The organism is Colwellia sp. E2M01 (genome assembly GCF_018860585.1).
GTDB lineage: Bacteria > Pseudomonadota > Gammaproteobacteria > Enterobacterales > Alteromonadaceae > Colwellia.
The window spans coordinates 1-57,671 of the sequence record NZ_JAHKPR010000070.1 but is presented as its reverse complement, the minus strand read 5'-3'; the positions used below and the strand labels follow the sequence as shown (position 1 = coordinate 57,671).

The 57,671-nt window shown below is 38.1% G+C and carries 47 protein-coding genes (1 of these 47 running past the window's edge); 20 read left to right on the top strand and 27 right to left on the bottom strand.

Features of this window, described 5'->3' with window-relative positions:
• The 4 genes from KO502_RS13700 to KO502_RS13685 all read left to right on the top strand — a co-directional run.
• Positions 1-2,425, top strand: partial view of a PAS-domain containing protein gene (locus tag KO502_RS13700; protein WP_216023124.1) — the 3' portion only. It extends 1,070 nt beyond the left edge of the window; the window shows 2,425 of its 3,495 coding nt (coding positions 1,071-3,495); its start codon lies beyond the left edge, outside the window; its stop codon occupies positions 2,423-2,425.
• A 295-nt stretch (positions 2,426-2,720) separates the two neighbouring features.
• Positions 2,721-4,286, top strand: a complete 1,566-nt coding sequence (locus KO502_RS13695) for a VCBS repeat-containing protein (protein ID WP_216023123.1) — start codon at positions 2,721-2,723, stop codon at positions 4,284-4,286.
• Between the two features lie 37 nt (positions 4,287-4,323).
• The gene (locus KO502_RS13690) at positions 4,324-4,530 is read left to right on the top strand and encodes a DUF3565 domain-containing protein (protein WP_216023122.1); all 207 of its coding nucleotides are present in this window, start codon (positions 4,324-4,326) and stop codon (positions 4,528-4,530) included.
• A gap of 194 nt (positions 4,531-4,724) precedes the next feature.
• Complete coding sequence (locus KO502_RS13685) at positions 4,725-5,327, top strand: PEP-CTERM sorting domain-containing protein (RefSeq protein WP_216023121.1); 603 nt, start codon at positions 4,725-4,727, stop codon at positions 5,325-5,327.
• A 305-nt stretch (positions 5,328-5,632) separates the two neighbouring features.
• Here KO502_RS13685 and KO502_RS13680 read toward each other — a convergent pair whose 3' ends face one another.
• The 5 genes from KO502_RS13680 to cyaY all read right to left on the bottom strand — a co-directional run bounded on the left by KO502_RS13680 (position 5,633) and on the right by cyaY (position 10,548).
• Positions 5,633-6,844 (bottom strand): heme biosynthesis HemY N-terminal domain-containing protein, encoded by a 1,212-nt coding sequence (locus tag KO502_RS13680; RefSeq protein WP_216023120.1) that lies wholly within the window; start codon positions 6,842-6,844, stop codon positions 5,633-5,635.
• Positions 6,841-8,268 carry a uroporphyrinogen-III C-methyltransferase gene (locus KO502_RS13675; protein WP_216023119.1) on the bottom strand — a complete coding sequence of 476 codons (1,428 nt, stop codon included), beginning with the start codon at positions 8,266-8,268 and terminating at the stop codon, positions 6,841-6,843. Before KO502_RS13675 ends, KO502_RS13680 begins: the two co-directional genes overlap by 4 nt.
• Before the next feature lie 66 nt (positions 8,269-8,334).
• On the bottom strand, positions 8,335-9,198 hold the full coding sequence (locus KO502_RS13670; RefSeq protein ID WP_216023118.1) for a uroporphyrinogen-III synthase: 864 nt from the start codon (positions 9,196-9,198) through the stop codon (positions 8,335-8,337).
• 44 nt (positions 9,199-9,242) lie between these two features.
• Entirely contained in the window at positions 9,243-10,187 is a 945-nt protein-coding gene (gene hemC / locus KO502_RS13665; RefSeq protein ID WP_216023117.1) for a hydroxymethylbilane synthase, read from the bottom strand.
• A gap of 40 nt (positions 10,188-10,227) precedes the next feature.
• Positions 10,228-10,548 carry an iron donor protein CyaY gene (cyaY, locus tag KO502_RS13660; RefSeq protein WP_216023116.1) on the bottom strand — a complete coding sequence of 107 codons (321 nt, stop codon included), beginning with the start codon at positions 10,546-10,548 and terminating at the stop codon, positions 10,228-10,230.
• A gap of 201 nt (positions 10,549-10,749) precedes the next feature.
• On the opposite strand from cyaY, the gene KO502_RS13655 reads away from it, so the two are divergent.
• The 8 genes from KO502_RS13655 to KO502_RS13620 all read left to right on the top strand — a co-directional run bounded on the left by KO502_RS13655 (position 10,750) and on the right by KO502_RS13620 (position 19,946).
• Positions 10,750-10,962 carry a lipoprotein gene (locus KO502_RS13655; protein ID WP_216023115.1) on the top strand — a complete coding sequence of 71 codons (213 nt, stop codon included), beginning with the start codon at positions 10,750-10,752 and terminating at the stop codon, positions 10,960-10,962.
• A gap of 5 nt (positions 10,963-10,967) precedes the next feature.
• Entirely contained in the window at positions 10,968-11,798 is an 831-nt protein-coding gene (gene dapF / locus KO502_RS13650) for a diaminopimelate epimerase (RefSeq protein ID WP_216023114.1), read from the top strand.
• A 61-nt stretch (positions 11,799-11,859) separates the two neighbouring features.
• Positions 11,860-12,609: a DUF484 family protein gene (locus KO502_RS13645; protein ID WP_252730770.1), complete on the top strand. Its 750-nt coding sequence runs from the start codon at positions 11,860-11,862 to the stop codon at positions 12,607-12,609.
• Between the two features lie 109 nt (positions 12,610-12,718).
• The gene (locus KO502_RS13640) at positions 12,719-13,486 is read left to right on the top strand and encodes an HAD-IA family hydrolase (RefSeq protein ID WP_216023113.1); all 768 of its coding nucleotides are present in this window, start codon (positions 12,719-12,721) and stop codon (positions 13,484-13,486) included.
• Positions 13,487-13,739: 253 nt separating this feature from the next.
• Positions 13,740-15,914, top strand: a complete 2,175-nt coding sequence (gene uvrD, locus KO502_RS13635; RefSeq protein ID WP_216023112.1) for a DNA helicase II — start codon at positions 13,740-13,742, stop codon at positions 15,912-15,914.
• A 126-nt stretch (positions 15,915-16,040) separates the two neighbouring features.
• Positions 16,041-17,300 carry a diguanylate cyclase gene (locus tag KO502_RS13630; RefSeq protein ID WP_216023111.1) on the top strand — a complete coding sequence of 420 codons (1,260 nt, stop codon included), beginning with the start codon at positions 16,041-16,043 and terminating at the stop codon, positions 17,298-17,300.
• A 269-nt stretch (positions 17,301-17,569) separates the two neighbouring features.
• Positions 17,570-19,390: a DNA helicase RecQ gene (recQ, locus tag KO502_RS13625; RefSeq protein WP_252730769.1), complete on the top strand. Its 1,821-nt coding sequence runs from the start codon at positions 17,570-17,572 to the stop codon at positions 19,388-19,390.
• A gap of 109 nt (positions 19,391-19,499) precedes the next feature.
• Positions 19,500-19,946: a DUF3859 domain-containing protein gene (locus KO502_RS13620; protein ID WP_216023110.1), complete on the top strand. Its 447-nt coding sequence runs from the start codon at positions 19,500-19,502 to the stop codon at positions 19,944-19,946.
• Positions 19,947-20,002: 56 nt separating this feature from the next.
• On the opposite strand, the gene KO502_RS13615 is transcribed toward KO502_RS13620, so the two are convergent.
• Together KO502_RS13615 and KO502_RS13610 are read right to left on the bottom strand one after the other, a co-directional pair.
• On the bottom strand, positions 20,003-22,189 hold the full coding sequence (locus KO502_RS13615; protein ID WP_216023109.1) for a prolyl oligopeptidase family serine peptidase: 2,187 nt from the start codon (positions 22,187-22,189) through the stop codon (positions 20,003-20,005).
• 243 nt (positions 22,190-22,432) lie between these two features.
• A complete protein-coding gene (locus tag KO502_RS13610) occupies positions 22,433-24,817 on the bottom strand; it encodes a fatty acid cis/trans isomerase (RefSeq protein ID WP_216023108.1) in 2,385 nt (794 codons plus the stop codon).
• Between the two features lie 167 nt (positions 24,818-24,984).
• Between KO502_RS13610 and KO502_RS13605 the strand changes: the two genes are divergently transcribed.
• Positions 24,985-25,608, top strand: coding sequence for a metalloregulator ArsR/SmtB family transcription factor (locus KO502_RS13605; protein ID WP_216023107.1), 624 nt, complete (start codon positions 24,985-24,987; stop codon positions 25,606-25,608).
• Between the two features lie 186 nt (positions 25,609-25,794).
• Here the strand turns inward: KO502_RS13605 and KO502_RS13600 are convergent, their stop codons facing one another.
• The gene (locus tag KO502_RS13600; RefSeq protein WP_216023106.1) at positions 25,795-26,709 is read right to left on the bottom strand and encodes a mechanosensitive ion channel family protein; all 915 of its coding nucleotides are present in this window, start codon (positions 26,707-26,709) and stop codon (positions 25,795-25,797) included.
• A gap of 75 nt (positions 26,710-26,784) precedes the next feature.
• Entirely contained in the window at positions 26,785-27,930 is a 1,146-nt protein-coding gene (locus tag KO502_RS13595; protein ID WP_216023105.1) for a hypothetical protein, read from the bottom strand.
• 212 nt (positions 27,931-28,142) lie between these two features.
• Between KO502_RS13595 and KO502_RS13590 the strand changes: the two genes are divergently transcribed.
• Positions 28,143-28,802, top strand: coding sequence for an NAD(P)H-dependent oxidoreductase (locus KO502_RS13590; protein WP_216023138.1), 660 nt, complete (start codon positions 28,143-28,145; stop codon positions 28,800-28,802).
• A 191-nt stretch (positions 28,803-28,993) separates the two neighbouring features.
• Here the strand turns inward: KO502_RS13590 and KO502_RS13585 are convergent, their stop codons facing one another.
• Together KO502_RS13585 and KO502_RS13580 are read right to left on the bottom strand one after the other, a co-directional pair.
• On the bottom strand, positions 28,994-30,319 hold the full coding sequence (locus KO502_RS13585; protein WP_216023104.1) for a type II toxin-antitoxin system HipA family toxin: 1,326 nt from the start codon (positions 30,317-30,319) through the stop codon (positions 28,994-28,996).
• Positions 30,319-30,588 (bottom strand): helix-turn-helix transcriptional regulator, encoded by a 270-nt coding sequence (locus tag KO502_RS13580; RefSeq protein ID WP_216023103.1) that lies wholly within the window; start codon positions 30,586-30,588, stop codon positions 30,319-30,321. The genes KO502_RS13585 and KO502_RS13580 overlap by 1 nt, the downstream gene beginning before the upstream one ends.
• A 379-nt stretch (positions 30,589-30,967) precedes the next feature.
• Between KO502_RS13580 and KO502_RS13575 the strand changes: the two genes are divergently transcribed.
• A complete protein-coding gene (locus KO502_RS13575; RefSeq protein WP_216023102.1) occupies positions 30,968-31,402 on the top strand; it encodes a CBS domain-containing protein in 435 nt (144 codons plus the stop codon).
• Between the two features lie 271 nt (positions 31,403-31,673).
• On the opposite strand, the gene KO502_RS13570 is transcribed toward KO502_RS13575, so the two are convergent.
• From KO502_RS13570 to KO502_RS13535, 8 genes are all read right to left on the bottom strand, one after another.
• On the bottom strand, positions 31,674-32,537 hold the full coding sequence (locus KO502_RS13570; RefSeq protein WP_216023101.1) for a YicC/YloC family endoribonuclease: 864 nt from the start codon (positions 32,535-32,537) through the stop codon (positions 31,674-31,676).
• 106 nt (positions 32,538-32,643) lie between these two features.
• Positions 32,644-33,567, bottom strand: coding sequence for a DM13 domain-containing protein (locus KO502_RS13565; RefSeq protein ID WP_216023100.1), 924 nt, complete (start codon positions 33,565-33,567; stop codon positions 32,644-32,646).
• A 461-nt stretch (positions 33,568-34,028) separates the two neighbouring features.
• Positions 34,029-35,561 (bottom strand): tetratricopeptide repeat protein, encoded by a 1,533-nt coding sequence (locus KO502_RS13560; RefSeq protein ID WP_216023099.1) that lies wholly within the window; start codon positions 35,559-35,561, stop codon positions 34,029-34,031.
• 10 nt (positions 35,562-35,571) lie between these two features.
• The gene (locus KO502_RS13555) at positions 35,572-36,225 is read right to left on the bottom strand and encodes a hypothetical protein (RefSeq protein ID WP_216023098.1); all 654 of its coding nucleotides are present in this window, start codon (positions 36,223-36,225) and stop codon (positions 35,572-35,574) included.
• An 8-nt stretch (positions 36,226-36,233) separates the two neighbouring features.
• Entirely contained in the window at positions 36,234-36,641 is a 408-nt protein-coding gene (locus KO502_RS13550; protein ID WP_216023097.1) for a biopolymer transporter ExbD, read from the bottom strand.
• Between the two features lie 2 nt (positions 36,642-36,643).
• Positions 36,644-37,135, bottom strand: coding sequence for a MotA/TolQ/ExbB proton channel family protein (locus tag KO502_RS13545; RefSeq protein ID WP_216023096.1), 492 nt, complete (start codon positions 37,133-37,135; stop codon positions 36,644-36,646).
• Positions 37,132-38,532 (bottom strand): MotA/TolQ/ExbB proton channel family protein, encoded by a 1,401-nt coding sequence (locus tag KO502_RS13540; protein WP_252730767.1) that lies wholly within the window; start codon positions 38,530-38,532, stop codon positions 37,132-37,134. Before KO502_RS13540 ends, KO502_RS13545 begins: the two co-directional genes overlap by 4 nt.
• Positions 38,532-39,404 (bottom strand): DUF3450 family protein, encoded by an 873-nt coding sequence (locus KO502_RS13535; protein WP_216023095.1) that lies wholly within the window; start codon positions 39,402-39,404, stop codon positions 38,532-38,534. Before KO502_RS13535 ends, KO502_RS13540 begins: the two co-directional genes overlap by 1 nt.
• A 298-nt stretch (positions 39,405-39,702) precedes the next feature.
• Between KO502_RS13535 and KO502_RS13530 the strand changes: the two genes are divergently transcribed.
• The 3 genes from KO502_RS13530 (at position 39,703) to KO502_RS13520 (ending at position 44,043) form a co-directional block, all read left to right on the top strand.
• The gene (locus KO502_RS13530; protein WP_216023094.1) at positions 39,703-41,937 is read left to right on the top strand and encodes a TonB-dependent siderophore receptor; all 2,235 of its coding nucleotides are present in this window, start codon (positions 39,703-39,705) and stop codon (positions 41,935-41,937) included.
• Positions 41,938-42,068: 131 nt separating this feature from the next.
• On the top strand, positions 42,069-42,749 hold the full coding sequence (locus tag KO502_RS13525; protein WP_216023093.1) for a Fe2+-dependent dioxygenase: 681 nt from the start codon (positions 42,069-42,071) through the stop codon (positions 42,747-42,749).
• Between the two features lie 136 nt (positions 42,750-42,885).
• Positions 42,886-44,043 (top strand): MltA domain-containing protein, encoded by a 1,158-nt coding sequence (locus KO502_RS13520; protein ID WP_216023092.1) that lies wholly within the window; start codon positions 42,886-42,888, stop codon positions 44,041-44,043.
• A gap of 213 nt (positions 44,044-44,256) precedes the next feature.
• Here KO502_RS13520 and KO502_RS13515 read toward each other — a convergent pair whose 3' ends face one another.
• The 5 genes from KO502_RS13515 to KO502_RS13495 all read right to left on the bottom strand — a co-directional run bounded on the left by KO502_RS13515 (position 44,257) and on the right by KO502_RS13495 (position 53,248).
• On the bottom strand, positions 44,257-48,465 hold the full coding sequence (locus KO502_RS13515) for a cobaltochelatase subunit CobN (protein ID WP_216023091.1): 4,209 nt from the start codon (positions 48,463-48,465) through the stop codon (positions 44,257-44,259).
• A 561-nt stretch (positions 48,466-49,026) separates the two neighbouring features.
• Positions 49,027-49,332: a DUF2149 domain-containing protein gene (locus KO502_RS13510; protein WP_216023090.1), complete on the bottom strand. Its 306-nt coding sequence runs from the start codon at positions 49,330-49,332 to the stop codon at positions 49,027-49,029.
• On the bottom strand, positions 49,319-49,921 hold the full coding sequence (locus tag KO502_RS13505) for a MotA/TolQ/ExbB proton channel family protein (RefSeq protein ID WP_216023089.1): 603 nt from the start codon (positions 49,919-49,921) through the stop codon (positions 49,319-49,321). The genes KO502_RS13510 and KO502_RS13505 overlap by 14 nt, the downstream gene beginning before the upstream one ends.
• A gap of 70 nt (positions 49,922-49,991) precedes the next feature.
• Positions 49,992-51,122, bottom strand: a complete 1,131-nt coding sequence (locus KO502_RS13500) for an HmuY family protein (RefSeq protein WP_216023088.1) — start codon at positions 51,120-51,122, stop codon at positions 49,992-49,994.
• A gap of 47 nt (positions 51,123-51,169) precedes the next feature.
• Positions 51,170-53,248, bottom strand: coding sequence for a TonB-dependent receptor (locus tag KO502_RS13495; protein WP_216023087.1), 2,079 nt, complete (start codon positions 53,246-53,248; stop codon positions 51,170-51,172).
• Between the two features lie 139 nt (positions 53,249-53,387).
• Between KO502_RS13495 and KO502_RS13490 the strand changes: the two genes are divergently transcribed.
• Both KO502_RS13490 and KO502_RS13485 read left to right on the top strand, forming a co-directional pair.
• Entirely contained in the window at positions 53,388-53,684 is a 297-nt protein-coding gene (locus KO502_RS13490; RefSeq protein WP_216023086.1) for a hypothetical protein, read from the top strand.
• Between the two features lie 60 nt (positions 53,685-53,744).
• A complete protein-coding gene (locus KO502_RS13485) occupies positions 53,745-54,458 on the top strand; it encodes a heparan-alpha-glucosaminide N-acetyltransferase (RefSeq protein ID WP_216023085.1) in 714 nt (237 codons plus the stop codon).
• Here the strand turns inward: KO502_RS13485 and KO502_RS13480 are convergent.
• From KO502_RS13480 to KO502_RS13470, 3 genes are read right to left on the bottom strand one after another with little or no spacing between them, the layout of a single operon-like run.
• Positions 54,450-56,228: a GMC family oxidoreductase gene (locus KO502_RS13480; RefSeq protein WP_216023084.1), complete on the bottom strand. Its 1,779-nt coding sequence runs from the start codon at positions 56,226-56,228 to the stop codon at positions 54,450-54,452. The two genes, KO502_RS13485 and KO502_RS13480, sit on opposite strands and share 9 nt — an antisense overlap.
• Complete coding sequence (locus tag KO502_RS13475; RefSeq protein WP_216023083.1) at positions 56,225-56,959, bottom strand: gluconate 2-dehydrogenase subunit 3 family protein; 735 nt, start codon at positions 56,957-56,959, stop codon at positions 56,225-56,227. Before KO502_RS13475 ends, KO502_RS13480 begins: the two co-directional genes overlap by 4 nt.
• Before the next feature lie 12 nt (positions 56,960-56,971).
• On the bottom strand, positions 56,972-57,547 hold the full coding sequence (locus KO502_RS13470) for a thioredoxin family protein (RefSeq protein WP_216023082.1): 576 nt from the start codon (positions 57,545-57,547) through the stop codon (positions 56,972-56,974).
• Positions 57,548-57,671: the final 124 nt, after the last annotated feature.

Sequence of the window (57,671 nt, the reverse complement as noted above, 5' to 3'; positions counted from 1 at the left end):
ACTTTATCGACGTCAAAAAGTAGCGCAAACTGATTACGATAACTTTAGAAAACGGCTATTAAATATCAGAAAAATATTGGCGCTGTTTGTAATTTTATTAGGTTACGGCGTATTTATTTTAGCTTCTCCCGATACCCTCTCATCGTTAGGTGAAATTGCTTTTGGGGCTTTTGCACAATTAACACCGGCATTAATTGCCGCCTTTTATTGGCGACGTGCCAGCTTAATGGGGGTTTATGCAGGGATACTTGTGGGCTTTATTTTATGGCTTACATTGAACTTTTTACCACAATTTGGTTTATATGCCTCGCCGTTTGCACAAGGTTACTTACCCGTAAAAACCACAGCAACCTTATTTAGCTTAGGCGCTAATATTATTGTGATGTGGGCATTGTCGCAAATCAGCAGGCAAAGTGTACAAGAGCGTGTGCAAGCATCTCTTTTCCTTGAGTGGCAATCACCTAAACTCTTAAAAATTGAAAATAAAAGACAGCTTGATGTGCAAGAGTTAGAGTTGTTAGTATCACGTTTTGTCGGTATTAAAAAAGCCCAAGTTAGTTTTACTTATTTTTTATCTACCCACGATAAAAAAAAGTTAGGTAACGTTACTTATAACCAAAAACTACTGCAACATACCGAAAATACTTTAGCTACGGTTATGGGCTCATCTTCTGCGCGGTTAGTACTTTCATCGGCATTAGACGGTCGAGATATTGCACTTGATGAACTTGCCGTATTAGTTGAAGAAGCTTCAAGTGAACGCCAAGAATTTTCACAAAATTTACTTCAAAGTGCCATTGAAAATGCTAGCGAAGGAATTTCCATTATTGATAATGAGTTGCGCTTAGTAGCTTGGAATAAAAAATATTTAGATTTATTCAATTATCCATCAAACCTGATTTATATGGGCGCACCAATATCAGAGCTTATTCGCCATAATGTACAGCGCGGTTTATGTGGCGCTGGCGATATAGAATCACAAATTAACCGACGTTTAAATTACCTACAGCAAGGTAGCCCACACAGTTCAGAGCGGCAACAAGCGTCAGGGCAAACTATCCGCATTGAAGGTAATCCACTACCGGGCGGCGGTTTTGTTATGATGTTCTCAGACATTACCGCATATCGACAAGCTGAGCAGGTACTTAAAGAAGCGAATCTTGATCTTGAAACGCGGGTTTACGAACGAACCTTAACGCTTGCTAAAACCAATGAAGCGCTGGCGAAAGCGCATGAAAAAGCAGAGCAAGCACATTTGAAAAAAAGCCAATACCTAAAAGCGTGTAGTCATGACTTAATGCAGCCTTTAGAAGCGGCACGATTATTCACTTCGGCACTTTCTGAGCAAACTAACCTAACCAGTGTACAACAACGACAAGTTGATAATATTGACCGTTCACTGAAAGCCGCCAATGATTTACTGGCAGACTTAGCCGAAATAGCGCGCTTAGAAAGTGGTAATATAAAAGCAAATATTCAAGCGTTTGCCTTAAATGATTTATTTGAAGATCTCGCGCAGGAGTTTTCAGCACTAGCAATAGAACAATCAGTTGAGTTTAGATTAGTGGCTACTAAGGTGTGGGTTAAATCTGATCGCCACTTATTACGCCGAATAATCCAAAACTTAGTAGGAAATGCGTTTAGGTACGCAAGTCCAGGTAAAGTTTTGTTGGGCGCAAGAGTATTTAATGAACAGGTCATCATTCAAGTATTAGATAATGGTCCAGGAATTCCTGTTGAAAAACAACGTTTGGTTTTTGAGCAGTTTATTCAACTAAATACTTCCAATAATTATGTAGGCAGGGGCCTAGGTTTAGGATTAAATATAACTCAAAGCTTAGCGCAATTATTAGGACACACACTCAGCTTACAATCTAAAGTGCAACAAGGTTGTAATTTCTCTGTGCAAGTTACAAAAGCCGAAGCTGTAGAGCAAATTAAACAAGTGGTTAGTCCAAGCTTTAACGTTGCTTTAAAAGATATTACCGTGTTATGTATTGATAATGATCCTGATGTACTTAGTGGCATGGTTGAACTGCTTTCTGCTTGGCAATGTAATATCCTAGCTGCAGATTCTCGAGAAACTGCGTTAACAGAATTTGCTAATCACAGTAATGAAATTGACATTTTACTGGTTGATTACCAATTAGGTTACCAAGTGGAGAATACAGAAGAGGGCGAAGATGACTTTTCACCCGTTAAGCAAGTAGATGGCTTAACGTTAATTAAAGATTTACGTAGTCAATGTCATCATACATTGCCAGCTATATTAATTACCGCCACCACAGAGTCGGGTATTGAAGAAAAAGCGAAAAGTTATGATGTAGGTTATATGCGTAAATTAGTAAAACCAGCGGCATTGCGAGCGATGATGAGCGCTATGTTAGCTAAAAAGCTACAAGCTGATTATGTGGGTTATAGCTAACTGGTTTAGTAAACGTGGTAAGTCGCTTATGATGAGAGCGCCAATATAAGTTAAGCTAAAAAGCTGCAAGCCGATTATGTTGGTTATAGGTGAATGTTAAGAGTGTGAAATAGAGTAAGTCGCTCATGATGAGTGCGGCAATATAAATTAAGCTAAAAAGCTACAAGCCGATTATGTGGGTTATAGCTAACCCGATCATCATTTCTCGTTAGTCGTTGTCAGGAACTATATTTTATTATTGTGTTCTACTTAAACAGCGTACAAAAAACCTCACAATGGATACGGAACTTACATTATGAAGCATACCTTATCGTTTAATAATAAAACGTTATCTACGTTCTTTGTTATTGTCAATTGCGTTGCTGTGTTAACAACATGGACAACTAAAGCAGATGAGATTGACTTTAACAAAGTCACAGTAACTTCGCCTCATCAACTCACCCAAGAAGTAATTGTTGCAGATGTTCTACCCGCGCAAGGTAAGGAATTAGTGACATTTTCAGTGGATGACAAAGGCAATCGCTGGTTAATTATTTATCAATACCAACAACAAGAAAATCACTACATGATCGCCGAGCAAGTGATTATACCTCAACAATTTTATCGGTTTGATTTAAGTAAAGAGTTGCCTGATAAAGCACCTGCTAAACAAAGTCTTTATTTCCTCTCAGCAGATGCTTTACTGATTTATCAAAATAAACAGTTTAAGAAACTGACCGGTATCAGCTCATTATATGTACAAGAGAAAGTAGACTACCTGAGCCGTGGCGATTTTATCCAAGATCTTAATAATGATGGTTTTGATGATGTAGTGCTTGCTGACTTTACGAAGACTCATATTTTTATCGGACAAGGGCTAGGAAGTTTTTTAAAACAAACATTACCAATAAAACCAAACGTACGGGTTCTTGATGACGGTGCGACTTATACCGAAAGTAAACTGTATTTTGCCGATGCGAACTTTGATAATAAAAAAGATATTTTTATTCTGGAAGCTGGCGAAATAGCCGTTTATCTACAAGTAGAAAATAGTCAATTTACTAAACGAAAAATCCGTATCTCTATTAATGATTCTATTAGTGGTCTTGATTGGTGGAAAAAACGTGATGAAAGCGGTGAGCAGCCAGATCAAAGTAATTTAGAATATCGAAAAATAGAAGAGTTACGCGATGTAAATGCCGATGGCATGATTGACATGGTGGTGCGTTACACGAAAGCGTCTGGTGTACTCGATAGGGTTAATGATTATGAAATTTACCTAGGTAAAAATAACAAAGGTAGTTTAGTTTATGCGCCTAAAGCGGATAGTGTTATCCATGAGGATGGGACTTTAACAGGCTTTGAATTTATTGATATTAATAATGACGGCAAGCTTGAGGTGTTACTAGCCGGTTTTGATATTGGTTTATCGCAAATTATTAGCGCTTTGGTAACAGGGGCAATTGATCAAGATGTTTACCTATTTAAAATGGACGATACCGATAAATTCCCGAGTAAAGCCATTATTAAAAAAGAGGTTGAATTAACCTTTAGCTTAAGCTCAGGTAAAAGTGGTAATGGCGTTGTTCGTTTAGCAGACTTAAATGGTGATGGTTTAAAAGACTTAGTGTTGTCAGATGACGATGAAGAATTGAAAATATATCTTGCTAAATTACCAGGTAAAGATAAAAAACTATTTGCAAGACACAGTGTAAGTTACGATATTCAATTACCTAAAAATGGCAAACTCGTTATCGTTGATGACATCAATAGTGATGGCCAAGATGACCTATTAGTTAACTTTTCTCGCTTAGATGGAGCAGAAAATAGCAAAGTGTTTAAAGTACTTTTTTCACTTGATATGACAGAAGAATCAGATTAACAACGTAAATTAAGCATTTAAAGTGAGAATATAAACTATGCAGCAGGCTATTTGTGGGTTTCACCAAGACGATGAAAATCATTGGGTTGCAGAGCTAGGTTGCGGACACTTTCAACATGTAAGGCACAAGCCTCCCTTTATTAATCGTCTTTGGGTTGTCTCATTCAGTGGACGCAAGAGCATGATAGGGCATAAGTTAAAATGTAAAAAGTGTGATGAAGGTATGCCAGAAGATAAATCATAGTAACAATGAATACATGGCAGTAAACATTTAAATGTCTGATTTTTTTACACTTTGTGTTCTTATTGTTATGTTTTGTACAGGAGTGCAAAACAACTATTTGATTACAAAGGCTTTAATTTAAATGGCTTAATTCTTGCTTTGTTTAGATAAGTTAAGAAAATTAAAGCTTTTATTAAAATAAATAGGAATAAACTATGAAATTATTTTCAACAAAAATGTCATTAGCGGCATTAATATTTTCAGCATTTAGTTTAGTTAACGCTGCTCAAGCAGGGTTAATCGGTAAAGTAAATGTTGATAATGGCTATGTTGCATACATAAGTACTGATGATTCAGTTCAAGGTATCGAGATTGGTTCTTTAGAAAACTGGTATACAACAGATACTTTTACAACGTCTTTAACACCTTACACTGATTATTTTTTACATATTAAAGCAACAGATAGCGGTGGCTACGCAGGCTTTTTAGGTGAATTTACATTGGGTGCAGGCTTTGTATTTGATAACAACTCACAAACATTGTTAACAGATGAAGCATACTGGAACGTAAGTACAACAGGTTGGGATAGTTATTCATCAGCGACAAGTTATGGTGCGAATGAAGCCTCAACAGCTCCTTGGGGTAATAAACATACTAAAGAAGTTGATGCTGATGCACAATGGATTTGGTCAACAAATAACTATAGTGATAACGAAGTATACTTTTCAACAGCTATTACTTTTGTTCCAGCGCCTAGCTCATTAGCTATTTTAGGTTTAGCACTTATTGGTTTTGGTGTTCGTCGTTTAAAAAAATAAACGCCTCCAATTTTTAACGTGTACTGAATCGTCTATTAAAATACCGATAACAGTCACAAAAAAAGCCTCTTTGCTATGGTTGTAAAATACTATTAAAGAGGCTTTTTATTATCTAATTTTAATTTTAGTTTTGCTTGAACTGAGCTGAGGTTATCTACACTTTCCCAAATAGACACCCCCTTTGTAACGTATCTTTTTTAGAGTCATACCTTACTAGTTCGTATGGCTTTGAGGTAATAGGTAGTCTGCAGCTACTAACGTTCAACAGTCATAGGCTGTATAGGTATGCTTATAGGTTAATTAACTTATAAACTACTGGCTTTTAACCATGTAGCATCAGCGGCTTGATACAAACTTTGTTTACTGTAAGCCTTTGCTAGCGCTTGTAAGTCTTGTTGGTCATATTGTTTGCCGTAATCCTTTTCTTCTAGTCTAATTAAGCTAGTGAATGACTTTTCAGCTAACGAATATTGACCGCTATTTAAAGCTAAGTGCCCTAAACAACTTAACCACTTACCACTATGAATGTTCTGTTGCAGTTGTTTTTGTGCAAGGGCAATAAGCTTATCGGCATGTAATATAGGTAAGTCGCGTATTGTTTTTAAAAATTCACTCGTTGCTGATTTCTTAAAAATAGGCACTAAAATATCATTTAAGGCTTCAACAATATTGTTTTCTGCCAATACTTTACAGTAAGCAAGTACAACACCCTCTCGTTGTTTTATTTTACGTGCGATACCATTCCAGTTATCTTGTAAGTCATTAGTATCGTGACGTTTAATGCTTTCTTTAAAGCTACCGTAATAAGCGGCGGCTTCCCATGCTTTAACGGTTTCATCAGTAATTAGTTTGCTCTTACGTGCAGCGGGTAAATATTCAATGGCTTGGTTAAAGCGTTCCTCAATAATACACAAATCAATTTCAAGAGATAATAAGCGACTGTCGTGGCCTATTTGTTTGTGATGTTCATCAATAATTTCGCGTGCTTTGACGTAGGTTTCTGGCTTATGTTGGTTCATTAACAATTTAACATTAACTAATACGCTTTCTAAACCGACATCATCAAGTTTCATTGTTTCTTGCTCAAGCAAAGCTAAATAATGATTGGTATTACTGTCGAGATTTAATTTTGCAGAGGCAGAAGCTGCCAGTAAATAAGCACTTTGTTTTCTTTTTGATGGAATAGCACTTTTTGCGAATAACTCTTCAGCTTGACTAAAGTCTTCAAGCATATAAGCAGCAAGACCTTTATTAAAGTTAGCGATACCTTTGCGTTGTCCGGCATAAGCGAGTTTGGTCCATGTGCCAAAACTGAAGTTTAGGGTCCCACGAAAGATTTTTAAGCCAAATATAAGGCTAATAAATAGTAGGGTTAACATAATGCCTGCAGATAAAACCGTTAACTCAATAGTGGTGTTACCCATGGCAATAAGAATATAGCCCTTTTCATCAATAAGCAGCGGGCTAATTGCCATGGCGCTAAGAAAGATAACTAAGGCAATGATAATACGGATCATTGTTCATCTCCTGTTGCACTTTTCTCTGCAGCTCGTCTGTCTTCTACTTGAGGCTTGTCCATTGGCGGCTTAACTGCTTCATCTCTTGTAGTATTATTTGTTGTGTTTTCTGTTTTGCTGTCAACGGTACTTTTTACTTTGGTCTTTGCTTGCGACGTGGCTTGTTTATTATCTTGTGTAGTGTTTTGTAGTAAACGCTTTATCGCCACCAATGAACGTAAATCAGTAGGGTAGTCAAAATAGATAACCTGTGTTTTAAGTTGCTCAATAGCGTTATAGAAGTTTTTATTAACAGTCGCATTCATGTCAAAAAATTCATTTAGCCACTGTTGAATATCAAGTAGCGTTTGTTGATAAATGTTCTCTTTATGTTCGCTAGCTGCCCATTCAACCAATTGAATTTTAAGACTTAAGTTTTGTTTAAGGTGCTGTTGTTGCTCTGGCGACATTAAAGGTTCAACCATGCCTGTTCTGCGACGAACAGTAATGAAATCTTTAAGGAACTTGTCCCAAGTTTTTGCCAAGTTTGATTGCCAGTCACCAATATCTTCAGATAAGGTAAAATCTTCTTTTGGTGCGTCGATCGCTTCTGATAAGTTAACACCCGCTAAAGTTAAATTAGCTATTTGTTTATTCAGCGCCATTGCCGTCAAAATTGTTTCTTGGACTTCTAACTCAGGCATTAAGGCTAAAGCTTCAATATCTTCATTAATTAACGCACGTATTGATAAAAATTTAGGTTGATCTAGCTCTTTAAGCCGATTGTCTGCATCACGTAATAAACTGATGGCGGCTTTAGTGTCTTGTTCAAGCCACATGGTGCGCGCAGCTACACGAACCAGATAGTCTGCCTCGTGTATTAACCAATCACTTGGATCACGTTGGCTAACTTGTTGTTCCATTTTCCCTAGTTGTGCTGTTAACTGAGCAATTTGATTTTCGTTATTAAGCTGTGTTTGTTTGGCTGATTTTTGCGACAAATTATTAGCGTCAATTTGTTGCTGCAACTGTTGTTTAAGTTGTCGGTTAAATTCAGCAGTTAAGCTATTTTTAAGTTGAGCTTGGCTTTGCGCTATTGATTGCTGATTTTTTTGGCTTATTGCTGCAAATCGGTAATCAGTTTGTTGCTGTTGCCAAACATAATGCCCAACAGAACCACAGATACTGATTGATGCGACAATTAAGGCGAGAATGGCGGTTTTTTTACCGGGTTTTTTATCACTATTGTCACTAGCGCCTTTAGCGGTAGTTGTACTTTTAGTATTACTGGAAGCTTTGGCGGATGCTGAAGGCGTTTTTAAAGCGGCTGCTTTTGTCGCGCTAGGGTTTGACGTTGCACTGCTCGTCGATTGTTTATCGGTACTTTCCTTTTCGGTATTGCTATTAGCCGATAGTGTGTTTTTAGAAACTTCTTTATCCGACATAATTCTCTATTCCATTGTTATTTTATTATTTCTTGAATTCAGGTTGAAATAAGTTGAACAACTTACCTAACAAGAAAGTGTTTGCAAGCACTTGCATAATAGTTGCGAGTTAGCGCTTTGGGCATTAATTATCTGAATTAAACCTAATGCTTTAGCATTTTTTTCAATGCGTTCACTGACCACTATCCATACACATTGTGATTGCCAATAGTTATCTGTTGGCTCAGTCACGCTAAATAAATATTTAGTTAATGTTACTAATATATCGTTACTGGTTACGACAATACAGTTTATTTGCTGCTCTCGCCATTGCTGGGCGGTATTTCTTGGTAATATTCGCCAAACACGTTGGTAACTTTCAATATAATTAACTGTAGCACCACGTTGACGTAAAGTATTGGCAATATGCTCTCTACCACCATTGCCTCGTACAATAATTATATTTTTATCTTTAACATTAGCTAATTGCGCGAGTTGGAGTAAGCCTTCGCTGTGTTCTTGCTCTGCTGGCGGAGACAACACATTACTTAAGCCTAGCGCTAATAATGCTTGTTTGGTGGCATTACCGACGGCGAAAACTGCAGGTGATGACTTACCTTGTGTTGAACGGTGCGACAGAATGTTTGTTAATGGGTAGCTGGCGTGTGTAAATTCAACGGCGGCTACACTAACAAAAATAATTATGTCGGCGTTTTCTATGGCGCTGCTTAACTCTTTTGTGTTGGCGTTAGCTTGATAATCGAAGAGTGTTTGGCTGATAGAGTTAATGCCGTGCTCATTAAGTAACGAGGCAAGTTGTTCGGCTTTATCTTTAGGTCGAGTAATTAACACTTTAAGTGGCTCACCTAAACAAGCCGCAAGTGTGGTTGCTTGAGACTTGTTAACTACTTGAGCTTTTTCATGAGCTACTTTCGGTGTTATATGTGTCATTAATTTTAGTGATTACTTCAAGTGATTGTGATCAGAAAATAATGTTAAATATCGTTATCCGCATAAACTTGTTCTAATATTTTGTCTGCGCCGCGACTCAGTAGTTCTTGCGCTAGGGTATTACCTAAGGTTTCACCGTCTTTCACAGGGCCAGTAATTTCACTTTCAATCATCTCACTGCCGTCTACCGCACCAACTAAACCGCGTAAATATAGTTCTTTACCATCGGCTGAAATAACGCCGTAACTACCAATTGGCACCTGACAACCGCCTTGTAGAGCGCGGTTCATCGCGCGTTCTGCCAATACACGAATACGGGTTGCATTACATTCTAAAGGCGCTAATAAAGCTTTAATTCTCGCATCATCAGTACGACATTCAATACCTACTGCGCCTTGACCATTGGCGGGAAGCATCTCTTCAGGCTCAATAAATTGTTGAATACGGTTACTCATTTTTAAACGAATTAAGCCGGCAGCAGCAAGAATAATTGCGTCGTATTCTCCGTCATCTAATTTACGTAAACGGGTATTCACGTTACCGCGTAAATCTCGAATGTCTAAATCAGGACGACTTGCCTTTAATTGACACTGACGACGTAAGCTTGAGGTACCCACAATAGCGCCTTCAGGTAACTCAGCCAATGATTTAATAGTATTAGATACAAAGGCATCACGTGGATCTTCACGCGGACAAATGGTTTCTAGACCTAACCCTTCAGGAAAATCGACAGGAACATCTTTCATTGAATGCACAGCAATATCAGCTCGATCTTCAAGCATTGCTACTTCAAGTTCTTTAACAAATAAACCTTTACCACCAACTTTAGCTAAAGGCGTGTCTAAAATCACATCGCCTTTTGTCGTCATTGGTACTAGTTCAACGTTAATACCTTGATGAAAATGCTCAAGTTGCGCTTTTACATACTCAGCTTGCCATAAGGCGAGGGCGCTTTTACGGGTAGCAATACGTACTGTGCTGTTATTCATTTGTTATATCCAAAATCTATTTCTAAAAATATTTAGCTTATTACTCTGCAGCGAGTGTTAATTCGGTTTCAGCTTGTATGCTGACGGCTTTTGATAAAAATGCCCAAAACTCATCGCCACCGCGTTTGTCTATCCACACACCGTCGATACAGGCAAAGTGGTGACCATTGAACTTGGTTGCAACCCATATTTCTTTTAACGGTGCTTGTTTATTGATGATGACTTTAGTGCCATTTTTAAAGGTTAGCGTTAATAATCCGCCAACGCCTTCGTAATCAATATCGACGCCAGAATCTTCAATGGCTTCTTCTACCGCGAGAAGTAAATCTTCGGCTACTATGTTGTATTGGCTATCGTTCATTGCCTATCCTTTAAAGATCATGTTTTGCCTAAATAATACCAAGTATTTCGTCTCGTTGAACGAGAATAAACTTCTTATATTTGGTATAAATGTTGATAAGCATGTGAGTATAATAGCAATCAGACAAAAAAAATATAGATAGAGCATGGTTTGCTTAGGCTAAAACCTTGTTTTAAACGACTTTCACGGCAAAAAATCATCATGTGTAGCAATACTTCTCGTTATTTACAGTATAAACCATCGCTTAAATCACTTTGTTTGGCATTCACTACAGCCACTTTTTTAACCGCTTGTGGTATTAAAGGGCCTTTGTATGAAACGCCAGAACAGCCAGATATAGCGGCGGAAACAGGGACTGAACAAGCTGTTATTGAAATAAAGTCGAACTCGTCAACTGCTGAAGAATTAGAGTAACAATAATGTTAGTGAATTTTTCTAAAATGCATGGCTTGGGTAATGACTTTTTAGTGCTTGATAATGTCACGCAAAATGTTTTTTTATCGCCTGAACAAATTACAAAATTTGCTCACCGAAACTTAGGCGTTGGTTTTGATCAACTGCTTGTTGTTGAGCCACCTTATGATCCTGATTTAGATTTTCATTACCGTATTTATAATGCTGATGGCAGCGAAGTAGGTATGTGTGGTAATGGCGCGCGCTGTTTTGCTAAATTTGTGCGCATGAAAGGCTTATGCAATAAACACAAGATCAAAGTATCAACCGCTACAGGTAAGATGAATTTACACATTGAGCGTGATGGCAACATTTCAGTCACCATGCCTGTGCCACAATTCGAGCCAAGTAAGATACCTTTTACTGCACAAAAGGCCGAAGGCACTTATATTTTACGTAGTGAAAACGAAACCGTTTTATGTGGCGTAGTTTCTATGGGTAACCCGCACTGTGTGGTAACGGTAGACAATATTTTAGAGGCGCCAGTTGCAACGCTCGGTAAAGAGTTGTCACTACATGAACGTTTTCCAGAAGATGCCAATGTAGGTTTTATGGAAATTGTAGCGCCTAATTATATTAAATTACGTGTGTATGAACGCGGTGCTGCAGAAACTATGGCTTGTGGTAGCGGCGCTTGTGCTGCTGTGGTTATTGGTTATATGCAGAAAAAATTAGGTAAACAAGTTACCGTAGAGTTACCTGGCGGCAAGTTACGTATATATTGGCAGGGACCTGGACATCCAGTAAAAATGTCAGGTTCGGCAACGCATGTGTATGATGGTCAAATATCAATTTAATTTGCTAGCTTTAGATAGTTAAAAGCATTAACGTAATTATTTCCAATAGCGAAAATACCCAATGGAAGAAGAACTCAGTAACATGAACGAAACACAAGACAATATTGCGCAAGACATTTCCCAGAACATTAGTCAAAGCATCAATAGCGATGATATTCCATTGACTGATGAACTAGTAGTGAGTTATTTACAAGACAACCCTGAGTTTTTCAATCGTAACAATAGTTTAATGACTAGCTTACGTCTTAATGACGATCAACGTGGCACAGTGTCTTTAGTTGAGCGTCAGCAACAGCAACTTCGTCAAAAGGTACATGGCCTTGAAGACGAAATTACCCAATTAATGTCGGTGGCAAACCACAATGAGCAGTTATTTGTTTTGTATAGTGATCTGTATTTGCGCTTACTTGATTGTCAATCTGCTGAAGAGTTATTAGATTGCTTGCATCAAACCACTACAGAATTATTATCATTATCAGCTTTCAAATTATGGTTAATACCGAGTGATAATCGAGTACTTAGTCATGATAGTTTATCAACCAATGACTGTGCTGGCGTTATGCAAAACCGCTTAACTAATAGTGAATATTATTTTGGTCGTTTACAAGAAAGTGAACAGAGTCTTATTTTCTCACAACCATGTTCAGGCTCAGTGGTTTTAATTAAGTTAAGCCACGATGAAAAAGCACTAGGCTTCCTTGCCATTAACAGTGAAGATGCACAGCATTTTGATCCACGAATGGATACTTTATTATTGAGTCAATTCAAGCGTTTGGTGGCTAAATTATTACATCAACATCTAGCACTTTAATCTGTTCAGTTGTTAATCTTGTTAAGAAAGTTATCTTCAAAGTAATTATCCTCAAAATAATGAGCCGCAAAGTAATTAGCCTCAAAGTAATTAAACAAAGGAGTCAACAATGCAAATTTACCGACGTTTAACGCAAATTAAAGCAATTAGCTTCGATCTTGATGATACTTTATATAATAACCGCCCTGTAATGCAGGTTATCGAAACAAAGATGAACGCTTACTTTACGGAAAAATTTGCCATTTTATTACCGACGCTAATATTGAAGTCCGATCAGACTTTTAATAGCAATTTTTGGGCGCCTTATCGCGCTCAAGTAGTACAAGCACAACCTGTTATAACGCACGATGTAGTCAAAATACGATTTGAAACTTATCGCTTAGGTTTTCTTGCTCATAACCTTTCTGAAGAAGTTGCAGTACAAGAAGCACAAGCTGGCTTGGATTATTTTATTGAACTACGTAGTGACTTTAGCGTACCGCAAGTGACTCATGACTTATTAGAAAGCTTAGGCAGAGTATTCCCAATAGTGTCTATCAGTAATGGTAATGTTAATACCAAAACATTAGGTATCGATCATTATTTTCAACATATTTATCACGCTGGCTATCAAGATTACCGAGCTAATAAAGAATGTGAGTACTTACTTAAGCAAAAACCAGCAACCGATATGTTTGATTTGGTTTGTAAGCAACTCGCTATTCAACCATCAGAGCTATTACATGTTGGTGATTGTGGTCTTGCTGATATTTATGGCGCGCTTAACGCAGGCTGTCAAACCGCTTATTTACCGCAATATGGAATTGGTAAACAATTAAAGCAAATACCGCATATTGAATTAGGTAGAGTTGAAGAGCTTAAAGCCTTACTTAGCTAATGATCAGTTATTCGCCTGTCGTAAAGATGTCATCCCCGTGGTGTATTAGTCGGGGATCCAGTTTCTAAAAAGGTGTATTTCCAAACCTAACTTATTTACCTACTGTAAAAATAAACAGCACAACGCGACAGCCCCAGTTAAATAGTGATATACTTTGTGCATATTTTTTATCACTTTCTAAATCATTAGTTTCTTCAGTTTTACTCAACATATTGCAACTAATAGCAACCCATATAAATAAAGGTTTACCCCTATGGACGTTTCAGAATTACTCGACTCACTTAACGACAAGCAACGTGATGTTGTTGCCGCGCCAAAGCAAAATATGTTGGTGCTAGCTGGCGCAGGAAGTGGTAAAACTCGAGTTTTAGTGCAACGTATTGCATGGTTAATGCAGGTTGAGGGGGTTTCTTCGCACAGTATTTTGGCGGTAACTTTTACCAACAAAGCAGCCGCAGAAATGCGTGCCCGCGTTGAGCAAGTAGTACATGGTAATACGCACGGCATGTGGGTTGGTACTTTCCATGGTTTAGCGCATCGTTTATTACGTATGCATTTTCAAGAAGCTAAATTGCCGCAAAGCTTTCAAGTGCTTGATAGTGATGATCAACAGCGCTTAGTTAAACGCATTGTGCGTTCACTTGAGTTAGACGAGAAAAAATGGCCACCTAAAAAGTTTACTTTGTATATCAACGGTATGAAAGATGAGGGCTTACGTCCACGTCATATTGATGCGCAGTTTGATCCTACCGAAGAGTTATTTCTGAAAGTATACAAAGCTTATCAAGAAACCTGTGATCGCTCAGGCTTAGTTGATTTTGCTGAATTATTATTGCGCGCTCACGAGCTATGGTTAAACAACCCTGCATTATTAGATCATTACCAACAACGTTTTGGCCATATTCTTGTTGACGAATTTCAAGATACCAACGCCATTCAATATGCTTGGTTAACTATGTTAGGTAAAGCGCGCAGCAAGGTAATGATTGTTGGTGATGATGATCAATCCATCTACGGCTGGCGTGGCGCTAAAATTGAAAACATTGAACGCTTTGTTCGCGAATATGACGACGCACAAACTATTCGATTAGAGCAAAACTACCGCTCAACCGCGAATATTTTGAAAGCCTCTAACCAATTAATTGGCAACAACAGTAACCGCATGGGTAAAGAATTGTGGACTGATGGCGGTGCTGGTGAAAAAATCTCAATTTACACTGCTTTTAATGAAATTGACGAATCACGCTTTATTGCAGGACGTATCAAGCAATGGCAGGACGAAGGCGGCAAGCTTGATGAAATAGCTATTTTATATCGTTCAAACGCGCAATCTCGTTTACTTGAAGCGGCATTATTACAAAGTCATTTACCGTACCGAATTTATGGCGGTCATCGTTTCTACGAACGTCAAGAGATCAAAGATGCGCTAGCGTATATGCGTCTTATTAATAACCGTGATGATGATGCGGCGTTTGAGCGTGTTATTAATACGCCAACACGTGGTATTGGTAATCAAACGCTATCTATTGTTAGAGACGCAGCGCGCAGCGCAGAAGTGACCATGTGGCAAGCCTGCCAGCAATTAATACATGCCGAACAGTTAAAAGGTCGTGGCGCAAAAACTATTACTGGCTTTATGCAACTTATTGAACAATTAGAAGACGATACCTGTAATTTAGATTTAGACCAACAAGCCAATCACATTATTAATAACAGTGGTTTAAAAGCTATGTATCAAGCTGAAAAGGGCGAACGTGCCGAGCAGCGCATAGAAAACTTAAATGAATTAGTGACTGCTTGCCAAGAGTTTGTGGAAGATCCCGAATTAGAAGGAGAGCAAACTAAATTAACCGCTTTTTTGACTAATGCATCGTTAGAGTCTGGTGAATCACAAGCCGGTGATTTTGAAGCCGCAGTACAATTAATGACAATGCACTCTGCTAAAGGCTTAGAATTTCCATTAGTATTTATTGCAGGTCTTGAAGAGGGCATGTTTCCATCGCAACAATCGCAAGAAGATATTGGCCGTTTAGAAGAAGAGCGACGTTTATGTTACGTGGGCATGACAAGGGCAATGAATAAGCTATACTTATGTCACGCAGAAAGTCGCCGCTTATATGGACAAGAAAAATTCCATAAAGCGAGTCGCTTTTTACGAGAATTACCTGAAGAATGTACCGAAGAAATTCGCATGCAATCGCAAGTAACACGACCGAGCAGTGTAGGTAAGTTTTCAAATACCTTTACCCTTGAAACCTTTGAAAATTCAGGTTTTAAATTAGGGCAACGAGTGAAGCATGCTAAGTTTGGCGAAGGTGTAGTACTTAATTACGAAGGCAGCGGTGCGCAAGCACGTATTCAAGTCAACTTTTCCGAGGTTGGCAGCAAGTGGTTAGTTGTTGAATTTGCTAATTTACAAGCGCTATAACCGTTAAACGGTTGTTGCTTGATAATAGCTTTGTATTTGCTTCGTATATGGCGCATATCTGAGTGCTAACTGCTAACTAGTCGATCTCAGCTACATTAAAATAAAATATAATAAAAAGGTATTGTGATGTCTCAACGATTATTAGTAGTAGAAGACAGTAAACCGATTGCCACCGTTATTAAGCAAATAGCCCAGTCATTAAAGTTTGAGGTAGTAGTTGCCTCAAACTTAGCGCAAGTAAAAAGCATTTTAGCTACGGATACCAACTTTTTTGCCGCAACTATTGATTATGCATTACCTGATGCAAACGATGGTGAAGCAATTGCTTATGTTTTATCGCATGGTATTCCTAGTCTGGTAATGACAGGAAAAATGGATGATGAAACACGACAAAAGATTCTTGCCCAACCTGTTATAGATTATATTCCCAAAGAAAATAGCCAAGCTTTTCTTTATTTAAAGCGTATTTTACATTGGCAACAAGTTAACCATAACAGTACGGTTTTAGTGGTTGATGACTCATCGTCTGCACGCAGACATATTGTAGAGTTACTCAAACGCCGCAACTTTACTGTGGTTACCGCTAATAATGGCGCTGAGGCTTTGGAAAGATTAAAAGAGCATAAAAACGTAAAGATGGTGATCACCGACATGGAAATGCCAGTGATGGGGGGTATTGAATTAACTAATCAAATTCGCCGTATTTACACCCGTGAACAACTTGCGGTTATTGGTATTTCTGGGGCGAGTAATGGTATTCACTCAGCAAGGTTTATTAAAAATGGTGCTGATGATTTTTTACGTAAGCCATTTTGTCCTGAAGAGTTTTACTGTCGTATAACGCAAAATATTGAAAGTTTAAACAATATTGCCAAAATTCAACATGCAGCGAATATTGATTATTTAACCGAGCTGTCTAACCGTCGTTCATTTTTTAATAATGCAGAAAAACGTATTAAAGAATACACCGCCAAAAAAGTACCTTATTGTTTAGCGATCATAGACATTGATTTTTTCAAGAAGATTAATGATAACTACGGCCATAATATTGGTGACCAAGTTTTAAAAATTATTGCACTGTATATTCGTAAGCACTTTGGCTCAGGGCTAACTTCACGATTAGCTGGCGCAGAGTTTGCTGTACTATTACATGGCCTAGATGTTGATAATTTATATATTAAATTAGATGACTTTAGACGAGAGATAGCGGTTTCAAATATTAGTGCAGGTGAGTATTCACTTTCTATAGAGTTAAGTATTGGTGTGGTTTTTGATAGTGTTGAAGCGATATCGCAACAAATAAATGAAGCAGATAATGCCTTACATTCAGCTAAAGAAAATGGTCGTAATCAAGTAGTCGTTTATGGCGCTGAGTTAGAAGACTAGCCAGCTAGATGTTACGTGTTCTGCCTTGTCTAGTCTTAATAGAAAGAAGTCCAAACAAGTTGCTGTAAAAGTAATCTCGAAAGATCAACAGACCCATAGCTTATGTCATCCCCGAAATGTCCTGTCGGGGATCCATTGTCTTCTTGTTATTTAAACTAAGCTTTGGTTATTTACATAAGGTGCCAAATAAAAACAGTTCAGCACTAGGTTTTCACTACTGCCCTGAGTTAAAATAATGAGATTAAACCTAAGAAAATGCATTATATCTTTTGAATACCCCAATCATAGCTCAAATAAGCGCCGACCAACCTACTTTACTGCTAGATACCTTAAAGCATCATTTTGGTTATGAAAGCTTTCGCCAAGGCCAAGAAGCTATTATTAATAGTTTACTGCAAGGGCAAGACTCGCTTGTTTTAATGCCAACGGGTGGCGGAAAATCGTTATGTTATCAACTGCCTGCGGTATTATTGCCGGGTGTAACTGTGGTGGTTTCGCCGCTAATTGCTTTGATGAAAGATCAAGTCGATGGTTTAACAAGGCAAGGTATTCCTGCAGCATTTATTAACTCGAGCTTAGAGCAAAGCGAGATAACCGATATTTTTGATCGCCTAGCGCACGGTGAAATTAAATTACTGTATGTCGCACCAGAGCGCTTAACCAATTACTACTTTCTACAAAGCTTAAGCCAATTACCGTTAAGCTTATTTGCCATTGATGAAGCACATTGTATTTCACAGTGGGGTCATGACTTTAGACCGGCTTACACTAAATTGCAGTGTTTAAAGAAAAATTTTCCGCATGTACCGGTAATGGCATTAACAGCAACGGCAGATGTTACTACCCGTAAAGATATTCTAAATCAGCTGGCGTTACCTAATCCGTATATTCACCTTGATAGTTTTGACAGACCTAATATTCGTTTTACCCTTGCACCTAAATATAATGGTGAAAAGCAGTTATTAGGTTATATAAAACAAAAGGCTGAAGACAGCGGCATTATCTATTGTAATAGTCGTTGGCAGGTTGAAAAGCTAGCGAAGTATCTCGCGGCAAGCGGTATTAATTGTGCGGCTTATCATGCCGGTTTAGAAAACGAAATTCGCTCTATCGTACAAGAAGGTTTTACTAAAGATAACATTCAAATAGTCGTAGCGACTGTGGCTTTTGGTTTAGGCATTAACAAACCCAATGTGCGTTATGTTATTCATTATGAGCCACCACGCACCCTTGAATCTTATTATCAAGAAATTGGCCGAGCAGGGCGTGATGGCTTAAATGCAGAAGCGTTATTTTTGGTTGATGATAAAGACGTTAGCCGTATTAAAAAGCGTATTAGTGAAGGCGATAACCCACAGCGCGTTAATGTTGAAATGCAACGCTTTGCAGCGATGGATGCTTTTATTGGTGCACAAACTTGTCGTCGCCAAGTGGTATTGAATTACTTTGCTGAATATACCGAAAAAGGTTGTGGCAACTGTGATATTTGTCTTGATCCGCCAAGTATGTTTGACGGCACAGTTGAAGCACAAAAAGTTTTGTCGTGTGTGTATCGTATTGATCAGCAAGGTGATATTAACCATGTTATTGCGGTACTTCGTGGTGATATTAACGATAACATTAAGCAATTAGAACATGATCAAGTATCTACTTTTGGTATTGGCAAAGGCAAAACTGCGGGTTATTGGTTCTCAATTATTGGTCAACTTATTCACTTAGGTTATTTACAGCAAGATATTGAGCAACAATCCACCTTATGTTTAACGCAAGCCTCAGGCGCGGTATTAAAAGCACAGGTGCCGTTAATGCTCGCCAGTCCACGTTTACAAAAAGCCAGTTACTGGCAGCAAAAAGCGCCACAAAAAAGTTATGACCGTGCTTTATTCGCGAAGTTACGTGAATTACGTAAAGCGATTGCTGATGGCGAAGACATTGCACCGTTTATTGTATTTAATGATGCAACCTTGTCGGAATTAGCAAGAATAAAACCGAAAACATCTAGAGAAATGCTCAGTGTAAGTGGCATTGGCGATGTAAAATTATCACGTTACGGACAACCTTTTTTAGCGTTAATAAAAGAGCATGGTTAAATTCATGTGACACTTCTCTAGCGAACTTTAAATCTGTGTTTAAAATAAATTACTTGTAGATTAATATTAAAATATTGGTGCAACTCACGTTAAAAAATGAATGTTAAATATGGCTAAAACTAAACCAGAGTTTTCAATGAAGAGTTATGGTATTTATAGTGAATGGGATGCTAATTCAAAAGACTTACCAAAAATTAAAAAATTTACAACTGAGATTCCGGCTGAAATAGATATTGAGTTTGGTTATATAATCAATGTTAAAAAAGGCAAAGGTTGTAAATTAAATTTTATTCTTCATCATCCTGATGTATTAGATGAAAAGGGCCAAGTAATGGCTCCTTTTGAAGGTGAAGTTTATGTTAAAACCAATGATTGGGATTTTTTCTTAGGTGATACTATATGGGAACCAATTGACGATAAAGTTGGCCCTTGGCGCATCGTCATTGAATATCAAGGGCGTAACATTGCCGATAAAACATTTAATATTTCAGTGGAAGAAAGCTATCGAGTTGATGACTTTGCCGCATTAAATCAAAAATTTAATAAGCGCCGCTAAGCTTCACTATCAGCACTCATAATTACTCTTAATAATTAATTTCATTTTAGGTTTTTTTAATTATTGGGTAATTCATAAAATCCCATGTTGAATAAGGTAAACGCATAAATATCTGCATATTGTTCGATGGTTTTAGAAACCGGTGTACCAGCGCCATGCCCTGCATTGGTTTCAATACGAATTAACGTTGGCGCATTACCAGCTTGCTTAGCTTGTAATTCCGCAGCAAACTTAAATGAATGCGCTGGTACTACCCGATCATCATGATCGCCTGTGGTAATAAGCGTGGCAGGATAACTTACACCCGCTTTAACATTATGTACGGGTGAATAACCTTTTAAGTAATTGAACATTTCTCTACTTTGTTCAGACGTACCGTAGTCGTATGCCCAACCTGCACCAGAGGTGAATGTGTGATACCTCAACATATCTAAAACACCTACCGCAGGTAAGGCGACTTTCATTAAATCTGGACGTTGGGTCATTACCGCACCAACGAGTAAACCACCATTAGAGCCACCGTTTACTGCTAAATAATCACTTGAAGTATAATTTTGTGCAATCAAGTATTCACCTGCCGCAATAAAGTCGTCAAACACATTTTGCTTATTAAGCTGCGTACCTGCTTGGTGCCAGGCTTTGCCATATTCGCCACCGCCACGTAAATTGGCTACAGCATAAATACCGCCTTGCTCTAACCAGAGTGCACGGGTAACGCTAAAGCTTGGTGTTAAACTAATATTAAAGCCACCGTAACCGTATAAAAGAGTTGGATTTTTTCCGTTAAGCTTAATACCTTTTTTGTAGGTAATGATCATCGGTACTTTAGTGCCGTCTTTTGACGAATAAAATACCTGTTTTGACTCGTATTTTTCACTATTAAATTTAGCGCCAGATTGAAGGTAAACCTCGCTTTCTCCGGTGTTGACGTTATAGCTATAAATTGTGCCGGGGGTTTTATAATTACTGAATGAGTAAAACAAGGTACTTTCGTCTTGCTCGCCTTTTATGGCTGAGGTACTACCAACCCCTGGTAATTTAATATCACGTATTTTTTTGCCTTGATAATCGTATTGATAAACCTTTGAAATAGCATCAACCATGTATTCCGTAAAGAAAAAGCCACCACCCGTTGAAGCGCTTAATACAAAATCTGTTTCAGGAATAAAATCAACCCAATTATCAGTCGTCGGCGCACTAGCATCCACCGTAATAATCTTTTTGTTGGGTGCATTTAAGTTCGTTACTAAAAAGAGTTTGTCGTCATTATTATTAATAATGTAGGTATCAGCATCGAAATTGTCGGTAATAGTAACTAGTGGACTGTCAGATTTTGTTAAATCTTTAAGGTAAAGGTCGTTACCTGAAGTCGATATAGCACCAGAGATAAGTAAATATTTATTATCTTCAGTTACGGTGCCGCCAACATAGCGACGTTTTTGCTCTGGCGTATCGCCAAACACAACAACATCATTTTTTTGGGATTGACCTAATTGGTGATAATAAAGTTTGTGTTGGTCAGTTTTGGCTGATAACTCGCTGCCATCGGGCTTGTCGTAACTTGAATAGTAAAAACCTTCATTTTTATACCAAGAAATACCAGAAAACTTTATATCAACTAAAGGAGCTTCTAATACCTCTTTAGAGGCGACATCAATAATAATCACTTTGCGCCAGTCGCTACCACCTTCAGAAATAGCATAAGCGGCAATAGAGCCATCTTTGGAAAAACTTAATTGTCCCATTGACGTTGTGCCATCTTCACTGAAAGTATTTGGGTCTAAAAATACCTCTTCAGGCCCACCGTCTTTTTGACGATAAACGACATATTGATTTTGTAAGCCATCATTCTTATAGAAGAAGGTGTAATCACCTTTTTTAAAAGGCGCGCTTATTTTTTCATAATTCCACAATTCAGCTAAGCGTGTTTTAAGTTGTTCACGATAAGGAATTTGGGCTAAATAATCGAACGTAACTTTGTTTTCAGCTTTTACCCATGCGCCGGTTTCTTCGCTGCGATCATCTTCTAACCAGCGGTATGGATCGGCAACGTCAATGCCAAAATAACTATCAACTACTGAGCCTTTTTTTGTCATTGGGTAATTCACCTTATGTGTCGTTATTGCGTTTGTATATGGGGCATTTTGTATAGTATTAGACGTTGCTTGAATATTGTTATCAGCACAAGCAACTAAAACGCTCGTGATTAAACTAGTCGCCAATAAAAGATAGTTTGTCTGCATTAGGCTCTTCTTTGTTAACGTGAAAGCGGAAATTAATAGCCGCGAAATTGAACACGGTTTAAAATTTATTAAACCGAGCTTAGGCTATTTATGGAAGTTATTAGGTAGTGTAGCAGAAGGAGAGTGAGTAAAACCACCGCTTGTTTTGTCTTCGTTTTAGTCCTGAAACTATACAAATAAACGGTGGTTTTTAATGTTTACGTTAAGCTATAAAATAGCTTGGTTTAGCGCTTTATAAGTTATTTAGCGATCTTCTAAGCGATTAAAGTCGAGTAAACCCGCAGATCTAGGATAATGCTTTTCATACCAAGTATGTAATTCATCGGCATATTGCCAAAAATTAGGGCTAGTACGACGGATAGCAAATTTATCTTTAAGGGCGCTGTAGTCTTCCTCTGTTTTTATCTGGGTTAATGTACTTACAAATTGACTAAGGTCGGCTTTGTCTACTTTAAAGAAAGCATTCGGATAATTACCAACAATACCGCGTAAAACCGCTACAGTATCTTTTTCAGGCATAAGACGGCTATTTTCAAAAAACAACTCAGCTACGTTGGTATGTGCGGTATTGTTTATTAAAGAATAAACATGATTTTTATCGCCGTCTTTAACCATAACAAAGCTTACCTGTGCTAACAGGTTAACGTTTATATTAGGTATTTCACGTAAACCCGCCATTGTTTTATCAATATCGCTTTCAGGTAATGAAGTTAAATTATAATCACTTACCTGTGCATTATCAGTATAATCAGCGATGAGTTTAAATAATTCTGTTTCCGGATCGTTTGTTTGATATTTAATGCCAGTGTCAGGTAATTGGTAAAATTGATTGGCAAAAATATACTCTTTAATTTCATCATTAGTATCTATATACCAAGACTCATGAATCGCTTTACGTTTTTCTTTAGGTAAAAAGCCAATAAAATTACTTTCTGCTTCCATACGTAAAAAGTCCATGTATAAACGAGTTTCTAGTTGATGACTGATACTGCCATAAACATCAAACCCAGCGACTAATAAATAATGAATACGCTCAAGTAGAGGGTAATTAATTGCCCAAGCTGTTTTCGGTTTAGGGCCAACAAAACCTTTAACAACACTAGCGCTATTGAAATGTCTAAATATAGTTAAAGTTGCATTAGGATTGCCATTTCCAGACCAAATAAGATCAAGGTCAATCGCATTTTTGCTCCAATCTAAGCTTTTCATGAACTCAGACTTTTTCTCAAGATACTCTTGCTGACTTTTCGCATAATCGCGCCAATAAAATATTGGTAATGTTTTGTCGCTTGTTCCCGCAGGTAATTTCAATAAATTAGTATTTTTATTAAGAAATTGATCGCTTTGGAAACGGCTCATGTTATTAGGGTTAAGAAAGAACACCCAAAAATTATCTTCAATTACATTAAGAGCAGTTTGACCACGACAAACAGGGCCTTTAATAAAATTCATAATGGAGAATTGTGCTTGGTCCAATAAAAACTGGTAGCGAGCTGTCTCAGGTATTTGTTCAAAGGTTCTAAAAGGGTTAGAAGCATTTATCAGCTCATAATCAGGTAAGCTTGTTACTTGATAATCATTATCATAGAACAGTGCTTTGATACGTTTGAACTTTTCATCACCAAAAGGATATGGCATATGACGTTTAACCGTAATGGTGTCGGTGTGTTTAATCAGTCGATAAAAAACTTTAGGATTATTCGGTGTTGGTATCGTGCTGCCATCAGCATAAGGCGTGTCGAATGGACGACGACTATTAATTACTTCAACTTCTTCACCACTTGGAGTGCGCGAACGTACTAGTTTAAAGTAACTGACTTGTGACTCATTGAAATATAAATTTGCGAGGAATAAATGCTCGTATATATAGCGAGCAACTAACTGCTCTTTAGGTGATTTACCATTGAGTAATTTTTCCCAACGCGCGATAAACTCTAATTCTACTTCTGTAGGTTTTTCGGCAGGTGGCATTACCGCGCCTTGTGCTATCCACTGTGTTAACTGATTATGTTCGGTGTCGGATAAACCCGGTAGAGCGTAAGGCATACCACCAAGAGGGTAATCCTTTTTATAACTTTCAAACTCTTCAATAGTGGCACATTCTTGATCTCGATCTAGGTCGATATCAAAATCATCATCTAAAAGCTTACTTTGCGGTAGAGGGTGTTGCTTTTTTAACGCAAGCATTTGATAAAACAAGCTGGCTTGCGTATTTGCTTGCGCAGTTTGATTACGTTCGTTTAATACAGGGAAAAAACCTTCGCCGCGAAGACGATTTAAATCTTTAGCAGTTAGTGATGGCGTATCGCTAATATCTTCTGTTATCGGAGCGGGGCGTAAACGGTCACCATAAATTTGGGCTTTATTGGCACCGCGTTCTATACCAGCACTGCTTTCCATTTTTAATTGGCATGGTGCATCATAACAACCATGACAAACAACACAGCGGTTCTCTATAATTGGTTGTATTGTTTCATTAAAGTGTATTGTTTGTAATGCAGTCGACTCAGGTTGTTCAAATCTATTTTCAACCTTGCTAACACCGTAGCGTTTATCAAACTCCATCATACCTAAAGTGGCACAACCAGAGAGCAATATAAAAATCAAAAGCCAATTAAACTTACGCATCGAGAACCTTTAAAATTGAAATGATAACAATTAGAACAGAATTTTAAGCTATATTGACAATGACTTAAAGTTGTTATGTAAACACAAATGAAAAATATAGTTTAAAGCACGGTTAAGCTGTGTGATGATTTATTAATAAAGCAGTATTGATTTTGAGCGAATAATCCATGAAAACTCATGAAAAAATAATTCAGTTATTAAAAACCGAAGGAGCGTTAACCGCTAAGGCGTTAGCGAAAGATTTAGGCTTAACCACAATGGCTGTGCGCCAACACGTGCAGGCATTAGAAGATACGGGCGATGTTGTATTTAAAGATATAAAAGCCGTGCGTGGTAGACCAACTCGTCATTGGTCGTTAACTGAAAAAGGAAGTCGTCGCTTTACTGATCGTCACGATACATTGTCAGTGCAATTAATTGATTCTGTTATCCATTTATTTGGTGATGATGCCATGGAAAAAGTGGTTGCTCATCAAGCGGAAGCTGAAAAGTCCAATTATCAACTGGCTTTAGCCGATCGTTACGGTATTGAAGAAAAGCTACAAACCTTGGCAAAACTTCGTAGTGATGAAGGCTACATGGCGATTGTTGAAAAACACGATGGAGTGTTTTGGTTAATCGAAAATCATTGTCCTATTCGCGCAGCAGCGACAAAAAGTCACTGTATTTGTCAGTCCGAGTTAGCAATATTTCAGTGGTTGTTAAGTGATATTGCTACAGTTACTCGCGATACGCACATTATTGCTGGCGCACGACGCTGTGCGTATAAAGTAGTATCAACAGACTATTGATAATACTACTTAAGCTGAGCTCGGTTTAATAAATCTTTTTCTAGTAGCTGTTTTTTCTCCTTTCATCGTTAAATTTACTTGTAACAGACCAGCTATTGACGCGAAATTTGCCTTGCTTATTTTAGCAATGTACTTAAAGAAACTATCAAGCTAGAGTGCTAGAGAAAATAATATTGTATTTATTGTTTAAGCCTGTTTATCAATAATATGAATATCTTGTTGTGGGAACGGAATGGTAATTTTTTCTTGTTCAAACGCTAAATAAATCGCTTTATACGCTGCGTATTTTATCTCGTACAAATTGTTTGTTGGTATCCATAGCCTGATACCAATATTTATTGCGCTGTCAGCAAATTCATCAATACCCACTTGTAAGCGAGGCTCATTAGTATAAATATCAAGAGTAGATAAAGTGCGTTCGATTAGAGCAACAGTGTCTAACGGGTTATCTTGATAGGAAATACCAACAGATAGTTTTAATAGACTGTCTTTTTGTGAATTAAGCATTACTTCACCGACAATATGTTTATTAGGAATAGTGATTAACGCACCGTCTTCATCTTTAAGTAAGGTAAAACCTAATCTCACTTCTTTTACTATGCCAGTTACGCCGAGTATTTCTATAGTATCTTCAACGACAAAAGGGCGGGTCATAATAATATTAAAACCTGCGACATAGTTAGATAACAAGCCTTGTAAAGCTAACACCGCACCAAAAGAGGCTGCGCCAATAGCGGCGATTAAGGGGGTAACACTAACACCTACCTTGCTTAAAACAATAACAACAACGACTGTCATCACTATTATTTTAGTTAAGCTAGCAACAAAGTGGCTTAAGGTAATATCGAGGTTTTTCTTTTCACAAAGCTTTAAAACACCTTTAGCAATTTTACTTGCAAGGTAAAGCCCAAATAAAAATATAAGAAAAGCGCCGACGAGCTGGAAGCTGTATTGTGTAAAAAAGTCGATCGCTATTTGGTAGATTTTATTAGCGTACTCTATTTCAGAGCGTACTAGGTTCGCAGAAATATCGGCTGCATCTTTTGCTGTATCAGCAATAGCGGTAGTGATATTTTCTGTATTATTGGCTTTATCTGACATTATTAGTTCCGTTGTAATCTAGTTAAAGGGTTTACATTGCCAAGTATAAAACTTGGTAGTAATAAATTAAATTGTTTAAAAGCGATAACCTAATTGCATCATAAATTGTTGACGATCGCTAAAGGCAAAACTTGTTTCCGCAATAAGCGCCCATTCTTTACTTATATTCCATTGACCACCAATGAGGTAGTTCAAAGGTGAACTAACTTCTTGATCAATAAGTACTACCACCTTACTGCTATCAGAAGAAGCAACAGCAACTTGCTGTTTTATATCTTGTTTCATCGCACCTACCCAAAATTGGCCATGGTAAGTATTAATTTTTCCATTCCAACCTATACGTGCAGAATAAACGGTTTGTTTGGTCTTTTTGCGCGAAATATTGAGGTCGGCTTGGGTGAAGTTAACATCAAACATACCAAAAAAATCACCGTAACCACCAGCAACCGTTGTTCCGTAACCTTGCACAGTACCATGATAATTTAATGTCGTAGGGTAACCTGTACTGGTTAGTGAACAACTACCAGGTGTGGGGCCAGAATAAGGTAAATTAAGGCTTTCGCAGCGTTTGTCGTTAAGTCCACTACCAATATCGCCAGCAATTAAGAGTGGGGTAGGAACATCTAAATCAACGGTTAGCTCTAAATTCACTTTACCTTTTACTTTACCCATTACGCCATAAACATTCCAAAAAGGTAAAATCCAAGCATCAAGGCGTAAGTTGTAAGCATTGTTTGCCACTACTAGGTTTTTAGCTTCGATAGATTCATCAATTAAATCATTAATGTTGTCACTTTGCTTACCATCAATCTCTAAGGCAATGTTATTTACGGTAAAAGGTTGTTCTTGAGTTAAACCAATAACTGAAATACCTATGGGCAAAGGCAATACATAACCTGCCTCACTAGCTTGTTTTCCTAAAATAGGAAGAAAATCAGTCCACCGCTCATGTGCTACGGTAGGCTCTGGTTTTAACGATTCGTAAGCAATATTAGAGTTCGGATTTTGTCTTTTCTCTACTTGCTGTTTATAGGTTTCGTCAGTGTTTATAACGCTACAATATTGAGCACATTGATTCTGCTTTGTCGCAGATACGGTAATAGTTTGTTCATTGTTACTAGCTGTAGCTTGCTCAATTTTGGTCTGTTGGTCTTGAGCAAACGCAGACAAATTGAATAAAACAAAAAATATAAAGCTTAATAACAATAAAAGGTTAGCCATGAAGATCATTTTCCATAATGGGTATCTTAGTTTTATTTTATACTGTTCTACTTTATTCGCACAGTACATAGTTGAAGTGTTTTAATTAACCGTTAAAAACGTAACATACTTGATCACCAAAGTACTTTATTCATAGTCATTATCGTAGACATATCAACATACGAGTTATATTCTTAATTTTTAACTATTTTCAATTTTACAGGAGTTCTATGATGAAGTTTCTCGTTTTTTTAGGTACGGTTCGTGAAAGTACACCACCTAAACCTGCTCGCTTAGGTTTACGAGTAGCAAAAGCTTGTATTGCCTGCTTAGATGAACGCTACGCTGAGCATGATATAGAACTAATTGATCCCCTTGATTACCCGCTTGATACTATTTTTAAACCGCAATTCTCGTACTTACCTGGTAAAGCGCCCGAGGCATTAAATACTTTGGCAGATAAAATAGCTAGTGCGGATGGTTTTGTGATGATCAGCCCTGAATATAACCATTCAATGAGCCCAGCATTAGCCAACTTACTTAACCACTTTGGTAGCTCGTTATTTGCCTATAAACCTAGTGCAATTGTAACCTACTCCGCAGGGCAATGGGGCGGAATGCGTGCCGCGGTAAATATGCGCACTTATCTTGCCGAGTTAGGTTGTTTACCCGTTTCAGCGATGATTCATATTCCTAAAGCGCAAGAAGTGTTTACTGAAGAAGGCGCAATGCAAGCAGGCGAAGATAAAAACTCTTGGTTTGGCTACTTAGGGAGAACCTTTAATCAATTAATGTGGTGGGCACAGGCAACAAATACGCATCGCGATGTGGTTGACCCGCATAATATGGTGGGTGATTTTACTAAAACACCTACAGAGCGCAATGCGCCTTAGTAAATATTGGTTCTTTATAGCGACGACCACGGCTTAGTTATTACTATGATGAGCTTTTCAAGTAGTAATCGTTTCACACACGGGGTCGCAACCTATGAGTATTAATTGGCGACTCAAAACCCTAATGTCGCATTTTATGTGGCAACAAGCGGCTAAACTAGAAGTGGGGTAAAATACAGCACTGACAAATCTTAACGTGCTAATTTTTTCGCTTGAACTTTCATACCGTTGAAGATTTTTTCAGACAGTGCTTTGGGGAAATTATCAGGTAGCATAGCATTTACAGCGTTAATAACACTTTCGAGCGCTTGAGTTACAGAATCAATAATTCCAATAATTTCCTGCTCTGTAAAGCCGACTTGCTTGCCTTGATGAATAAAGTGTCGATATTGTATTTTCTGTAATGAATAATAATTTTTACTGCCTCGAACTGCCACTGCCATTTTTACTTTTTGTTTAGCTATTTGATCTGCTTTATTTCCAATAAGCGGATGTATTGACAGCACATCATATAACGGAGCTAGCTTATATTTGTTATTAGGTAAATGGGTAATGCTAAAGTTCTTAGCGTGACCATCGGTTGCCGCTAACAAATAAAATACTATTTGTGCTTTAAAAAAGTGTAATTTATCAATAATGGCATTATCGCTATTTAAAAGTAACTTCATACAGTCATCAATACTTAATCCTCCATCACTTTGATATTTGAGTAACGATGACATTCCCCTTGCTTGGCAAAAATCTTCTTGTGGTAAACGAATAATCCATGAATCGTCAAACGACAATTTACGATCAAATCGTTTAACTATCAGTGCCTTTGTATTGCCAAAAATGCCAATATCACAATGAGCTATAGGTAGTTCAAACGCAGCCATGATTTTTGAACAAAGCCATTCATTTTCTACTGAAGAATGCATATCAGCTTTCATATTACCTACTAGTCCCATAGGTAACTTAAAAATATGTGTGGTAGGCGTTTCACCTAGCGGTTCACACCACTGATTGTTATGCCAAAGTAATGCAGTTTTTTCTTGTGCTCCAGCCAGAGATATTCTTAATTCAGAATCATTACCTAAGTGACCTATCGGATAATTGCTTACCACCTTATTAAGCAGCTCTTCAATTTGTAAATCATCTAATGGTTTGTACTGTATTTGTTTGATATTTTTTGGTTTTTCATTATTGGGTAATAACTGAATTGCGCCAACGCAATCTCGTCCAAGTGCAACGAGTAGATCAAAAAATCTAGTACTTTCGGTGCTAAATCGACGTGCCAAACGCTCGCGTATATCTCGGCTGTCAGGTAATAAGTTATCAAAGTAAAATGTAACTTTATCACCTTTAATCGATTGATTTCCTGGAGTAAAAGGTAATGATAGCGATAAAGGACGGCCGCGTGGGTTGGCTAACCATTCATCAGCATATTGTAATTCGTCAATGCCTGATTTTATTTGCCAGTAGCCAACCAACTCAGCGTTCATCCAAATAGTTAATGTGTTTACTTTACGTTTTGCCATTACCATTCATCCAAATGTTGCTCTTGGTTAATAAAACCATCGCTTTGCGGCTTTGCATGCTCTATGAATTGTAATTTAATGCCTAGCATTGATAAGACTTTAAATAAGCGCTCTATTGTGACTTTTTGAGGTGCGCTTTCTAGTACTTGATAGCTTTGCTGGCTTATGCCTAATTTTTCAGCCAGTGCTTTTTGAGAGTAACCGTTAGATTTTCTAAAGCCAACTAGAATAGGTTTAATCTGATCTAAGGTATTAATTGTGTAGTTCACGTTAGCCACCAAAACAATCTATAAGCTGTATTTAATGAATACAGTATATAAGCTGTTTTTTTAAATAACAATCTATAAGTTGTTTTTACTATGACTTTATTATGGGGGTACGATAAACATACAACTTAAAATGGTTGATTATTAATCATTTAGCGATCCGTTTTGGTGCAAATAAATAATAACTCCTCTATATCAATGGTGAATAAATTGTTCAGCGCTGATAATTTAAAGTCATAACTTGTTGTAATAAAACAAGTAAATTTAATTAAATAGTTGATGGATGTAGCTTACATATACTGGCGCAGTTATTGCTCTTAATTTATTAAGCTAAAATTAAAACAATCACTAAACAAGTGACTATTCGCTTCAGGGGTTCAACATGCAAACTATTACAGCACAAACTATTATGGATAGTTCTCCATTATCTTTTTTACCTAATATTGGGGTAATTGTTGCTCTTCGTCAGTTATTAGATTCTGGCTTGTCGGGCGCTCCAGTTGTTGATGCAAATAATAATCTAGTTGGATTCTTATCTGAAGCTGATTGTATGCGTGGTGCGTTGATGGGAGGATATTTTTCATCAATTGGTGAGTTAGTACAAGATAGAATGTCAACCGAGGTTGAAGCAATTAGCACTAATACCAATCTAGTCGATATTGCTAATAAGTTTCTCTGTAATAATCGCCGAGTACTACCCGTAGTAACAGATGGTAAAGTTGTTGGTTTAATTGAACGCCGTTTTGTACTTGAAAAATTAGTTGAGCAAATTGACAATAATAATGAACCTGTGACATATAAACGAAACAGTGCTTAATCTGAATAAACTTTACTAGTGGGTTTAGTGCTTAAAAGGCATGGATCCCCGACAAGACACCTCGGGGATGACGTATCTAAATACTCAGGGATGATGTGTTTGATTTATTTTTGTGGCGTACTTTTTTCAAGTGTAAATAGCAAAAACCGCTAAATTAGCGGTTTTAACTAAATATCAACTAAATATTAATTAAGTATTAGCTAGGTATTATCTCGGTATTAATTAGATTTTAAAGCTAATCTATTTTTATATGTAAATACCGATCAAATTATTATTCAATATTAGCTATCTGCTCACGCATTTGCTCAATCAAAACTTTAAGTTCTACAGCACTTGCCGTTACGTCGGTATTAATTGATTTAGAGCCCAAAGTATTCGCTTCGCGGTTAAACTCTTGCATCATAAAGTCTAAGCGGCGGCCTTGTGCGCCACCTTTTTTGAGGATTTTCTTGGTTTCGCTAACATGGCTGTTTAGGCGGTCTAGCTCTTCGGCAACATCCATTTTTTGGGCGAGTAATACTAGCTCTTGCTCTACGCGGCCTGAGTCTAAATCAATTTTTGCATCGGTAAATTTTTCAATAATGCGGTTACGTTGCCATTCAATAACTTCTGGCATGTGATTTTGTACTTTGTCGGCCTCTGCTGAAATAGCATCAAGGCGTTGTTCAATCATCGCTTTAAGATTTTCACCTTCGCTGGCGCGTGCGGCAATAAAGTCTTTTAAAGCTTGATCAAAAGCAGCAAGTAGTTCAGCTTGAATAGCTGACATATCGTTTTCTGGTGCTTCCATTACGCCAGGCCAGCGCATCACTTCAAGTGGATTTACTTGGCTATTTAGCGTGTGGTTGTTAATCCAATTGGCGTGTTCAATAAGTTGTAGTGCTAGTTTTTCGTTTAAGGCTAGTTCACCTTTGCTTTCTAGATTGGCGTTAAAGCGTAAGTTACATTCTACTTTGCCGCGATTTAGTTGTTTGCGGAAACGTTCACGTAAAACAGGCTCTATACCACGAAATTGTTCAGGTAGACGAAAATAAGTTTCTAAAAATCGTTGATTAACCGAGCGAATTTCCCAAACTGCGTTGCCCCAATCACCTTTAATTTCTACGCGTGAGAACGCGGTCATGCTGTAAATCATGTAATATTCCAAACAATATAAAAGAAGTAAATTACTTGGGATTATGCCTGATTTTGGTGCAGCTAGCTAGGTATTCAGTATTGCTTAATAATGGCATAACGAATAATTAAGGTGTAAAGGTCATTTGGCCAAAATTAGCATTAAAATCAACACACCAAACACTTAACCCTGTTAAGTCATCTAAACTTTTATTCTGTGGCAAGGTAATGGTTATTGTACCATTGTTGTATTCTGTACCCGTGAGTTTTTCACCTAAAGAAAAAGCATCTGCAGAGGCGTAAGCGTGGTCTATTGCGCCATAAAAAAACACTTCTGGACCGCCACCATCGTAGCTAAATTGGCTAATTTCTATAGTGCAATCATCGATAATGGTGGCTTTACCAGAGACATTGTGTGCTAAGGTATTGAAAAATCCGCTATAGCCAACCTTGCTATGACTTGTTGTGCAGCTTGTCATCTCGCTGTTATTAATTTTAGCTAGGGTGGTTTGAAAATGGGTAATCGCATCATCAGCGGTTATTAATGTTTGTAGTGCTGCGCCATTGCTAGCGATTAATGGAGCAACTTGTTGATCAAAATCTGTTGCTGAAAAGTCTAGGGTTAACTCAGTGGCTAACTGATGCACGCTGTCAGAAATTTCAATACCGTTACTAGCATCACCATCAGTATCAAGGCTTTGCAATAAACGCAGTAAATTAACTACGGATTTATGGTTAATATCATCGGTTTGATATAGCGATAAGGGGGTTAAGTAAAGCTTGGCTGCGGTACTTGGTAATTCAATGCCGCCAATGGTAAAGGTAATAAACTCATCGGCTAAAAAAGTGAATTCGCCTTGTGCGTTGGTTTTTCCGCTTTGTGTCACTGTTTTATAGTTTAGCCCTTGTACGGCTGAGTCAAGAAATACACCAGTGAATGACTTTTGCTCTACCGCGGCTGTGTGATCATCGTCTGAGCCACACCCCACGAGGGCGAATATTAAAAGGTTAGAAAATAATAAACGTGAAGTTTTTACTTTATATTGCATCATATTGCCCGTATTAGTGAATAGTTATTAGTGTTTACTATATGACCTGATACGTGCATAAATCATTCATAAAAAATAGGTTATTTCTTAAAAATATAAATAATCTGTTTTCTTATCGCTAGCGCAATTTACGCTAATGCTTGAGCATTATCTTGTAAAGTAAGCTCGTTTATAGGTTTTGTTGAGTTTGTTGGTGCCTCACTTGTCACTCCTTGATTAAAGCGTATAGCTAATTTATCTATCGAGGTAATAAAGCCGGTTGCAAAGCTAACAACAAATAATATGCCCGCGGGAAACCCTACCCATCGGTGCAGTTTTATTAAAATTTATTCATGACTTTATAGGTCGTTAAGGGTCGTTATCTATAATCGTGTATAGAAACGAAGCTTTATGATGCGACCTCTGTTTGTCTTTAAGTTATAGGCGTAATTTTAAGTTACTGATTTAGTATGTTAAAGACAACACTAACTTTGGTTACGTACAATATTTTTTAATGACTTTATATTTGCCAATACGTCACGACGTTCAGGGTTCATTTGTACCACTTGGCGTAGTAATTTTATCGCTTGTTCATAAGCTTGTCTGTCTATTTCAAGCTGTGCGTGACCTAATAATGCTCTTTCTTTGTAGTCAGTAAGTGCTTGCGCACGTATGTAGTATTGTAAGGCTTGTTCGTCGCGGTCTTGGCTTTTAAGTAATGCCGCTAAACTTAATAAAGCTTCGCCATGGGTTGGATTGTAGTCAAGAGCATGTTTTAAGCGTTTTTGGGCGTTAGTTATTTTGTTGTTAGCAATGTCCATTTGCGCATGATAAACATCAAACTTGGCTTGATAATTATCAGGTAAACTTTGTTTACTTGCATATTGGTCAACTGCATTGAGTAAGGTAGTTAATTGTTGCCAGCGTTGTTGACTAGCTAACCAAGCACTAATGTCGTCGACGGTTGCGATATCTACCTTTGTACTAGTTGTTGATGAAGCTTTGCCTTGCCCAAAAAAGCTTGGTAAATGCGTTGCTATAATTTCAACGGCTCTATCTGGGCTGCCGGCTTGAATATGTAGTTTTGCTGTAGAAGCAAGATTTTCTACATCATTATTACCAAGCATTAATGCCATTTCTAAACTAGTAATAGCTTGCGGTAAACGGTTTTGTTTTAATGCAAGTTGCCCACGTTGCAACCAAAGTTCGCTATTTTCTAGGTCAGATTGCAACATTTCTTCGAGCAAGGCTTGAGCTTGATCGAACGCATGGCTATTTAATAGCGCATATAACAAACCTTGTTGCCATTGTTTGTCGGTAGGTGCTAGAAATAATGCACGTTGATACCCTGAAATTGCACTTGCTGCTTGTCCAAGTTGTAAATTTACAAAGGAAAGTTGCCCTAATACTTGTGCGTCTTCAACACCAAATTCTATAGATTTTTTTAAATGCACTTGTGCTTTTTTATACGACTTTTTAACCATGTACACCATGCTTAAACTGCGGTGTGCTAAGGCTAAATTAGGAAATTCAGTTAACGCTTGTAATAAGCTTTTTTCTGCGCCGTCGTAGTCTTTTTGCATTAACTGTACTTGACCACGCAACTGCCATAACGCCGCGCTGTTATTACTTGGATCTGCGTTAACGTCTTCCTGAATGTCTCGCTCGGTAAAAGCCTTGATAACTGCACTGTAATCTTGTTTTGCTAATAACGGTTGAATTTTTTCGGCAAAGCTTCGTTCATTAGGCTTGATGCGTGCTTGTGTTTGTTTTAATGGTTGGTTTTCTAATAAAAATTGCCACTTAGGTTGCTGCAAAGTCACTTTAATATTATCGCTTTCAATGCTTGAATTAGCGGCATGAGCAGAATGAGACATCAGTGTTGCGGTAACTGTTGTAGCAAGGGTTGCTGAAAAAAGTAAGGCAAGGCTTATTGATGAAGCGGTGTTGCTAAAGTGACTACACTTTAAAAAACTACGCGTCAGTGAATTAAGCTTGTGGGAAGAAAAAGTCGGCATAATATTCTCGTTATGATGTAATTTCTACGGGCCAAATAAAGCGAGCACGTACATTTTTATTGTCTTTTTTAGGAGCGCTAAAACGCGTATTGCGTATTAAACGGATAATTTCAGGTTTTAGCTCAGGGTGTGGGTTTTCAATAATATTAATTAATGTCAGTTGACCTTTTTCATCAATCATCACATCTAATTTAATTAAAATATTTTTAATGCCGCGTCGCACTAAGCTTTTGGGTAATTTAATTTTTAACGGCGACAGTAATGTCGGTAAACCGTCTAAATCATTTAAATCAAAAGCTTGCCAGTCTATTTCGAGTGATTGAAATTGTGGTGTTGCGGTTGATATTTCCAGTAACTCAGGCTTTTTCATTTGTAGCGTTGGCTCAGCCATTGACATTTGTATTGACGGACCTGCGCCCTGTACTTGTAGATTTAACGGTGTTTCAACAACTTGTTGCGATGGTGACGGCGGTGGAGGTGGCGGTGGTGTGGCCGGCATAACCGATACTTCACGCACCATCACTTTAGGCTCAATAGACATTGTTGTGTTACTGCCAATCCACAATATTAATAGCGCTGCGCAGAGTATTACTAAACTCACCAAACTCGACACTAGGTGCGGATTCATTTTGGTTTTAACAGGCTTGTTCGCGGTAATAGTCATGCTCAACCTTATGGCGCTAATGCAGCTAAGTTAACTGACACAGCACCAGCAAGCTTGGCTTCATCAATTACTTCAAGCAACAATTGGGTTGGTACATGCTTATCGGCTTGAATAACAACTGGACGCTCTTGGCTGCGTAGTAGTTGCTCAATAGTGCCTCTAATACCTGCAACCCCAATAGGATTGGAGTCATAAAATATTTCACCGTTGTCGGTTATCGCTAATAATATTACTGTTTTTTCAAGTTGTTGTGCTGTCATGGCTTGAGGCTTGTCTACTTCAACCCCTGTTTCTTTGACAAATACTGTAGTTACAATAAAAAAGATTAATAAGATGAACACCACATCAAGCAGTGGTGACATATCAATAGACTCATTATGTTGTTGTTCAAGCCTGCGCTGTAATCTTGTTGGCATAGTTAAGCAGCCTCTACAGCAGAGTAATCAGTATTAGCAGCATCATTTTTCGTGGTAGCTATGGTTGGCTTATTTTGCGCATTACTTGCTTTATTGTCGCTATTAATTACCGTGTTCTCTGCTTGTAAGCGGTCTTTGGCTTGTACTTGAGCACGTACCCAAGATTGTAAAAGCCAACCAGGTACAGCACATACTAAACCAAGTTGTGTGGTTAATAAGGCGTCTGAAATACCTGAACTCATCAATTGGCTATTAGCGCCTTGGCTTGCAATGCCGGCAAAACATTCTAGTAAGCCGACAATAGTGCCTAGCAAACCTAATAAAGGTAATGCACCAATTAATATGCTAGTAAATTCATGTTGGCTATGCTCTGAGCTATTGTTGGCTTCAGCTTGATTAAGCATTAAATATTGATGAAATAATTGCTGATAACAATATAAGGCGAGGGCGATAATTGACCAGCAAATAATGCTGTTAGCGATTTGTTCTATCATGCGTTTGCTCCTTCAATGTTGCTTGTTTGAGTATCTGCTTTTTGTTGCTCGTCAGACTTACTCACTAAAATGGCGAAATTCTCTAAATCGGCGTAATAGGCTTTGGCTTTGCGTGATAGCACGGCATTTAAAATTAACGCTGGAATAGCCACCACTAAGCCTAATTCGGTAGTAACTAATGCTTGGGCGATACCACCAGAAACCACTTCAGGATCGCCCGAGCCAAATAAAGTCATCATCTTAAATGTTTCAATCATGCCGCTAACGGTACCTAATAAACCTAAAAGTGGTGATATTGCTGCGGTAATCGCAATAGCGCTAATACGTTTATCTAATACGTGCTTACATTGTTGTAGCTTGATAAATAATAAGTCGTCACGTTGGCTTGATAAGGCATGGGTGGTGGTAATATCAAGTAAGTCTCTTTGCATACCTTTAATAGGTTTTATTAAGGCTTCGTTTGTGGCGCTATCAGCTGATTTATTTTGTACTAAGGAAACTAAAGACGATGGCGCTAAATGCACAAACTTAGGTAAACGTGCTAGTTGCACTACTTTCATTAAGGCAATAATTAATGCGAATAAGGCAAATAATAAAATAGGTACGGCCCACACGCCGCCTTTAATAACATGGTCTACTACACTTTCACTTTGTTGTTCGCGAGTAATAGCTTGACCTAATGTTGGGTCAAAGGTTATTTCTCCGTTTAGGGTATTGCGTAAGGTGGCAATATCATTACTGTTACCTAAATAAACATCATGTTGAAATAACGCATTTTCTTCTTTGCTAACTAAACCAGCTTGTTCAGAGGCTTCATCCCAATACCAAGTAATAGGGCCTAAGGTTAAGGTTGGGTTTGTTATCATTTCGCCGTTTGGCATTACAACTTTTTGTGTTTGCCATTGCGGGAAAAACTGTTGATTAAGTTTTTTACTGTGATCAAGCACTAAGGATAATTGGCTACTTACATCACTTTTATTAATGGCTGAAGTAGTACTTGTTTTGGCAAGGTTGGCGTTTTGTATATATCTATGTAATAAGTTTTTCTGGAAAAGATCTTGTTGCTTCCAAGTAGAAAGTCGCTGTTCAAGTTTGGTAATACTTAAGGTTTTTTCATCAGCAAGTCGTCTTGCTACCGCTGTTTGGTTACGTAATTCAATAACCTCGCGTTCTACTTTGTTGAGTTTTTTAGCTAACGCTATACGCTGACTACTCACACTTTTTTCTACTTTGGCTAAGCGCTTTTTAGCTTGGCTGATTTTATTGATTAACTGACGTTCAATTGATTGAGAATCAGCGGCAGTAGCACTGAATGTGCCTAGTAGGCTAAATAATAAAACTGTTAATAAGGCGCTAGTCGGTAATTTTAATTGATTCATTGGCTTAAAAATACTCATTACTTGGCTCCCTGGTTTTGTGTTTCATTTTGCTTAGCACCGAAGGGCTGTGCCTGTAACACCATAGGTAAAGAAACAAAGTCAGCTTGTTTTTTCTTTTCAAAAATTGCGATAGCTTTATTTATTTTGTCTTGATCGAGGTTCTCGTCAAAATGCCATTGCCAGCCTTCAGGCGTTGCTTGTCCCCAACCTCGGTATTCACCGTTAGCGCTGGTAAACCATGCTTGACTTACGCCTAAATAAAATTGCTTCACTAAAATTTGTTTGTTATCAGCGGTGTTTGGCGCGGTTAATGGCATTTCGTATACCGAAATTCGTTGGTCAAACTCATTTAATTTCGCTAATTTCGCTAAACCAACCTGTAGCTGTAAAGAAGCTGTTGGCTCGGCGTCTAAAACGTCGTCTTCACTTTGCCAAGCATTAATAAGTGGTGGCGGTAGCATGTCGTTTAATTGCAATAACTGCTTATTAAATGCGTTTAATTGCGTGGTTAGCTTGTCTTGTTGTTGTTCAAGATCGCCTTGTTGTTGCAATAACTCACTGCGCTTTACGTCTACTTGCGCTTGACTAGACGTGTCCTCACTTAACATGCGTGTTAATTGTGATTTTTCTTCGTTTAATAACGTTAATTGTTGCTCAAGTATGGGTTGTTGCTCTTGCCAGTCACGTTGTAACTGTACACTTTGCTTTTCAATGTTTAGCCATTGCTGGGTTAACTCATCAATTTGCGCTGTGTCTAAGGCAAAAGCAGACAAGGTAAATAAGCAGCTAAAGCAACCGCCAATTAATGAACCCGTTTTAGCGCTAGGGCTAATATAAAGTAGGGGAGTAACTACTTCTTTAAATACGGCGCCAAGTGTTTTTTTACTCAAAAGAACGTCCTCAATACGTAGGGTAGCAACAGCCTTTTTAAAGTGCTGAATGTGCCAGTGTCTAAATTCGAGCGCAATAATACACAAAAAACAATCAAAACACAAATAAGAACGATTATCATTTGATCTTGTTTTAATCTTTGCTATGATGCGTCAGAAATTTAAAGTATTTGCTCAAAACACTTTGAGTAAAAATTAAAATAAAAGCAACAATGTCTTTTCTAACTTATTGATAATTATAGTTAAATAATCGTTAGCAAGAAATGGTAAATTCAAACAACATAGAGGATTTTAAGTAATGAAGAAGAATTTAGGGACAGTATCACTTAACCAAAAAGGTTTTAAGTTAAGCGCGTTAACATTAGTTATTGCCGCAACATTACCAGTTAAAACAGTATTTGCTGAAGAAATTAAAGAACTAGCAACATCAAGCGCTTCAGCAGAAGCTGAACAAAGCTACAAAGTAGACAGATCTACTTCTGAAAAATACACACAAGAATTAGTAAACACACCAAAAACTATTACCATTATTTCTGAATCTGTAATGAAAGACCGTAATGTTGATAGTTTACGTGACGCACTACGTAGCGTTCCGGGTATTAGTATGGCTGCCGGTGAAGGTGGTGCACCAACGGGTGACAGCATGTCTATTCGTGGTTTTAACGCTAGCAACAACGTTATGATTGATGGTGTACGTGATATCGCAGGTTACAACCGTGATACTTATAACGTTGAAGCGATTGAAGTAGCTAAAGGCCCTGGCTCAGCTATTTATGGTCGTGGTGCTGCGGGTGGTGTAGTTAACTTAGAAACTAAAACAGCTAAATTAGATGACTTTGCCGATGTAAGTTTACGTGTTGGCTCTGAAGGTGATTATCGTGGTCAAGTTGATGGTAATGTAACTGTTGGTGAAACTTCAGCAGTACGCGTTAACGTTTTAGTTGACGATGGTGAAACGGCCGGTCGTGATAATGTCGAAAGAGCAACCAATGCTATTGCATTAGGCTTTACTCATGGTTTAGGTACCGATTCACGTTTAAGCATTAATGCTGATTATCAAAAACAAGATAATATGCCTGATTACGGTATTCCTTGGGTGAGTAACTACTCAAATAGAGACGATCGTGTAATTGCAGATAACCTTGCTGCTTATGAAGGTGGTACACCACCAGTCGATTTTAGTAATTTTTACGGTAACGTATACCGTGATTTTGAAGATATCGAAGGTTCATCAATCACAGTTAAATATGAAAAAGATATAACAGCAACAACTAAGCTACGTGTATTAGGTCGTACTGGTAGCATTGAAAGACAATCGATTATTAACGCTCCTCGTTTTACCTCTACTACCGATGACACTACCGGTATTACAACTTACGGCGCGGATGAAGAGATTGGTTTGGGCGGTGAAAAAACCCGTGATACTAAAAACTCAATGTCAGTGGTGCAATTTGACTTAATTGGTCAGTACGATCTTGGTGGTATGACCCATGATATCGTTGCTGGTGCTGAGTTTGCTAAAGAGAAATTTGAACGTTGGAATTATACGGCAACCGTTACCGATAACTTACAAACTATCAACACCGATATGTACAACCCTGATAACTTTGTTGCTTATACAGGTAAATATGAACGTACTGATAAAAGTAATGAAGCAACAGGTACAACAACGGCATTTTATGCATTTGATACCGTAACTATTAATCCAGAATGGCAAGTGTCTGCGGGCTTACGTTACGACATGTTCGACACTGAATACTTCTACGACTTAGACGGTGCTGATCCATCACTTAAAGTAGAAACAGATGAAGGTTTTGTAAGCTGGAACTTCGGCTTAGTATATAAGCCAGCTGAAAACGGTAGTATTTATTTTGGTGCGGGTAATGCTTTTACTTCTTCTGCTGAAGATGTAACAGCAAGCACAGGTACTAATTTAGACCCTGAAGAAACAATGAGTTATGAAATTGGTACTAAGTGGGCGTTTTACAATAACGACTTATTGTTAAGTGCGGCGCTTTTCCATTCAGAAAAAATTAATGCGCTTACTGAAGACCCAGACTTTGCTGGTGAAGATATTCTTGACGGTGAGCAAAGTGTTACTGGTTTAGAGTTAAGTGTTGTTGGTCAAGTTAATGAAGACTTCTCTGTAACGGCAGCATACACTTATCAGCAAAGTGAAGTAACTTCTGCTTCAGGTGCTGATGCAGTACAAATTGGTTATGAACTACCAAGAACGCCTGAAAACTCAGCGTCATTATGGGGTCACTACACTATCACTGAAAAATTTGCAGCAGGTTTAGGCGCAGAGTACGTGGGAGATCGTTACAACAGTTCAGATCCAGGTGGTCGTGAATTAGCTGATGGTTATGTGATTTTTGATGCTATGGTATCTTACCAAGTTACTGATAAGTTCCTCGTTCAAGCTAACGGTGAAAACCTAACAGGCGAAGAATACGTTGACCAACTTGGTGGCGGACACTTTGTACCGGGTGATGGTCGTTATTTCAGTATCAATGCAAGCTACTCATTTTAAGTAGAAATACATAGGTAGCTTATTCAGCGATCATAGTATACTTAATTGATTTTTGAATAAATCGCACAAAATAAAAATTGACTCTATTTAGGTAGAGTCAATTTTTCTGTTTATAAAGAGGAATTATCACCGTGTTACTTAGAATCCCAAACGTACTGAACAAAGAGCAAATTAAATACATTAAAGACGCTATGTTGCAGGCTGATTGGGCTGACGGAAATATTACTGCTGGCTATCAAAGCTCACAGACTAAAAATAACTTACAGTTACCTGAAAACTCAGCTATTGCTATAGAAATGGGCGATTTAATTTTATCGGCACTCGCCAAAAGTAATATGTTTATGTCGGCGGCATTACCGTTAAAAATATTCCCACCGTTATTTAATTGTTATCAAGGTGGCGGTAATTTTGGTGTGCATATCGACAACGCAATTCGCCAAGTACCGGGTACGCCAGTAAAAGTTAGAACTGACTTATCAATGACCTTGTTTATTTCTGAGCCAGATGAATATGAAGGCGGAGAATTAACCATTGAAGATACCTACGGCTCACAAAAAGTAAAACTTGCTGCAGGTGATATGATTTTATACCCAGCAACGAGTTTGCATCATGTAACACCGGTCACTAAAGGGCGTCGATTAGCCTCATTCTTCTGGTTACAAAGTTTAGTAAACAGCGATGAAAGACGTAGTATTTTGTACAACATGGATACGGCAATTCAATCATTACGCGCGCAAGTAAACGACAGCCCTGAAATTGTGCAACTTACCGGCGTGTATCACAATATGCTACGTCAATGGTCGCAAACTTAACCATAAAAGCGCTAGCCTCTAGTGTTATTAAAACTAACCGTAGAATTAACGGCGAAATAGCACATATATAACCCGTGATGAGCGTGATATATTAGCGTAAACACTTAATTCATCTTGGTTTTTATGTTGGTATGTTATGCGCTATTTTAGTTTTTGTTTTCTCTCCGTTGTTTTATTACTGTTATTTACTTCAATACTCACGGCAACTAAAAGCCTTGCTCAGCCTCAGTTTACTTTGGTAAAACAAACAGACTTTAACAGCCTTAGACAGCTTAATTTAAACGCTATTGATTACGCTAGCTTGTGTGAAGTTGCATATAATACCCAGCAATATATTGAACAACACTCTGATGATGATTTTGCTGTTCATGCCGGCGAAACACTATTGCCTTTTAGTAATAAAGCTCGTGTTACTGCGACGTTAGCATTTATTTGTGATATTTATCATCAAGATAAAGCTAACAACACTAATCGTTTAGCGGATATAAATTTTTTAACTAAGCATTTTGACTTTTATCGTTGGCTGCCTGATCAAGCCAAAGCCGAAGCTATTGCCCAAAAAAGTACCAACAAACGCAAAGCAGAAATGCTGCGCGCCATTCCTAAAGAGCAATTGTTTTTAACCAAGTATTACACTAAGTTATTAACGGGTAGCCCAGTAAAAACAGAAACTTATTCACAAGCATTATATCAATTACCAGGTGATGAAAAAGACCTAACGCTGGCGGAAGCTGAACTGAAAAAAGCCAGTTTAACCCGTTATCAATTTACCCGTCAGCAGGTTATTTCAGGCGTTTTAACCGCTAAAAACTTAGCTAAGCCTTTAGTGTGGATAACAGAAGAAGCTTTACATGATGTGTTATTACAAGGCACAGGCGTGTTAAAGGTTAATGGCGAAATTCGTTATTTTAATGTACATCGTAATAACGGCATTGCTTATGATTATGCTTTGGGTAAACGTGAACAAGCACGTTATTGGTATTTTGCCGAAGTACCTAGCATTATGGGTTACGGGAAAGATTTAGCCAGTAAAATAGCCATTAAGCCACAAGTGAGTTTTGCCGGTAATGTAAAACAGCTAGGTTTAGGACAATTAATTTTAGTGGCAGGTAACTCCCCAAAAACCGACTTTGTTCGGTTAGGAGTATTAGCCGATCAAGGTGGCGCTTTTGATGATAATTTATTTCAGTTAGATTTATTAGTAGATAGCTATCAAGGTTGGACTGATTATCATCAAGCTAATAAAAACTTGCCTGATTACAACAATGCTTGGTTGTTACTTAAGAAGCAATAATGGTTGAAGTCATGACAGAGGAAATTATAAATTCTTAACAAATATGACAAATAAAAAGACGACATTACTGAAGTAGTAATGTCGTCTTTTTACGTTTTACGTCATCTTCGAAGTGTCTTGTCGAAGATCCATTAACTTGAATGCAATGGATCCCCGATTAACACACCACGGGGATGACGTAGTTGAGACAAGTGCTTAATTCAAACTAAGCAATTATTTTAAATTGACAGGACGATTAGCTGCACGTCGTTGATAAATACCGCCTAAAACTATGATTAACAACATTGCGCCAAGTGCTTGCCAAACAAAGTTATCTGGTTCAACTTCATCTTGGTTGCTTTGCTTCTCAAGTTTTTGTCCTTCAACTTGTTCAGTAGGATTAGATTCGTTTGCTTGAGCTTGCTGTGTGTCTAACTCTTTTTGCTTCATTTTCTCAATGGCCATGTCTTTCATGCTTTTAGCATTTTGCATTGGTTGTAAACCAAAACCTTTCGCTAACTCGTTTGCATGGTCACGCACTGAGTCATTAAGTACTATCAGATCGTATTTTTCAACAAACTCAATATACTTCTCAACGATTGACTTCAAACGTTCAGGATCAGTTTCCCAGTAGTCTTTACGCTCAGCTTCAAGCATGCGCTCCATCATGTGAGCTAAGGCTTTCGGGTTTACTTCTTCAAACCATTCATCAAGTCCCATGTCTAATTTGTCGTTCACGTAAATGTCGGCAAACTCGTCCCATTGGTCGTCACGAACAACATCAGGGTCAACAACTTGCCAGCCCCAGAAGTTGTTTAAGTTACCCGACATGGTAATTGCGCCGCTGTAACCTTCTTTTTGCATTTCGCTGATCCAACGCTTATGGAAGTTACGAGTACGTAATTCTTTAGCAAGCATGTCAGCTGCCAATTCCATTTTGCCTTTTTTGGTATTACGCAAGTTGCTGATCATCATTTCAGGGCTTTTGCCGTCAATGTTACGCACTGCTAACGATAGTGAACCAAAGTATTCAAACGGGTCATCTGAGGTGATCATGCCGTACAGGTTTGATGAACGAGAGAATAGAGCAACGTCAGTCCCCGATAATTGCTTAGCGTAAAGGTTGTCTACTTCTTCACCCCAGCGAGAAGAGTCGGCACCAAAGTGTTTACCCATAGTGGCTAGGTAGTTATCAGCAATTTTTTTGTCGGTTTCCCAAGTATCACTGTTCATGATTGGACCATCAACACCAGAGCCGTAATCACCAAAAGAATTTGAGAAAATACGTACGCTTGATAAATATTCAGCTTCGTCTGCTTCTACGCCTTCTGCGATTAATTGCTCTTTCACTTTTTGAGTGTTTCGCCAAATAGGATTACTTTCTTCTTTTAATTCAGAAAGTTCTTTAATGGCTTTGGCAAGCATAAACATTACGTTAGGAAACGCATCGCGGTATAAACCTGTTGCCGATAATACTACATCAACACGTGGACGTTTAAGTTCGCTATAAGGAATAATTTCAGTACCAATAACGCGACCATCTGGGCTCCATTTTGGTTTAATACCCATAGCATAAAGCGCTTGGCTTTCTAACACACCGTAATGACGCATTGCTTCAACCGACCATAAGGTGAATGATAATTTGTCTGGGTATTCACCATGTTTTTGGTAGTAGTTGGCAATAACTTCTTCAGTTAACTCTTTACCTTGCTCATAAGCCGCTTTAGTAGGTAAACGTGATGGGTCAAAACCAATAAGATTAAAACCTGTTGGTAATGATGCAGGGTTACGAATTGGGTCACCACCATTTTTAGGGCTAATAAATTCATTGTTTAAACCTGCAACTAAGTTGTCTAACTCTTGAATACTAACAATGTTTTTGTAATATTCTTGCGCTTGTAAAACATAAGGTTTTATCTCTTCAGATAAATCATTAAAATCATGTTCGGTAGCGTGTACAACATAATCATGAAGAGTTTTATAACCAGCGGTTTTTGATAGGTCTTCTTTAACAAAGTGCATTAAACCATCAGAAATATCGTCATGAGAATTAACTTTTCCTTCTTCGTGGTGATCATTTTCGTGATCGTGCTCATGATCATCAGAAGAATGACCATGATCATGCTCGTCTTCAATTTCGTAGTGATCTTTCTCAAAATCAGAGGCAACAGTTAAAAACTCAGCCCCTAACATTTGCCCTATGGTAGAAATAACTAAACGCTGCTCAGATAATTCACCAAAGGTATGTAAACCTAATGGTTGGTTAGTCGCGGCTAGTTCTTCAAGGTAACTATGTAAATCTTCTAAGAAGGTATCAAAGTCGGCATTAATTTGTGCTAACTCGTAGTTTAAGTCTTTACATAAATTTTCTTTGATACAAAAATCAATAATTTGCTGCTTAGTTTTTTCTTTTACGCCACCAGTATCAATATGACGATATTGGTCAACGAGTAAATGCATATCGGCAGTAACGCCTTGTAAACCCGCAGCTGCAAAAGGTGGAGTCATGTGACCGACAGTTACCGCATTACCACGACGTTTTGCCTGCATTGCTTCACCAACATCGTCCACAATGTACGGGTACATAATAGGTAAGGTACCTGTTGACAAGTTTGCACCGTCGTAACGAGATAAACCACGGTCTTTACCCGGTAAATATTCATGGGTACCGTGAGTACCTAAATGAATAAATGCGTCACTGTTCCAGTATTCGCGCGCATAAAAATACGCCGCTAAATAATAGTGGTTCATTGGTATTTTGGTATTGTGATATAAGCTTTGCTCTTTATCAGCACTGTCACCACGTGGTGGCTGGCGTAAAATTAACATGTTGCCGTTACGAATACGCGGAATAATAAAGTAATGTTTGCCGTTGCGGTTAATTACCATGAAGTTATCTTCAGGTTGTCCCCATTGGGCATTAATGCTGTCAACGGTTGCTTGCGGTATTGTTGCTAACCAAGCTTTGTATTCTGATACAGGCAATAATTCAGCTAAATCGTCTTCCAATAAGGCTTCTAATTCAAAGTCACGGTAGAAAGGATTTAAAATAGGGTTTACGCGGTCAATAAAGTATTGTGCGTCAACTTTGTCGATAGTGTAGCCTTCGTCGTTTAAGCGGTTGCTAATAGACGCTAAACTCTCCGGTACGTTTAAGAATGACGCGCCCATGTCTTGGTCGCCCCAAAACATAGTGGTTAATCTTTTCTCGCTATTTGGAGTATGTGCCAGTTTAGCGTAGTTAATTGCGCGTTCTACGAGAAAATCTAATTGGTAATCAATCACTTCTACTTGATAAGTTTGTTGGTTTCTTGCCGCAACTATCATTGGGTCAATAGCACCTGCTGATTCAGGTAATACCAACATAAATGACATCATGCCGGGTGCAATACCTGCTTCGCTTGCTTCCCAAGCTTTTTGGTCACCATCGTAATAAGTTAACGCTTGTATAACAGGTACACCGAATTTTTCAAATTCAGCTTTACGTTTACTTGCCCAGTGAATATTACGGAAATTGATAATAAGGTCTACGTCTGCACCTTGTTTACTCGGCGTTAGTTGTAATAGTTGTGAGTAGTCGCCACTGCGCGGGCTAAGTTCAAAAAAGAACGGCATAACAAACGCACCTTTCGCTTCAAGACGGCTAATAGTTTGGTCAACCACAGTAGTTTGTTCGGTTTCAATTGAGGCGCGTTGCATTAGCAAAGCGATTCTTACTTGGCCTTCTTTGGGTGCTTTCCAAGTTTGATAACTTGTTAATGAGTCACTCATTAAGTTTGGTTGATTTGGGTGATAAATACCTTGGCTTGGGAAGATAATAGGTGCTTTTACGGTAAGTTTTTGTGCGTTAGTTAGTGCTAACACATCTTTTGCTAGGTAATCTAAAAGGTTGGTTAAGTTGGCACGTCCTGCGTTGTCCCAATAGGTGTAAACTGTATTTAATTGATCAGCAGTAACATCTTTTAAGCCGCCAGAGTTACCAAGATGAAAAGCAAGTAGCTTAGTGTTAGCGCCACTTGCTGTTAACATAGCAATGCTTGGCACTATGCTTTCATAAGTTTTTACTGCAGAGTTAGCTGATACCGAGTCTAAAATTACTAGGTCGTATTGGGCAAACAAGGTTGCCGCTTTTTCATTGTCGGTTAAGGTTTTTGATGATTGTTGGCTAATAGCCCAATCAATCGTTGTGCTAGCATCAGCAGCTTTTTTTAGTAAAGCGACTTTGGCCTTATTTGAGTGTCTGCCACTGATTAATAATACCTTGGTGGTATTTTCTGTTTCAGCCGTTGCTGAGGTGTCTGATGTTTTGCTGTCATTTGCTGCCGCGCTAACATGGTTAGACGTGACAATAACAGAAAACAAAAGACTTACTATCGCACTAAGCTTAACGAATGAACGCCAGCTAGATACTAATAGGTTTGATATGTTATCTATAAATTTCATAAGTTACTTATCTGTAAGTTAAGTTGATAAATTAATGTGTTTTCTGGTTGAAGCTTATTTTTGCTTGAGCCATCGGTAATCAATCTTGCGCGATTAAAATCCCGCCTACGGCAAACACCTGTAGGCGTTAACTTGTCGGGCTTTGTCTTTATTCAACTACGAAGTCTTTTTCCGAAGAGCCAGTTACTAAGAGCAATGGATCTTCGACAAGAGCACTCGAAGATGACGTAAAGCTTATTCTTGTTTGAGCCATCGGTAATCAATCTTGCGCGGTTAAAATCCCGCCTACGGCAAACACCTGTAGGCGTTAACTTGTCGGGCTTTGTCTTTATTCAACTACGAAGTCTTTTTCCGAAGAGCCAGTTACTAAGAGTAATGGATCTTCGACAAGAGCACTCGAAGATGACGTAAAGCTTATTTTTTACTTGAGTCATCGGTAATCAATCTTGCGCGATTAAAATTCCGCCTATGGGCACACACCTGTAGGCGGGAACTTGTTCGCGCTTTCGCTATTTCTATGATAATGCAGCATAAAGCTCAACTACTTATCGTAAATTAAGCCTATTCGGCTACGTATATTATTGAACCGTCCGCCATTTCGTATGCCGTACCTGCTTTTTTACCGCTACCCGATCCTGTTTTTCCTTCGCTTTTAAAGCTTTCAATTTTATTGCCTTTTTTAACAATAATTTCCATGTTCTCTTTGCCTTCGTTTTTAATGACGGTGACATCTTCGGACATGAAAGGATTCAGTGGGTTTTGTGCAATGGCAATTAATAAAGCGGCAACTAGTACTAAAAAAACGTCAACTAAGTTAACCACCGATAACGCAGGATTAATGCCTTCGTCTTCATCAAGCAGCTTCATTTTGGGTATCTACTTTAGTTGTGGTGTTAATTGTATTGGCTTGCTGTTGTTTTGATTCTTGCAATAATGGTGTTAACGCAACTAACTCTTCTGCTAACCAACGTTTTTTTACACTGGCAATCCAAAAGGTAATTGAGGCGATAACTAAACCAAAAATAACCGCAGAAAAGGCCACGATTAGGTTTTCACTAATCCCTTGAATGTTACCGTCAGCTAAACCTTTAAGGGCAGGACCCATAGGTACCATGGTGGCAATTAAGCCTAGCATTGGTGCTAAACGGCTTACGTTTCTTACGCCTTCTAATAACGTAAGGGCATTAACGTCAAGCTGGTCTTTGCTTACTTTAGGGTAACTATTAGCAAGTTGTGCAAGTGGATAACCTACTAAGTTTAATTGGGTATTTTCACCAAGCTCACCGTTAAGTAGTTGGTAAAATTGTTGGGTGTTTTGTTTGCGCTGTATGCTTTGCATGACATATTGTCCTGTCGCAAACAGTGAATAGATAAATAGCCCAGCAATTAAAATAAGTACTGGTGCCATGAAAAGTTCAGACAGTTGATACATTGCCTGTTCAAGTTGATAGATCATAAATGCTCTCGGCGTTCGCTTAGGACTAAAGCGATTACCGTTAATCCGTTACGGTAATCGCCCTTAAAAATTACTTCAGAGCTTCAGCTCTAAATGAATAGTTGCCAGACGCCGCGTCCGCATTGTAATAGCTAGTAATTTGTAGTTTATAACTAGCTGTTGCAGTGTTAATAATATACACACCGTATTGAGACCAAATAATATGACCACCGTCTAATCCGTATTGATACCAAGGTAGTGTGTCAAATGCGCGTACGTTATATTCGTTTTCTTCAAACTCGTAATAACGTAAAGCTTCTATATCGATAGCGTCGTAAGTATTGTCAAAATCTTGCATTGCGGTTGCGTCATCAGCCAGGTTGATTTCAAAGCTAGCACCCGTTTTAGCTTCGTTACAAGGTAAGGTAACGTCCCAGTTATCACTAGCGCTAACTACTTGTCCTAGCTCAAAATCAACATAAACACCGTCAAAACCAGCACAGGCTGAAGCAATATCAATAACAACGTCAGACTCAGCAGTTGCAAAAGCGGTGTCTACATCTGTTTGGTTGCTATAAGTTAAGGTGATTTCTGTTAAGTCAAGTTCTGAAGTGGTGATTGATGTTGCTCTGAATTTTGAGTAAGTGCCATCAGAATCAACAATAAATGCGTGCGTATCATCGGCTGTTACAACGTGAGTAGTCGTGTTGTATACGTAAAAGCCATCAAGGATTCTATTATTTTCATCTACGATAAATGATGTCTCGTCGCTAGGTACATCGGCAAGCATAACGGCTTCGAAGTCTTCTAACTCAGTTTCAGGGGTTGCATTGATAAATGAATTCGCAATGGCAGCGCCTTCTTCATCAAAAAAGTCACTATTGTTTCCGGTGAAATAAACAGAAACAGGTGCGTCAGCATCTGCGTTGTTTAAGTAAATATCCGTACGATTAAAAGCGATGTCCCATTGGGTATCTGTTTTCGCTTCTTCATCAGTTAACGTTACTACTTCCATGGTGTCCAAATCAAAGTAAACAGAAGCGGGTATTGATGCCGTACCTGTCGAGTATGGACCATAAATTATAATTTCTTCATCGCCATCTATAACGTCTTCAATTTGATCTACAACGTCATTTAATTTTTCTTCTGTATCACTGCTACCACAAGCAGTTAAAGCCAATGAGGCAAGTATTGATGTGAGGATCAACGATTTATTATTCATTTTTATTTCCTTAAAGTTTAAATGTTATTTGTATAAGTTAAATAGAGCTAAAGTTTGTAGGTGATACCTAATGAAACAAAACGGCTGCTAACAGGTCTTGCATCAAATAATTGTTCGCGTACGGCATCAGTATCTTGATGTTCATCTAATATATTTTCGAGCGTTAAACGCCATGAAAAATGCTTACTGAATTGATGACTTAATTTAAAGTCGATAGTGAACCAGCTGTTATTCAAAGTGCCGTTTTCAAAGCCTTCAGTTGGTACGGCTTCATCTTTTTGATATACCAGATACAGCATACTGTTAATATTATATTTGCTAGGGGTGTAACCAATACTTGCTTTAAATTGGTGTTTTGGTCTGCCTTCTAAGCGAACATGGTTGTTATCTTTAGCACTAACATAGCTATAATTTAATTGGCTTTGCCATTGTGAATAGTTAGCTGCTACCGACCAGTCAAAACCTTTTAAGATGGCTTCATCAATATTGGTATAAACTGAGATGTCTAATGCTTCTTCAATTGAACGTTCTGGATCGGTAACTGAATCAATCAAGTCTTTGGCTTGGGTATAAAATATATTAACGTCTGAAGTAAAATCAAAGCTGCCTAAGAGAGATTCTTCAAAGCTAGTTTCAAAAGTTAATGAAGTATTCGCGGTAATTGATGTTTCTGGGTTTAAGTCTTCGTTACCATAAACTTTATAGCCTAGAGAGCTATGATCAAATTCATAAAAGCGCTCTTTTAAGGTCGGTACTCTATAACCTTGGCCAACACCGTAGCGTAGTTTAAGCTTGTTTTCACCCGTTAATAAATTATTCATACCGCTTACACGAAGCGCAGAATTAAAGCCAAAGCTTGAGTCGTCTTGTACTCTTAAACCTAATAAGTATTGGCTGTTTTTATTGATCCAATTAACTTGGCTAAAAGCTTCTATGCTTTCTTTGCTAACAAAAGGAACCTCTTTACTGCCGTCATCAACTTTAGTTTGTTCTAGGGTATCTTTATGTATTAAACCACCTGATACAATTTCGAGCTCGGTAGTTGACCATACATATTTACCATTAACTTCATATAAACCGAAGTTAGCATTACGTAAAGATCCAGTTCCGCCGCTAGTCTCTTGGTGTTCCATTATTCGACTATTTACTTGCCATTGACGTTGGATTTTATCGTGATATCTATTTAATTTTTGGCTTATATCAAAGTCAAACTGCTGTTGTTGAACCTCAGAAATGTAATGTTGATAGTTACTTTGTCCAGCTATACGCCCAGTATTTTTATCTTTTTCTTCATCGAAGAATTGGTATTTAATTGCAGTATCAAGTGACCCTATTTTCCCTGAGCTTGCTAAGTTAATAAAAATCTTATCCAATGAACCAGCTGGTGTTGAGCTATGGTCATTATCATAGTCAAAACCCGGAGTATGTTTGAGTAATGTATTTACTTGGTGGCGCCAATCACCCGTTAATAAGGTTGCACCTAATCTTGCTTGATGTGAATAAAGATCATCTTCAAGACTGTTCTGTGTATAACTACCCACTTCATAACTAAGGTTGAGTTGATTCTCTTTGCCTTGATTGGTAATGATATTAATAACACCACCCATAGCTGAGCTGCCATACATTACCGAAGCTGCGCCGCGAATAACTTCAATTTGTTTAATGTCTTGGGCGCTAATTTGGTCAAGGTCAACTGCAGCACCAGTTGGTGATATTAACGGTTGGCTGTCTAATAAAATTAAAACATTATCGCCATCAAAACCCTGCATTTGCACGTTATAACCATCTTTTTGGTTTCGAGTGACGACAACGCCCGGTATAAAGTTAAGTGCTTGGGCAATAGTGCCTTGAGTAAGCAAGTTTATTTGTTCTTGCTCGATAACTTCAACTTGTACAGGTGAGTTTGCTAATAACTTAGGGGTGCGAGTACCAGTAACAACAATCACTTCATCTGCTTTTTTCTTAGTTGAATGGTGTGCGGGGTGGTGTGATGAGTGCGTTGTAGACTTCTCTTCTTGTGCAATAACTGCGGTGCTAAAAAGATTAGAGGCAGCATAAATTGCTAGAATTTTAATTATTTGGTTTGAATATAGGTGCATTTTGGGGAAGGGTTTAATGTAAATCATTATCATTTGTAATAATTGTACGTAGATGCAATCGGTAGATCAAGTGATAATTATTCGTGTTTTCATTTGGTTTTGGGTTTTGTGCTGGTATATTAATTAGGTTTACTCGAACTAACATTGATTTATAAAGGATTATTAGATGTTAAAAAAAGAAGATATAAAGCCAATACACTGGCCAAGTTTATTTTTATTTATTATTGCGACTTATACAGTGTTTAGTGGCGTTATGAATAATGCGGGATCAGAAATTTTGATGGGTATTGGTTTTGCTTTTATTGGTTACGGCAGTATTCGTATGCTTCCTGAAAACCTATTTACTCAAGCAATTGCGACGACCAAATTACCAAAAAGAGGCAGTCGTAAAATAGATAGTATTTTGTTTTATACGGGGTTTGGGTTTTTATTGTTAGGTGTATTACTTTCAAGTAGTGTTTAATAGCTTGTTGTAAATAAGGTTGTTGTTATATTCCCATGCTAATAAGAAATTACATTAAAAATGATAGTAAAGAAAAGAAATTACAATGTAGATCTAATTCGTAGTATAGCCATTTTATTAATGGTGATTTTTCATTTTTTTTATGACTTAAAGTTTTTTGGTTGGGTTGATTGGTATGCATACGATAACCAAGGCTGGAAAAATTTTCGTTGTGTGATTTTAACGTTATTCTTTATTTGTGTTGGTGTTGGGCTTGTTTATAGTCACGGACGAAAAATTAACTGGCAAAGCTTCACTAAACGATTAGTTAAAATAGCAATTGGGGCAGGGGTAATTACCACAATATCATTGGTTATGTTTCCGCAGCGTTGGGTGTTTTTTGGTGTATTGCAGTTTATTTTTGTTGGAAGTCTATGTGCTGTATGGTTTGCGTCCTCCCCTAAACTCTCTTTAATTATTGGTTCAGTGATTATCTTGATAGGAAATTTAGGCGGTGTAGAAAGGCACTGGCCTTTTGTATATATTAAGGAATACTTACCTGACTACAGTCTTGATTACATTGCAATATTTCCATGGTTAGGGGTTATCTTTGTCGGTATATTCTTAGGCCATAGCAAGTACTTAAGCTATGATATTTTTCAGTTGAACAATCTAAAAAATGACAAATTAATGCAAGGCTTAGTTTGGCCTGGTAAGCACAGTTTGGTTATTTATTTAGTTCATCAACCTATTTTATTCGCTGTATTAACGCCATTTCATTGGTGGTTAGGTTAGGCTCAACCACTGTGCTTTTATTTTATCAGCAACACGAAAGGCATTGGCGTAAATGGTAAAAGTGTAGGGCACGCTACCGCCTGTTGGCATAAACGAACCGTCGGTAACGTATAAGTTATCAACTTCATGGGCGCGGCAGTCTTTATTCAATACCGATGTTTTTGGATCATCACCAAAACGACAACCACCGGCCATTAAGTTAGTAGCAGGCGCACCACTTACCGATGAGGATATATTGGTAGCACCTAAAGCAGCCATTAATTTTTCTGCTTTTTGTGATAAATACTCACCCACTTCTAAATCATGCTGATGATAACCAACACGTACTTTAGCCACCGGATCGCCCCATTGGTCGGTAACTTCTTTATCTAAGGTAACAAAACAATCATCGGTGGGTAACCAATCGTTAAATACCTCAAAACGTAATGTTTTATAGCTAGTAAATTCTTTTTTAAGGCTTTGCTTTAAGGCTTCGCCCCAGATTAATTGGTTATTACCTTGTTCATCTATTCCCCATTGTGTACCGCGGGAGCGTGCTATTGGATTTTGATGAAACAAAAAGTCGATAGTGCCGCCTTTTGCTTGTCCTTGGCTATTTGCGCCGGTAAAGTTTTTATCTGAAATTTGATACCAGTCTTGTAAAGCGCGGTTAATAAAAGGTCCCACTTGTTTGAGTTCATTGACTTTTTCAGGAGTTAAATCAGCGTAATTAAAATCACCCCGACCGACCCCACCGCCAGTAAATAATAAATTTTTACCGACTTGTCCGTTGTTATTAGCTAAACCGTTAGGGAATTTTTTACCGGTAGAGCTAAGTAATAAACGTGAGGTTTCAACCGCTTGACAAGCTACTACGTATATTTTTGCGGTAACTGATTTTTTGCGACCAATACTGTCGTAATAATGCACGCCGGTAATTTTGCCGTTATCGTCACTGGCAATTTTATACACTTTGGCATTGGGTAATATGGTGCAATTACCTGAGGCTACCGCATGATTTAATAACGCCGCTCTACCGCTACCTTTTGCGCCTGTTGAGCAACCGTAACTACTACAATAACCTGAGTATTCACAGTTACGTCTACCCATAGCAGGTTGCGATAAAATAGCGCGTGGCACAGGAATAGCGTGATAACCAATCTCTGTTGCCGCTTTATCTATCCACGCTGCAATAGGGACTTCAGCAACGGGTGGATAAGGGAAGTCAGTTGAGCGAGGCTCTTGATGTGGATGTTTAACTACACGACCTGAAACACCGACTTCACGCTCTACTTTAGCGTAATAAGGCTCAAGTTCATCGTAAGTTATTGGCCAATCGGCGACATTCGCACCTTTTATTGCACCAAATTCAGATTTTAAGCGAAAATCTATAGGCTTCAAACGATGAAAATAACCACTCATAAAGTTTGATGAGCCGCCAACTACATTACCATTCCACCAACTCCAACCTGAATCACTGGTTTTTTCACCGTGCCAAAAAGGCTCGTTGTTTTCATCAAGATACTCCTCTTCAATAACGTGTTGCTCATCAGTTAATTTGGGGTTGTAAGCATCGTGAATGCTGATGGTAAGTTCGTCTTTGAAGAATTCTTTTTCGGTTAACCAAGGGCCTTTTTCAAGTACAACTACTTTAGCACCCGCCAGTGATAATTGATGAGCGATAGGGGAGGCACCAGCGCCGCTGCCAATGATACAAATATCGTAACTTACGTCTGAATTCGCTTCAGGATTATCTTCTAAATTACCTTCTAAATTATCGCTTTGACTCATGTTTTTCGAGTTCCTGAATGGGTACTTCTAGCGGTAGATACTTTACGTTTTTGTTGATAATTAACGTGACTGATTAGATCGATACGTGCGCGTTTAGGTAGTTCAAAGTAACGTTGCCCTTGTTCAGGCAGTGGAAAACCAGCTTGATGTTCTAGCCATTGCCAGCCAATACCCTTGGGGTTTCCGCCGTAACTCGGTGGTGCTAGCATTGCTTGGAAAATATAACCAAGCAGGGTGTTTAGCCAGTTTTTACCCGCGCGAGATTTACTGATGCCACGCAATAATTGCTCTTTATCAGCAAAGCTAAGTTGCGCGAAGTTGGCAGACTTTTCGCTCATTGCATAACCATTTAACCAGCCAACACCCTTAAGAATGAATTCTTTTTCGTCTTGCGGTGTGGGCTGCACAGTCATTATTTGTACTAAGTAAGCGGTGGCATTGATATCAATTGCACTGGGTCCTGTGGGTGATTCAGGTAATAAATGATTTAACGTAGCATCAAGCGTTAACCAAGGATCGGTTTTAACCAGTTCATTTAATTGAAGCTGTGCTGATTGACTAAAAGCAGCAATGCTAAATGCAGATAAGCCTGACATTACGCTAACACCTGCTGCCGCTTTTAAAAAATGACGTCGGTCATTGGTAGCATGTTTTTTATGTTGTTGATTAACAATAAAAGCGGGAGTTTTATAATGCTTATCAAAAAATGAACGACACTTATTTATATTCATCAGTGTGGCTTATTATTGTTCGCTGGCAGCTGTATTTGAAAGTAAAGCCGAGGCAAGGGTATTTTGCATTGACCATTGTTCTAGGAAATTCATCCACTGCGATTTTGAATATTCGTTATTTTCTAATAATTCGGCGGTATCTTTCGATAACAGCATCTTCCCTTGTGCATTTGATACATATATATGTGGATAACCAAGTGTTGGTGGTAATGATTTCATAAAGGCTTCATTTTCATTACTGTCACTAACATTCACTTTTAATAACACATATTGGTTGTGTAGAGCCTTATACACTTCAGGGGTATTTGTTAAGAAAGTATCCATTTTATGACACCAAGAACACCAATTGCCGCCAACTTCAATCAACACATGACGATTAGTTTTTTGGGCAAGAGCAAGTGCCGCATTGGCATCGGAAAATGGGTCGCGTTTATCATCATAAATTTTACTGTAAGTCGGTAGCTGTTGTGTGACTTCATGAGTAGCTAAAGCTGTTAAAGGCGGAACTTTAGCACTAGCAAAAGCACATAATAATGCATTTGAACTAATTGTTAGTAATGTAATAAATAACAGTAAGGTTTTAATCATTGATTCAGGTATTCACTTATGTGTTTATTAGGTTAGGTACTTCGTGTTTATACCAATTTGATTAAATTTCTTCCCAACTCAGAGCTATGCTCGATGTGCAATAACAAGGCGAATTTGTTTAGGT

What these genes read in the sequence shown, in the direction of transcription:
- KO502_RS13695 (WP_216023123.1), top strand. Translation starts at nt 2,721, where the DNA reads ATGAAGCATACCTTATCGTTTAATAATAAAACGTTATCTACGTTCTTT.
- KO502_RS13690 (WP_216023122.1), top strand. Translation starts at nt 4,324, where the DNA reads ATGCAGCAGGCTATTTGTGGGTTTCACCAAGACGATGAAAATCATTGG.
- KO502_RS13685 (WP_216023121.1), top strand. Translation starts at nt 4,725, where the DNA reads ATGAAATTATTTTCAACAAAAATGTCATTAGCGGCATTAATATTTTCA.
- KO502_RS13680 (WP_216023120.1), bottom strand. Translation starts at nt 6,844, where the DNA reads ATGATCCGTATTATCATTGCCTTAGTTATCTTTCTTAGCGCCATGGCA.
- KO502_RS13675 (WP_216023119.1), bottom strand. Translation starts at nt 8,268, where the DNA reads ATGTCGGATAAAGAAGTTTCTAAAAACACACTATCGGCTAATAGCAAT.
- KO502_RS13670 (WP_216023118.1), bottom strand. Translation starts at nt 9,198, where the DNA reads ATGACACATATAACACCGAAAGTAGCTCATGAAAAAGCTCAAGTAGTT.
- hemC (WP_216023117.1), bottom strand. Translation starts at nt 10,187, where the DNA reads ATGAATAACAGCACAGTACGTATTGCTACCCGTAAAAGCGCCCTCGCC.
- cyaY (WP_216023116.1), bottom strand. Translation starts at nt 10,548, where the DNA reads ATGAACGATAGCCAATACAACATAGTAGCCGAAGATTTACTTCTCGCG.
- KO502_RS13655 (WP_216023115.1), top strand. Translation starts at nt 10,750, where the DNA reads ATGTGTAGCAATACTTCTCGTTATTTACAGTATAAACCATCGCTTAAA.
- dapF (WP_216023114.1), top strand. Translation starts at nt 10,968, where the DNA reads ATGTTAGTGAATTTTTCTAAAATGCATGGCTTGGGTAATGACTTTTTA.
- KO502_RS13645 (WP_252730770.1), top strand. Translation starts at nt 11,860, where the DNA reads ATGGAAGAAGAACTCAGTAACATGAACGAAACACAAGACAATATTGCG.
- KO502_RS13640 (WP_216023113.1), top strand. Translation starts at nt 12,719, where the DNA reads ATGCAAATTTACCGACGTTTAACGCAAATTAAAGCAATTAGCTTCGAT.
- uvrD (WP_216023112.1), top strand. Translation starts at nt 13,740, where the DNA reads ATGGACGTTTCAGAATTACTCGACTCACTTAACGACAAGCAACGTGAT.
- KO502_RS13630 (WP_216023111.1), top strand. Translation starts at nt 16,041, where the DNA reads ATGTCTCAACGATTATTAGTAGTAGAAGACAGTAAACCGATTGCCACC.
- KO502_RS13620 (WP_216023110.1), top strand. Translation starts at nt 19,500, where the DNA reads ATGGCTAAAACTAAACCAGAGTTTTCAATGAAGAGTTATGGTATTTAT.
- KO502_RS13615 (WP_216023109.1), bottom strand. Translation starts at nt 22,189, where the DNA reads ATGCAGACAAACTATCTTTTATTGGCGACTAGTTTAATCACGAGCGTT.
- KO502_RS13610 (WP_216023108.1), bottom strand. Translation starts at nt 24,817, where the DNA reads ATGCGTAAGTTTAATTGGCTTTTGATTTTTATATTGCTCTCTGGTTGT.
- KO502_RS13605 (WP_216023107.1), top strand. Translation starts at nt 24,985, where the DNA reads ATGAAAACTCATGAAAAAATAATTCAGTTATTAAAAACCGAAGGAGCG.
- KO502_RS13600 (WP_216023106.1), bottom strand. Translation starts at nt 26,709, where the DNA reads ATGTCAGATAAAGCCAATAATACAGAAAATATCACTACCGCTATTGCT.
- KO502_RS13595 (WP_216023105.1), bottom strand. Translation starts at nt 27,930, where the DNA reads ATGGCTAACCTTTTATTGTTATTAAGCTTTATATTTTTTGTTTTATTC.
- KO502_RS13590 (WP_216023138.1), top strand. Translation starts at nt 28,143, where the DNA reads ATGAAGTTTCTCGTTTTTTTAGGTACGGTTCGTGAAAGTACACCACCT.
- KO502_RS13585 (WP_216023104.1), bottom strand. Translation starts at nt 30,319, where the DNA reads ATGGCAAAACGTAAAGTAAACACATTAACTATTTGGATGAACGCTGAG.
- KO502_RS13575 (WP_216023102.1), top strand. Translation starts at nt 30,968, where the DNA reads ATGCAAACTATTACAGCACAAACTATTATGGATAGTTCTCCATTATCT.
- KO502_RS13570 (WP_216023101.1), bottom strand. Translation starts at nt 32,537, where the DNA reads ATGATTTACAGCATGACCGCGTTCTCACGCGTAGAAATTAAAGGTGAT.
- KO502_RS13565 (WP_216023100.1), bottom strand. Translation starts at nt 33,567, where the DNA reads ATGATGCAATATAAAGTAAAAACTTCACGTTTATTATTTTCTAACCTT.
- KO502_RS13560 (WP_216023099.1), bottom strand. Translation starts at nt 35,561, where the DNA reads ATGCCGACTTTTTCTTCCCACAAGCTTAATTCACTGACGCGTAGTTTT.
- KO502_RS13555 (WP_216023098.1), bottom strand. Translation starts at nt 36,225, where the DNA reads ATGACTATTACCGCGAACAAGCCTGTTAAAACCAAAATGAATCCGCAC.
- KO502_RS13550 (WP_216023097.1), bottom strand. Translation starts at nt 36,641, where the DNA reads ATGCCAACAAGATTACAGCGCAGGCTTGAACAACAACATAATGAGTCT.
- KO502_RS13545 (WP_216023096.1), bottom strand. Translation starts at nt 37,135, where the DNA reads ATGATAGAACAAATCGCTAACAGCATTATTTGCTGGTCAATTATCGCC.
- KO502_RS13540 (WP_252730767.1), bottom strand. Translation starts at nt 38,532, where the DNA reads ATGAGTATTTTTAAGCCAATGAATCAATTAAAATTACCGACTAGCGCC.
- KO502_RS13530 (WP_216023094.1), top strand. Translation starts at nt 39,703, where the DNA reads ATGAAGAAGAATTTAGGGACAGTATCACTTAACCAAAAAGGTTTTAAG.
- KO502_RS13520 (WP_216023092.1), top strand. Translation starts at nt 42,886, where the DNA reads ATGCGCTATTTTAGTTTTTGTTTTCTCTCCGTTGTTTTATTACTGTTA.
- KO502_RS13515 (WP_216023091.1), bottom strand. Translation starts at nt 48,465, where the DNA reads ATGAAATTTATAGATAACATATCAAACCTATTAGTATCTAGCTGGCGT.
- KO502_RS13510 (WP_216023090.1), bottom strand. Translation starts at nt 49,332, where the DNA reads ATGAAGCTGCTTGATGAAGACGAAGGCATTAATCCTGCGTTATCGGTG.
- KO502_RS13505 (WP_216023089.1), bottom strand. Translation starts at nt 49,921, where the DNA reads ATGATCTATCAACTTGAACAGGCAATGTATCAACTGTCTGAACTTTTC.
- KO502_RS13500 (WP_216023088.1), bottom strand. Translation starts at nt 51,122, where the DNA reads ATGAATAATAAATCGTTGATCCTCACATCAATACTTGCCTCATTGGCT.
- KO502_RS13495 (WP_216023087.1), bottom strand. Translation starts at nt 53,248, where the DNA reads ATGATTTACATTAAACCCTTCCCCAAAATGCACCTATATTCAAACCAA.
- KO502_RS13490 (WP_216023086.1), top strand. Translation starts at nt 53,388, where the DNA reads ATGTTAAAAAAAGAAGATATAAAGCCAATACACTGGCCAAGTTTATTT.
- KO502_RS13485 (WP_216023085.1), top strand. Translation starts at nt 53,745, where the DNA reads ATGATAGTAAAGAAAAGAAATTACAATGTAGATCTAATTCGTAGTATA.
- KO502_RS13480 (WP_216023084.1), bottom strand. Translation starts at nt 56,228, where the DNA reads ATGAGTCAAAGCGATAATTTAGAAGGTAATTTAGAAGATAATCCTGAA.
- KO502_RS13475 (WP_216023083.1), bottom strand. Translation starts at nt 56,959, where the DNA reads ATGAATATAAATAAGTGTCGTTCATTTTTTGATAAGCATTATAAAACT.
- KO502_RS13470 (WP_216023082.1), bottom strand. Translation starts at nt 57,547, where the DNA reads ATGATTAAAACCTTACTGTTATTTATTACATTACTAACAATTAGTTCA.